Here is a 56,312-nt window from a genome sequence, read left to right as displayed (position 1 = left end):
TACAGGGTCATCGCCGGGGCCCGTCGTCCCTGCCGTCTGCCGGAGGGGGTGGCGTTTCGCCTCGCCGACAGCCTCAAGCCTGCCACCCTGCCCCCTGCGCTGGCGGGGGTCGACACCGTCTTCTATCTGGTACACGCCATGGGGGCGGGGGCCGGTTTTCACCGGCTGGAGCAGCAGGGAGTGAAGAACTTCGCTGCTGCCGCCCGTGCCGCCGGGGTGCGCCGCATCGTCTATCTCGGCGCCATCCAGCCCGAGCCCTGCAACAGTCGCCACCTCAACTCCCGGCGCTACTGTGGCGAGCTGTTTCGCAGCGCGGGGGTGCCCACGGTAGAGCTGCGTGCCGGCATCATCATAGGCCCCGGCTCGGCGGCGTTCGAGGTGATGCGGGATCTGGTGTACAACCTGCCCATGATGGTGACGCCCAAGTGGGTGCGCTCCCGCACGCCCCCCATCGCCCTCTCCAACCTCTTGCACTATCTGGGCGGGCTGGTGGAGGCCGACGGGGTGGATGGCCAGATTTTCAATGCGGCGGGCCCCGAGCTGCTCAGCTACCAGCAGCAGCTCCAGAAGTTCGCCGCCCACATCGGCAAACGCTGCCCCATCATTCCGATCCCCTTTTTGAGCCCCCGGCTCTCCGCCTGGTGGCTGCAGTTCGCCACCTCGGTTCCCCAACCCATCGCCAAGGCGCTGGTGGGGGGGCTCAAGCACGACATCCCGGCGGATGACGGCCCCTTGCGCGCCCTGCTGCCCCAGCATCTGCTCAGCTTCGATGAGGCGCTGGCGGAGAGCCTGGCGCTGGAGCAGAGGCTCGGTGCCGAGCAGCATGGGGAGGAGACGCCCCTTGGTCTGCGCTGGCGTCATCCCGAGTATGGCTTCTACGACCGCACCGCCAGTGGGGAGGCGGATTGCCTCGCCGCCCCCGAGGTGGTGTGGCAGGTGTTGCAGCAGCTGGGGGGCGAGCAGCGCTACTTCTACATGAACGAGCTGTGGGTGGTGCGTGAATGGATGGATCACCTGATCGGCGGCCCGGCCCGGACCCGGGGGCGCACCAACCCGGATCGCTTCGTGAAGGGGGACATGCTGGACTCCTGGCAGATCCTCGGGGTGGATGAAGGACGCAGGCTGGATCTGCTGTTCAACATGAAGGCCCCCGGCGTCGGTCGGCTGGAGTTCAACATCCAGCCCTTGGAGTCCGGCCTGACCCGGCTGCGGGTGACGGCCCACTGGCATCCGCAGGGGGCCTGGGGGCTGGCCTACTGGCTCGCCATGCTGCCGTTCCACCTCTTCATCTTCCAGGGGATGACGGAGGCCATCGCCCGGCAGGCAGAGGCAAAAGCCGGCATTCCAGTCATGGATTGAAATCGAATCTATAACTAATTAGGTAATTTGGGGTGGCATGACATGCTACTGACTAGCGTGTCATTGCTATCCAGCGATATTTTATGCTGTGAAAGGGCGGGGGATTTCTTTATGATCCTCAGCCCTCGCCCGCTGGCGAGCCAACGCATCACTCATTCATTTCCGTATCGGGGTCCCCCATGTCCGATCAGCAGCACGATCTCCGCCAACAGGCACTCGACTACCACGCCCAACCCGTTCCGGGCAAAATCGCCATCGCCCTCACCAAGCCCGCCGAGACCGCTCGCGATCTGGCGCTGGCCTACAGCCCGGGCGTTGCCGAACCGGTACGCGAGATCGCCGCCAATCCGGCCGATGCCTACCGTTACACCGGCAAGGGCAACCTGGTGGCCGTCATCTCCAACGGCACCGCCATCCTGGGGCTGGGCAATCTGGGCCCGCTGGCCTCCAAGCCGGTGATGGAGGGCAAGGCCCTGCTGTTCAAGCGCTTTGCCGGCATCGACGCCATCGACATCGAGGTGAAGCACGAGACCAGCGCCCAGTTCATCGATACGGTGGCCGCCATCGCCGACACCTTTGGCGGCATCAACCTGGAAGACATCAAGGCCCCCGAGTGCTTCGAGATTGAAGAGGCGCTGATCGCCCGCTGCGACATCCCGGTGTTCCACGATGACCAGCACGGTACCGCCATCGTCACCGCCGCCGGGCTGCTCAACGCGCTGGAAGTGCAGGGCAAGGAGATTGGCACCAGCCGCATCGTCTGCATGGGCGCCGGCGCCGCCGCCACCGCCTGCATGGATCTGCTGATCAAGTGCGGGGCTGCGCCGCACAACATCTTCATGCTGGACCGCCAGGGTGTGATCCACAGCGGCCGCACCGATCTCAACCAGTACAAGCAGCGTTTCGCCAACGACACCCCCCTGCGCACCCTGATGGAGGTGATCGAGGGGGCTGACGTCTTCGTCGGCGTCTCCGGCCCGGACGTACTGCCCGCCGAGGCGGTGGCCCTGATGGCCCCCAACCCGGTGATCTTCGCCTGTTCCAACCCGGACCCCGAGATCAAGCCTGCCCTGGCTCACGGAGTGCGCGGGGATCTCATCATGGGTACCGGCCGCTCGGACTACCCGAACCAGATCAACAACGTGCTCTGCTTCCCCTTCATCTTCCGCGGCGCCCTCGACGCCCGTGCCAGCCGCATCAACGATGCCATGAAGATCGCGGCAGTGGAGGCGATCCGGGCTCTGGCCAAGGAGCCGGTACCCGCCGAGGTGCTGACCGCCGCTGGCGTGAGTGAACTCGCCTTCGGCAAGGACTACGTCATTCCCAAGCCCATGGACGCCCGCCTGCTGCCGCGGGTTGCCCGTGCCGTGGCACTGGCGGCGGTTGCCTCCGGGGTGGCCCGCATCGAACTGCCAGGGGATTACATGCTGGGTTGAGTCACGGCAAGCACGCAAAAAACAGAAGGGGCCCCTGTCGGGGGCCCCTTTTTCATGGCGGGAGCGGGCGGCTTACTTGGTCTTGGGAGCAACCTTGACGGCCGGCGCCTTGGCGTGGGCAGCCTTGTGATGCTTTTTCACGACCTTGGTCTGGGTGGCGTGGGGAGCGGCGGCCTTGGTCGGGGTGGCGGCCATGGTGAAGCCGGAGGTCAGGGCGAAGACAGCGGCCAGAGTCAGGGGGATCAGCTTGTTCATATTCCAGTTCCTCGTTCGGTTTGATGACATGGAGCGTTTCTCCATGACTTCATCCTAGGGCTGTTCGACCTGCGGTTCAGTGAGCGACTGGTGACGGTTTGTATCCAAATGTACGGGCAGGGTCAGGCAGAAACGGGCACCGCTGCGGCTTGGCAGCAGTTGCACCTCGCCGCCGTGGTGGTGGGCGATGCTGCGCACGATGGCCAGCCCCAGCCCGGCGCCGCCGGTGCGTCTGTCCCGGCTCTGATCCAGGCGCACGAAGGGCTCGAAGATTTGCGGGGCCAGCGCGGGATCGATGCCGGGGCCATCGTCGGCCACCTCCAGCAGATAGTCGTCCCCCTGTCGCGCTATACAGAGGCTTGCCTGGCTGGTGGCATGGCGCAGGGCGTTGCCGATGAGGTTCTCCAGCGCCCGGTCCAGCAATCGGGTGTCGCCGCGCCAGGGCAGAGCCATGGCCGGTCGCACGAAGTCGAGCCGCTTGTCCGGTCGCAGGGCCTGCCAGTCGGCCAGGCGGCTGCCGGCCCAGCTGCCGAGCTCCAGATCGCTGCATTGCAGCGGCAGTTCGGGGCGATCGAGCCTGGCATAGGTGAGCATCTCCTCGATGAGGGCATCGAGGGCGCCGAGGTCCCGCTCCAATCCCTGCTGCTCCTCGGGTGAGGGAGGCTCGGCCAGCATGGCGAGGCGATAGCGCAGCCGCACCAGGGGGGAGCGCAGCTCGTGGGCGATGGCGTCGGTCAACTGCTTGCGACTGGCCAGCATGGCCTGCAACTGCTCCGCCATCTGGTCGAAGGTACGGCCGACCCGGCCCAGGCTGCTCCCGGGAGGCAAACCGGTGCGACAGGAGAGATCCCCATCGCCGACCCGGCGGGCGGTCTGTTCGAGCTGTTGCAGGCCGCGCCAGTGGGGGCGCAGCCAGAGCAGGATGGGCAGGCCGAGGGAAAGGCCGATGAGCAGCAGCAGCCCCACGTCCACCCAGTGCAGCTCGTGCAGGTAGGAGAGGTAGGGGACGGGGCCGACGATCAGCACCTTGTCGGTGTTCGGGATGCGCTGCAGGAAGGTGTCATCCTCCTCGACGATGACGATGTTGCCCGCCTCGAGGAAGGCCTGATCCTCGCTGGCCAGGGGCTGGTTGGCGAGGACGCCGATCTGCAGCGGCAGATTGAGCTGGCGGCTCTGCTCGCCGGTGCGGGTGGCCCAGTGTTCCGGCGGCAGCCGGGCCAGCTCGCCAGTGAGCAGGCCGAGGGAGCCCTGCATCATCCGCTCCAGATAACGGTCCCCCGCCCGCTCTGCGCTGACCTGATAGACCAGCCCGATGAGCAGAATGGCGAGGGTGAAGCAGCCTATCAGCAGCAGATAGAACTGGATAAACAGGCGTCGCATCGGGGCTCTCCTCTTGTCTGGATTGCGTCTGGGCATTGCCTTGTTGCCCCTCATCCCCAACCCTTCTCCCGCAAGGGGAGAAGGCTGAGAGCATCAAGGTCATTCGGCGGGGCTTATTCCCAGGCCTGGGGCACCAGCAGGTAACCTTTCTGGCGCACCGTCTTGATCCAGATCGAGTTGTTGCTGTCATTCCCTGGCTTCTGGTGTGCAGGCGTGTGAGACACCAGCTCATTCCCAAGCCTGGGGTACGAGTAGATAACCCTTCTGGCGCACCGTCTTGATGCGGGTCGGGTTGTTGCTGTCATCCCCGAGCCGGCGGCGCAGACGGGAGATGGCCACGTCCATGCTGCGATCCTGGCCGTCGTAGTCGCGCCCCCGCAGGCTGCGAAACAGCGCCTCCCGCCCCAGGATCTGGCCCGCGTGGCAGGCCAGCTCCCACAGGAGGTCGAAATCGGCGGTGGAGAGGGGAATGCTCTCTCCATCGAGGCGCACGTCCCGACCCGGGCCGTCTATCTGGAGGCGGCCGAACTGCAGGCGCTGGGGCGGGGCGGCGGGGACCACGGCCTGCTGGCTCTGCCCCTGCTGGCGGAATTGGACTCGTAGCCGGGCCAGCAGCACCGGGGGGGGCGTGGTCTTGAGGATGTAGTCGTTGGCCCCCAGCTCCAGGCTCAGGATCTGGTTCATGTCGCTGTCGAGCGAGGTGAGCATGACGATGGGGCCGGCAAAGCGCGGGCGCAGATCCCGGCACAGGGAGAGGCCATCCTGCCCCGGCAGCATGATGTCGAGCAGCACCAGATCCGGCTGCTCGGCCAGGGCCCTGTCGAGTGCCCGGTCACCCCGGGTCTCCAGCATCACCTCGATGTCGTGGCGACCGAGCCAGCTGCTGATGAGCTGGCCTATCTCGGGATCGTCTTCAACAAACAGAACGCGTGGCATGGTGGCGTGATTCCCCGGTCATGGCGTGAGTGGGCGTGTCGCCAGCATAACGGCTGCGTCCGCGCTCTGCACCGGGATAACTAATCAATGCGGGGGTTTTTGCCCCTTCTCCCGGGGGAGAAGGGGGGACAGGATGAATCGGTTGGTATCGGGCCGCCCCACTTGTCCCGTGGCGGGTCGGGGCGGCGCGATGAGGCAGGATCCGTGCCCTTCAGTGGCCATAGCGGCTCCGGCTGCCATGGAGCAGCCGGGGAACCGGCCGGATCAGCCGCCCTTGCGCTTCAGGTACACCCCGGCTTCCATGTGGTGGGTCCAGGGGAACTGGTCGAACAGGGCGAAGCGGGCGATCTCGTGGGTTTCACCGAGCACCGCCATGTTGGCCTGCAGGGTCTCTGGGTTGCAGGAGATGTAGAGGATGTTGTCGTAATCCTGCACCAGCTTGACGGTGGCGTCGTCCAGACCGGCCCGGGGCGGGTCGACGAAGATGGTGTTGCACTGGTAGGCGCGAAGATCGACCCCCTTGAGGCGGTTGAACTCCCGCTCGCCGCGCATCGCCATGGTGAACTCCTCCGCCGACATGCGCAGGATGATCAGGTTGTCGACACCGTTGGCGGCGATGTTGAACTGGGCGGAGTCCACGCTCGGCTTGGCGATCTCGGTGGCTAGCACCTTGCGAAAGTTCTGCGCCAGGGCGATGGAGAAGTTGCCGTTGCCGCAGTAGAGCTCCAGCAGGTCCCCCTCGCTCCCCTTGGTCACGTCCAGGGCCCAGCCCAGCATCTGTTCGTTGATGGCGGCGTTGGGCTGGGTGAAGCTGTTTTCCACCTGCTTGTAGACCAGCTCGCGCCCCTGCACGGTCAGGCGTTCGATGACGAAGTCATCCCCCAGGCAGATCTTCTGCTTGTGGGCGCGGCCAATCAGTTGCAGCTCGAACCCCTTGGCACGCAGGTCGGCCTGCAGCGCCTCGGCGGCCTGCTGCCACTCGGCTTCCAGCTTGCGGTGGTAGAGCAGGCTGACGCAGATCTGGCCGGACTGGGTGGAGAGGTAGTCGATCTGGAACAGCTTCTTGCGCAGCACGGGGTGCGGGCGCAGCCCGGCCAGCAGCACCGGCATCAGCCGGTTGATGAGCAGGCTGGCGGTGGGGAAGCTGTCGACCCGGATGATCTCCTTGGTGGCCGGAGCATACATGCAGTGGTACAGGTCGTCCCCCTCGTGCCAGATGCGGAACTCGGCGCGCATCCGGTAGTGCTCGGCGGGGGAGGCGTGCAGCTCCAGCGCAGGCGGATTGAAGGGGGCGAACAGCTGGGTGAGGCGATCGCGCTTCTCGTCGAGCTGGGCCTGGTAGTCGGCAGGAGTCCGTCTGCCCTGGGCGTCGGCGGAAGAGGGCTGGGATTGAGTCATGGATACCTCGCATGCACCGGGCTGAGCCGGGGAAAGACCGGGGGAAGGCCGCAGCCAACCAAAGGGTGGGGATTTTAAAAGGCCGTTGCGGATTGTCCAAGTTTTTTGTGGTCAAGAAGTGGCCAGTCGGGCCGATAACCGATCCACCACTATAGGCGGGAGAGTAATGATGCAAATTGATGGCATGGGCACAGCCCAACCCAAGGGAGTGGGCATTGCTCCCAAATCGCCTCAACAGACGGAGTCGAAAACGGCGGACAAGGGGGATGAGGTCTCCCTGAACAAGCCCCCGAAATGGGCCCAGGTGCTGATCCAGCAGGCGCTGCAATTTGCGCTGGAGATCAACGGCCAGGGCTACAAGGCACCCAAGGTGCAGGAGCCCCAGGAGATCACTCCGGAGACCCTGTTCGATTTCCAGTCGGTGGCGGACAACGTGTTGCAGTTCGTCACCGGGCGGATAGGCGCGGCCCGTGCCGACGGCAAGTCCGACGACGACCTGACCAAGATGATGGAGCAGGCCCGCAAGGGGGTGGACAAGGGCTTCGGTGACGCCAGGAAGCTGCTCGGTGACTGGGCGGACAACGAGGACATCAAGACCGGCATGGATCAGAGCTACAAGCTGATCCAGAAGGGGCTCGACGAGTTCGAGAAGGAGTTCTTCGGCAAGGTGTCGACCACGGATCTGGGGGATGCCAGAATGGCCAGCCGCCAGCAGGCCCTCCTCGAGATCGAGACCCGGGACGGGGACAAGGTGATGCTGCGCTTCAGCGACAGCTGGCAGTTCAAGTCCCAGAGCGACGGGGGTGGCAGCCAGTTCAGCCTCAAGTCGAGCCAGAGCTTCGACTTCTCCCTGGAGGGGGATCTCGACAGTGCCGAGATGGATGCCATCGGCACCCTGGTCAAGGGGCTGGACGAGCTGGCCGGGCAGTTCTTCAAGGGGGGCGACGGCAAGACCCTGGCGGACGGGCTGAACGGGCTGCAACTGGATGACAGCCAGCTGGTCTCCTACTCCCTCAAGCTCAAGCAATCGGCCAAGTTGAGTCAGACCTACCAGGGGGCCAGTTCCCTGCAGGAGAGCCTCAAGCCCCTGGCGGACTACCTGCCGAGGCTCAGCCGGTTGCAGCAGCAGGCCGACGCCCTGTTGCCCCCTTCCCAGCAGGAGGCGCTGACGCCCACCGTGCTGGCGGCGCGGGGTCAGGACGGGGCGACCCAGGGGGCAGGCTTCATGGGCTTCAACCAGCGGATGCTGGAAGCCATGAGGCTGCTCGGCCAGCAGATGGCGACCGGCTAGTCTGGCGACGCCCCCGTGATGCTGGCGGGGGCGGGGTGTTTGCCAGCCCGTCCCCGGGCTGGCACACTGCCCTTTTCCCCAGCCCGGCGATGCCATGAACCCCAAGAAGCCAAGAGACAAGCGCGAGCTCTGCTACCCCTTCATCTTCGAAACCCAGTTCCAGTGCGACTACGAGATCGCCACCGACGAGCTCTGCTGCCAGGTGGGGGCCGTGCTCTCTCATCTGATGCCGGATGAGGATACCCAGCCCGTGATGGCGGATCTGGCGACCCTGCAGCGGCTCATCTACAACCTCAACGGCTCGGTGCGGGGACGGCTCGGCATCTTCGAGGAGGATCTGGACTGGCTGAAGGGACGGTACGATCACTACAACGAGGCGAGTCGCGGCCGGGTGACCGGCTTCGTGCTGCCCCAGGGGCCCCAGCCCATTCCCACCCTGCACCTGTGCCGCTGTGGCAGCAAGAAGGTGGTGCGTCTGCTGGTACGCCTGGAAGAGAGCGGCGTGCGCTTCGATCCCATCCTCTATCGCTTCGCCAATCTGCTGGCCAACTTCTTCTTCGTGCTCACCGTCTACCTCAAGCAGGCGTGGGATGTGACCGAAGTCCCCTATGTCAGCATCAACTACTGATGAAGAGATGATGTTTGATGCATTCGTCGCATCACACATGGCGGCGTAGGGTTATCGGATCGAAAAACAGCGATGAGGCAGCATCCGCCACTTCGGGGGATGCAGGCATAAAAAAACCGGCGCCCCGAGCGCCGGTTTTCTATTGCCGCTATCCCTAGCTCGACAGCAGTACCCTGGCCGAGTTGGCCGGGATGGTGAGCTGCACCTCCCCCTGCACCACCTCGAACTTGTCGCCGTTGAAGGCGTCGGTGAAGCGGCTGGCGGGGCTGGCGGTCTGCCACAGGGGCAGGCTGATGGTGCGCGGCTCCGTGGGGTGGCGGTTGCAGGCGACCACCACCTGATCACTTTGCAGGGTACGGGCGAACACATAGCTGTGAGGGCCGGCGTAGAGGGTCTGGATGTCTCCCCGCCGCAGGGCCGGGCGCTGGCGGCGCAGCTGGATCAGGCGGCGATAGTGGTCGTGCAGCACGTGATCCCAGTCGGTGGTATCCCAGGGGAAGCAGCGGCGGCAGTCCGGGTCGTTGCCGCCGGAGAGCCCCACCTCGTCGCCGTAGTAGATGGAGGGCACGCCGATGTAGGTGATGAGCAGGGTGGCGGCGAGTCGCATCCGCTGCTTGTCTTCCCCCAGCAGATGCAGGAAGCGGGCGGTGTCGTGGCTGTCCAGCAGGTTGAACTGGGCCAGCTGGTTCTTGAACGGAATATGGGCCCGCGCCAGCTTGAGCCAGTGATCCAGCTCGGTGGCGCTGATCTTGATGGGATGATAGGCGATGTCCTGCCCCGCCAGGAAGGCGCGGATGGGGTGGGCGAAGCCGTAGTAGTTCATGGCGCCGTCCTCCTGATCCCCCTGCAGCCACTGGCTCGCTTCGAAGAAGTGCTCGCCCAGCACGTAGGCGTCCGGATTCTCCTGCTTCACCGCGCCGCGAATGGCGCGCACATGGCCGCGATTGCCCTCGGCAGTGCCCCGCTCCCCCAGCATGTGGATGACGTCAAAGCGCCAGCCATCGATCTGGTAGGGGGCGCGCATCCAGTAGCGCAGAATGGCGTTGTCTGCCCGATAAACGGCGTCCTGCACCTGTTCACTTGAGAAATCCAGCTTGGGAAGGCTGCGGATCCCTTTCCAGCTAACATAATCCCCTTCCTGATCGAAGGTGTAGAAGCTGCGCCAGGGGGAGTCTGGGTTGCTCTGGGCGCCCAGCGGCGGGCAGAACCAGGGGTGCTCGGTGGAGGTGTGGTTGACCACCGCATCCAGGATGATCCTCATGCCGCGCTGGTGCAGGTTGCGGGTCAGCTCGGCAAACTGGGCATTGGTACCGAGGTGCGCATCCACCTTGAAGTAGTCCTGGGTGTCGTACTTGTGGTTGCTCGGCGAATCGAAGATGGGGTTGAGGTAGAGCGCCGTCACCCCCAGGGATTGCAGGTAGTGCAGCTTGGCGTCGATGCCCGCCAGATCCCCGCCGTAGAATTCACAGGCGCCGTGCCCCTCTTCGTGGCGGCTGACCGGCTCGCCCCAGGCCTTGCTGATGACCGCCTTGCCCCTGTACTCGTACTCGTGATGCTTGACGCTCAGCGACGGGTCGCCGTTGCAGAAGCGGTCGGGGAAGATCTGGTAGAACACCTGATCCTGCACCCAGGCCGGGGGCTGGTGATGGCTGTTGAAGCGGAAATGCTGCTCCCGCGGCGGCATGGCGGCGCTGACGCCTGCCCCGTGCAGCCACCACTGCTCCTCGTCGGTGAGGCACTTGAAGCAGTAGAGGTGGATCTCCTGCCCCCTGGCCAGCGGCAGTTCGACCTGCCAGACCTGAAGCCTGTCCCGGGTGGCGACCGGCGTCATGGCGACCAGATACTCCTCGTTGTCCGGCTCGTGGCGCAGCCACACCTCGCGGATGGGGGCGTCCAGCTCGCTGAACAGGGTGAGCTGCAGGGTGTCGGCACTCTCTTTGAACCAGGGTGCCGCCTGGGGGTGAAACAGGAAGGGATGGGTCATGGTATCTACTGTGTCAGAGGGGCTCAGGAATGGGGGATGGGCGCAGGCCATCTTATCCCGTCCATGGGCGTGTGTATGTGACGACCGGCCAGAATGAGACGGTGCTTCCGGCTTGGCTGGGCGGTCTGCCGTGACGCTATTGGGTCAGCAAATCGGCCAGGGCATTGCTTTGTTCGTGCAGCTGTTCGAGCTGATCCGCCAGAATGAGACGGGGATCCGGCTCCTGCTGATCGGCCGTTGTACATCTACTGGGTCAGCAAATCGGCCAGGGCGTTGCCCTGTTCGTGCAGCTGCTCCAGCTGATCCGCCAGGCTGGCGGGATCCAGCCCCAGCTGGTCAGCCAGGGTTCTGGGGAAACGGGCGATGATGGCCTGTGCCGGTACGCCGGCCTGCCAGGCGAAGGAGACGAAGACGGCGAGCCGGATGAGCACGGCCTCCTTGCTGACCGGATCGTGGGAGAGGGGGTCGAGCTGCTGGGCGATGGCATCCACGAAGGCGGGCGACAGGTTCCAGCGCCGCGCCAGCTCTGCGCCGAGCTGGGCATAGTCGTAACCCAGCATCTCCCGCTGGGCATCGACCCGGCTGCTGCCTTTCTCGATGGCCAGATTGATGAGCCCCGCCTCTTCCGGCAGGGTGCTCTGGATCAGCAGCTCGCCAATGTTGTGAATGAGGGCGCAGGTGAAGGCGGTTTCGGGATCCACCGAGGTGGTCTGCTGTGCCAGGGTGCGGGCAATGGTGGCGACCTGGAAGGTCTGGGTCCAGAAGTGGAGCTTGTCAAAGCCGGGGGGGGCCTTGAAGCTGCTGATGATGCCGGAGGCGACCACCACGGAGCGCAGGCGGTTGAAACCGAGGCGGATCACCGCCTGTTCGATGGAGGTGATTTCATTGCCACGGCGCAGGGCGGCGGAGTTGGCCATCCGCAGTACCTTGACGCTGATCACCTGGTCCATGGCGATCTTGGCCGCGATCTCGTCGATGCGGGCATTCTCGTCGTTGAAACTCTGCATCAGCTCGTGCAGCAGTTTCGGAATTGTGGGCAGTTGCTTGATCTTGCCAAACAGGCGATCCATCGACATGGCTGAGGCAGCCTCCATTGCTAACAATGCCTCATATTGTGCCACAGCCTGGCCAGTTGTTCCTGCTGGCGAGCGGTTTTGTGAGCCCTAGTACACCCAGTCTTGCAGTCTGTATTCCAAACGGTGCCGTTTTCCCTGGAGGATCAGGGTCTGGGTGGAACCGCTCAGTGTTGCCCCCTCCGTCAGGGTGGCGAGCACGGCCTGCTCTATCAGATCGAGTTCGGGGGGGCAGGCCATGGCGGTGCTGCCGAGGCTGGTGACCCAGAGCTTGTTCCCCTTGAGGTGACCCTGGCCGAAGTAGCGGTTGCAACCGGCGATGCCGTTGACGGTGAAGTGTTCACCGATCTCGATGTCGGGGGGATTGCTGCGGCGGCTGGCGATGGCCTGGCCATCCAGCCGATCGAGCACCCAGTGATGGTGTTGCAGATCTTGCGAGGCAAAGCGGGGAGCACTGCTGCAGGCGCTGAGCAGAAGCAGGGCGAGCAGCAGTAGCAGGTATCTGGGCATTGAAGGGGCTCCGGTGGTGGGTATGACAAGCATACCCGTCCCCGGGCCCGGGCGGCAGGGCGAGGGGGGAGGAGCCCGACCGCTTCTGTCGCCCCGGGGGAAGAGGGGGTGTCGGCAAATGGCAACACCCGCCCCGAGCGAACCTGTCTACCGGTTGCCCATGGCTCCCCTGGCCGTCTCAGTCCGCAAACAGGCGCTCGGCATAGCGGGCGAGGCCCGAGGCCACCGAACCGAAGTCATCACCCCCCTCCAGCGGTACCTTGGGCAGTTTCTGCTGGATGAAGGCCTTGATGAGGGGGGAGCGGGCACTGCCGCCGGTGACGAAGACCCGGTCAGGCTGCACGCCTGCCGCCAGGATAGCCTCGTCCATCAGCTCGCCAATCTTCTCCAGCAAGGGGGCGGAAGCACTGGCCAGCTGGGGGCGGGTGAGTGCCGCCTCCAGCCCTTTTTCCAGCTCGTTCAGGGTCTGGTGATTGTGCTCGTGGTCGGAGAGGGCGATCTTGCCCTGCTCGGCGCGCCACACCAGTTGATGGCTCAGCTTGTGAGCCCGCAGGCTGGCGAGGCGCGGGAGCTTGCTGCCCGGCTGGCTGTCGAGCTGGAGATCCTGCAACTGGCGGGCGGTATCCAGGCTGTAGAAACGGCTCTGGGCACTGACGTCATTGATGGCGGCGGCGTCCCAGAACAGGGGATGGGGCAGCGGCTTGCCGGTCTTGAGGGTCTCGTGCATGCCGAGCAGCGGCATCATGCCCTCCACGGTCAGGCGGATGTCGAAGTCGTTGCCCCCGATGCGCTGGCCGCTGTGACCGAGCAGATCGCCGCTGCGATCCAGCTGGTCACGGTGGCTCGGGCCCATGCGCAGCACGGAGCAGTCGGTGGTCCCGCCCCCGATGTCCACCACCAGCACAACCGCATCCTCGGTGAGGCGCGCTTCGAACTCGAAGCCGGCGGCCACCGGCTCATAGAGGAACTCCACCCGCTCGAACCCGGCGAGGCGTGCCGCCTCCCTCAGGATGGCGATGGCCTGGCGGTTGCTCTCTTCCCCCGCCAGTCCCTGGAAGTTGACCGGTCGGCCGATCACCGCCTGGCGGATGGTGCTGCCCGTCTGCTGCTCCGCCTCCCGGCGCACGTGCAGCATCATGGCGCAGACGATGTCCTCGAACAGGGCGATCTGGGGAGCCTTGAGGCCATAGGCCCCGAGAAAGGATTTGGGGGACTTGATGTAGTAGCCCTCGTCCGGCTCTTCCAGATAGCGCGCCAGCGCCGCACCGCCGAAGCTCAGCTCGTCGATGAGTCCCTCTTCGCGCATTTGGCGGCGCACCGCCTGGGCCCGGGTCACCACGGGACCGCGCAGCTTGAGGTATTCGCTCTGCTGGACGGGGGCCAGGCCTTCGGCCAGGAGGCCGGCGATGGCGTCCCGGTGGGGGGCGTGCAGGGTGGAGGGAAGGTAATGGGAACCGGAGAGGGTCAGCAGCCTGGGGCTGCCCTGTTCCATCACGGCGACGGCACAGTTGGAGGTACCGTAATCAAATCCGATGAACATGCTGGCCAGACTCCTGTACAAAAAAGGGCTGGTAGCCTACCCGATGCCGCCGGGTCTCACAACCCGGCGGCGGGATCAATGGCGTGGCGACAACGTCTCAGGGATCACTCCACTTCGTTGTCAGAGCGGCCCTGGCTCTCGATGGCCTGGATGTTGCTGAGGGTGGTGTCGGCGATGGCGTGCAGCGCCTCCCGGGTCAGGAAGGCCTGGTGACCGGTGAACAGCACGTTGTGGCAGGCAGACAGGCGGCGGAAGACGTCGTCGGTGATCACCTCGTTGGACTTGTCCTCGAAGAAGAGGTCTTCCTCCTCCTCGTAGACGTCCAGCCCCAGGGCGCCGATGCGGGAGGTCTTGAGGGCCTCGATGGCGGCGTTGGAGTCGAGCAGGCCGCCCCGGCTGGTGTTGATGATCATCACCCCGTCCTTCATCTTGGCGAAGGCCTCCTTGTTCAGCAGGTGATAGTTCTCCTTGAACAGGGGGCAGTGCAGGCTGATGACATCGGACTGACGGAATAGGGTGTCGAGATCCACGTACTCGGCGCCCAGATCGATGGCCGCCTGGTTCGGATAGGGATCGCTCACCAGCAGGCGCATGCCGAACCCCTTGAGGATGCGCAAGGTGGCGATGCCGATCTTGCCGGTGCCTATGATGCCGGCGGTACGGCCATGCATGTTGAAGCCCACCAGCCCCTCCAGGGAGAAGTTGGCGTCCCGGGTGCGCTGATACGCCTTATGGATGCGTCGGTTGAGGGTCATCATCAGGCCCACCGCATGTTCGGCAACGGCCTCGGGGGAGTAGGCAGGCACCCGCACCACCTTGAGTCCCAGCTCCTTGGCGGCGGCCAGATCCACGTTGTTGTAACCGGCGCAGCGCAGGGCGATGACCCTGGTGCCGTACTGCGCCAGCTCGGTCAGCACTTCGCGGTCGGCATCATCGTTGACGAACAGGCAGACCACGGGGAAGCCGTGGGCGAGACGGGCCGTCTTGGCCTCCAGCCGCACGTCGAAGAACTCCAGATCGAAACCGTACTGGCCGTTGGCCTGGTGGAAATGTTCCTTGTCGTAGCTCTTGGTACTGAAAACGGCGACTCTCATGGTGCGCTCTCCGTAGATAATGATGTGGTTAAATTACAACAAATAGTGACCGTCATCACGGGATAAGTGGTGCTGTTTCAACCCCAGGGCATGATGGGGACGGCACTGACCGCACTCTTGTACGAACCATCCACCAACTTGGTGCTGTAAGTCAGATAGACAAGGGCATTGCGCTTCTCGTCGTAAAAACGCACCACCTTCTGCTCCTTGAACACCAGCGAGGTGCTGACATCAAACACCTCTTCCCCCGCCTTCAGCCTGGCGGGCAGGGTGATGGGGCCGATCTGGTGGCAGGAGAGGGAGGCGTGGGAGGGATCTTCCGCCAGCCCAAGGCCACCCTTGACGCCGCCGGTCTTGGGGCGGGCCAGATAGCAGGCGACACCGGCGATTTTCGGGTCGTCGAACGCCTCCACCAGGATCTTGTGGTTGGGGCCGAGCAGCTTGAAAGCGGTGCTCACCTCGCCGACGGGATCGGCCTTGTCGGCCAGCACCGGGCCGGCCATCAGTGCCCCCAGCAGCAGGGGCAGGGGGCGAGCAAGGGTCTGAAGATGTCTCATGGTCTCTCCTGTTGGCCTCCCTCAGAAAGGGATGCCCAAACGACGATAGAGGCTGGCCAGCACCCAGGCGGGGCCTACCAGCAGAAATTGCAGGTCGGTGAGAAAGGAGGGGCGTTTCCCCTCGATATGGTGACCGACGAACTGGGCTATCCAGAACAGCACGAACCCGATGAGGGCAGGCCACAGCAGCGGCCCCTGCCAGACGTGGCAGAAGGCCAGTCCCAGGGCGGTCAGGGCCGTCATCCCCGTAAAGATCGTCAACGACAGCCGCAGGTAGAAGACCAGCACCGGGATGGCCGCCAGCCCCGCCCAGTTGAAGGACGCTGGCAGGGGACCGGCGGGCAGGCACCAGAGCAGTGCCAGGATGCAGAGGTAGATGCCTGGCACCGCCACCTTGTGGATGGTCACATTGACGGGGTGTTGATGGCTCTGGCCATAGTCGCGAAACCAGTCATCCAGTCGTTTCATGGCACCTCCCTGGTGCGCGTATTGAGGCCGGGCGACCTCGCGTTCCTGTGCGTCTGCCCACCGGATGGGATGAGCCGCGGCTGATCACGCTCCCGGCGGCGGATATTCCCAATGCCGGGATACCGTGTCCGTTCATGCTCCCGGCGGCGGATATTCCCAATGCCGGGATACCGTGTCCGTTCATGCTCGCAGCGGTGGATATTCTCAACGCCGGATATCGTGTCCGTTTACTCCTGCGACGGTGGATATTCCCAATATTGGGCCGGAATGCTTTTGAGCAAGGGGGTCATGTCGGGATTGGGCAGGGCGATGGTGACTCTCTGCTCCAGATTGGCGCTGGCCAGGGCCTCGCGGATCTTGGGGTTCTCCCGAAAGAACGCCATGAAGCTGCCGTCGGCATAGGCACGCTCGAGGCCGGTCTGGATCGCCTTGGCCAGCTTCGGCGACTCCGGGCTGACGAAGAAGAACTCGGCGAAGGGGTAGCGGATCAGCAGGTGCTGATCGATCACCAGGTTGGGATATTGTGCCGCCAGCTCGCTGCGTTCGGCGAAGATTTCCACCAGGCCACGGGGGAAGAAGTCCAGCTTGTCGCCGTCATTCATCAGGCGAAACAGGTTGCTGTAGCGCCCGGCATAGGTGGGAATGCCTGCCAGTTCCAGGATCTTGTTGTCGGCCCAGCCCACCCCCTGTGCTGCTTTCAGTTTCTTGAGGTCTGCCAGGGTGTTGATCTGGTTGAACCGCTCCTGGGCATCGGCGTGGATGAAGGAGAGGCGCAGCCCTTCCAGGCCACGAAACAGCGGGATTGGTACTGCGGTGAGGGAGGATTCCAGCGCGCTGGAGGTACCCATCCAGAACACATTGATGACCTTGCCCTTGGCAAGCGCCTGCTGGAGGCTGTACTGGTTGAGATTGAGGTCGACCCGCTCCAGCTTGTAGGGCTGCCCGGCGTGGTTGAGCGCCAGTTCCAGCAGCTTGAGCTGGTATTCGTTGTCGAGATCGTTGATCGGTCGGCTGGGGACCTTGACGGTGAGCGTCTGTGCTTGTGCCAGCAATGGCAGGCACAAGCACAGCCTGATGAGCCATTTCACGCTTTGATCTCCTGTAGGATCCGGGACTTGCCCGGAGTCTAACAGAAGTTGTCACGCTCTTGCTGTGAAAGGGGCCGGGGATCACCCGGCCGCGTCATCTTCGGGCATGGCCTGCCCTGTGCCCGGCTCGTACCGATGCCGGGCTTGTTCGCCGCATCAGGCGACGCGACGGAACACGTGAGTGTCGTTGAATTCCTTGGTGCTCTGGCATTCAACACAGAAGCGGGATTCGGGACGGGCCTGCAGCCGCTTGAGAGAGATCTCGTCGCCACAGGATTCGCAATAGCCGAAATCCCCTTCATTGATCCGCTTCAACGCCCCTTTCAGCTTGCGCAGGTGCAACTTGTCGTGCTCGATGCGGTTCAGCTCCAGGCGACGGGCCTCCTCGACACTGGCACGGTCAATTTCATCCGCCATCTCGTTGGTATCGGTGGCGATAGCCTGGCTGGCCTGGGAGTTGAGACGTTCTTCGAGCTCAAGGATTTGTCGCTCGATCTGGCCTTTGTAGAAGGTCAGTTGGTCTTCTGTCATGAAATCACACATACGGTTTGCTACCAGTCAGTTTCCCAATGTTACCCATTGATGGGGGCTGTCTGTCGTCAGACCAAGCCCTTGTATCCCGTTTTGCACCAAATCCATGCAGGAGAGTGCAAATCAGGGCGGGCCTTGTACCAAAAAAATGCAGACATGCAAAGGAAATTGGATAAGGAGTGTGCGCCCTTGCAAAGAAATGGGCCTTCTCCGACAGGGTCTGACTGAGTATCGAACGAGATCCCGCCGCCGTTGGCATCGAGCTTGCAATGGGCTGATCGTGACACAAAGTGTTTAGTATTTGGTGCCGCGCTGGTCATTATACAGGCCGTTGTTTATAGTTTTTTAAACACCGCTGCTTGACAAAGGCCTTTATCACGGGCTTTTATGGTGTGGTCGATTACATTTTCTTAACAAGGGTGTTCCTTATATTAGACACCCTTGACAATGGCAACCGTAAAGTCGGGGTTTAACATGGACAGTATCAAGGGCTGGATGGAGAGCAATCGCATCACGGAAGTGGAGTGCCTGTTTCCGGATTTCACCGGCAATGCCCGAGGCAAGATCATTCCAGCCAACAAGTTTCTGCGCGAGGGGGGCATGCGGCTGCCCGAGGTCATCTTCACCCAGACGGTGACCGGCGAGTACCCGGATGACGACAGCATGATAGACCCGCTGGAGCGGGACATGCAGCTCTATCCCGATCCCAACACCATTCGTTTCGTACCCTGGGCGCTGGAGCCCACCGCCCAGGTGATCCACGACTGCTTTGACGTCAACGGCAAGCTCATCGACATCGCTCCCCGCTCCGTGCTGCGCCGGGTTCTGTCATTCTACGAGAAGCAGGGCTGGAAGCCGGTGGTGGCGCCGGAGCTGGAGTTCTACCTGGTGACCCGCAACGAAGATCCCGACTATCCGCTGGTACCGCCGGTGGGCCGCAACGGCCGCCCGGAAACGGCCCGCCAGTCGTTCAGCATCGATGCGGTGAACGAATTCGACCCCATCTTCGAGGACATGTACGACTACTGCGAGGCCCAGGAGCTTGAGGTGGACACCCTGATCCACGAATCCGGCGCCGCCCAGATGGAGATCAACTTCCTGCACGGGGATGCCATCGATCTCGCCGACCAGGTGTTTCTGTTCAAGCGCACCATGCGCGAGGCCGCCCATCGCCACGGCATCTATGCCACCTTCATGGCCAAGCCCATGAGCAACGAACCGGGTTCCGCCATGCACATCCACCAGAGCCTGGAAGACATGGATGGCAACAACCTGTTTGGTACCAGCGAAGGGGGCAACTCCGATCTGTTCATGCATTTCATCGCCGGCCTGCAGAAATACACCCCGGCAGTGACCGCTCTGCTGGCGCCGAACGTCAACTCCTACCGCCGCCTCACCTTTGGCGAGAGTGCGCCGCGCAACGTGCAGTGGGGAGTGGAAAACCGCACCTGCGGCCTGCGGGTCCCCTTCTCCGAACCGAGCGCACGTCGGGTCGAGAACCGCTTCGCCGGGGCCGATGCCAATCCGTATCTGGCTCTGGCCGCCACCCTGGCCTGCGGCTACCTCGGCATGCTGGGGAAGCTCGAACCCATGCAGGAGATGAAGGCGAGTGCCTATGACCTGCCCTACAGCCTGCCCCGCTCGCTGGAGGAATCGCTGAGCCACCTGGAGCAGTGTGAACCCATCAAGGACATGCTGGGGGAGCGTTTCATCCGCGCCTTCGTGGCCGTCAAACGCAAGGAGTACGAGACCTATTTCGGCGTGATCAGCCGCTGGGAACGGGAATTCCTGCTGCTGAACGTCTGATCTGTCCCCGGGGGAGGCGAGGTCTCTCCCCGTCATATCGCAAGCAAGGGGCCGAAGGCCCGTCTCGCGGCGGCGCCCGCGACCCGGAAGGCACCGAGTAAAGGTGAGGCCCGCTCCCGCAATGGAGAGGGGCGTCACCTGCAATCAACTGGCGACGATGTTCGCCCCATGGAAAGGCATCGAGCAGGCAAGAGAGTGCCAGCCCCGTGAATGGCAGTGACCGGGCAGGCCATCCGAGCCCTCATGAATGGCGACAAGATTCGCCGAATCGAAGGAACCGAGGAGCAAGCAATGCAGCACACCACCCGTGAGTGGCAGCAACTGGAAGCCAGCCATCATCTGCATCCGTTTACCGATTTTCAGGCCCTGAACAAGAAGGGCAGTCGCATCATCACCAAGGCCGAAGGCGTCTATCTGGAAGACTCCGAAGGCAAGCGCATTCTGGACGGGATGGCGGGTCTGTGGTGCGTCAACATGGGCTACGGCCGTCAGGAGCTGGTGGATGCCGCCACTCGCCAGATGCAGCAACTGCCCTACTACAACCTCTTCTTCCAGACCAGCCACCCCCCTGCTGCCGAGCTGGCCACCCTACTGGCCGAGATCACCCCTTCCCACCTCAACCACGTCTTCTTCACCGGCTCGGGTTCCGAGTGCAACGACACCGTGCTGCGCATGGTGCGCCACTACTGGGCCAGCAAGGGACAACCTGACAAGCAGGTGATCATCAGCCGCCACAATGCCTATCACGGCTCCACCGTGGCGGGGGCCAGTCTGGGCGGCATGAAGGGGATGCACGCCCAGGGCGGCTTGCCCATTCCCGGCATAGTACACATCGACCAGCCCTATCACTTCGGTGAGGGAGAGGGCATGAGCGCCCACGAGTTCGGTCTGGCCCGGGCCCGCCAGCTGGAAGAGAAGATCCTGGCACTGGGGGTGGACAAGGTAGCCGCCTTCATCGGCGAGCCTATCCAGGGTGCGGGGGGGGTCATCATTCCGCCCGAGAGCTACTGGCCCGAGATCCAGCGCATCTGCGACCACTACGGCATCCTGCTCATCGCCGACGAGGTGATCTGCGGCTTTGGCCGCACCGGCCACTGGTTTGCCAGTGAAGGTTTTGGCATCAAACCGGACCTCATGTGCCTGGCCAAGGGCATTACCTCCGGCTATCTGCCGATGGGCGCCGTGATGGTGGGGGACAGGGTAGCCAGGGTGCTGGTGGAAGAGGGGGGGGAGTTCAACCATGGCTTCACCTATTCCGGCCATCCTGTCGCCTGCGCCGTGGCCATTGCCAACATCCAGCTTATGCAAAGGGAGAGCATAGTTAAGCGAGTTCATGATAGTATCGGCCCCTATTTGCAGCGCCGCTGGGCTGAGCTGGCGGACCATCCGCTGGTGGGGGAAACCCGTGGAAAAGGCCTGGTCGCCGCGCTGGAAATAGTGCAGGACAAGCAGACGAAACGTCGCTTCCCGGCCGAGCTCCATGCCGGGATGACCTGTCGGGAGTTCTGTTTTAACAATGGCTTGGTGATGAGGGCTGTCGGCGATACCATGATCATATCGCCCCCCTTGGTGATCACCGAGGAACAGGTGGATGAATTGGTCAAACTGGCCAGGCTCAGTCTGGACCTGACGGCTGCAAAGCTGCGGGAATAGGCGGGAACCGGGCAGGTTGGCTTACGCATACAATTTGCTTAGGAGACAAGGACTATGTCTTTTAAAAAGGGAATGATGGCTGCTTCCGTGGCGCTGGTCATGATGAGTACCGGGGCGATGGCCGACGAGAAGGTGCTGCACGTCTACAACTGGAGCGACTATATCGCGCCGGATACGCTGGAAAACTTCCAGAAGGAGACGGGCATCAAGGTGGTCTACGACGTGTTCGACAGCAACGAAGTGCTGGAAGCCAAGTTGCTGGCAGGCAAGTCGGGCTATGACATCGTCGTACCGTCCAACCCCTTCCTGGCCAAGCAGATCAAGGCAGGTGTCTTCCAGAAGCTGGACAAGTCCAAACTCTCCAACTGGCAGAACCTGGACGTCGACCTGCTCAAGGCGCTCGAACCGAGCGATCCGGGCAACCAATACTCCATCCCTTACCTGTGGGGCACCATCGGCTATGCCTACAACGCCGAGAAGGTGAAGGCCGTGCTGGGGGCCGATGCCCCGGTGGACTCCTGGGATCTGGTGTTCAAGCCGGAGAACATGGCCAAGCTGAAGGAGTGCGGTGTCTCCTTCCTCGACTCGCCGACCGAAATGCTGCCGGCCGCCCTGCAATACCTGGGCTTCAAGCCGGACAGCCAGAAGCCGGACGAGCTGAAGAAGGCAGAGGAGCTGTTCCTCTCCATCCGTCCCTATACCGCCTATTTCCACTCCTCCAAGTACATTTCGGATCTGGCCAACGGCAACCTGTGCGTGGCAGTGGGTTACTCCGGTGACCTGCAGCAGTCCAAGGCGCGTGCCGCCGAGGCCAAGAACGGTGTCAGCCTGACTTACACCATTCCGAAAGAGGGGGCAGGCAGCTTCTTCGACATGATCGCCATCCCGGCGGATGCCAAGAACGTCGAGGCGGCCCACACCTTCATCAATTACCTGATGAAGCCGGACGTGATCGCGAACATCACCAACGTGGTGCAGTTCCCGAACGGCAACAAGGCGGCCACGCCGCTGGTGGACGAGGCGATCCGTACCGACCCGGGTATCTACCCGACGCCGGATACCCTCAAGAAGATCTACACCTTCCCGGATCTGCCGGCCAAGGTGCAGCGTCTGATGACCCGCAGCTGGACCAAGATCAAGTCAGGCAAGTAAGAGTGACGAGTACCCCTCCCGGTCCGCAGTTCGGCCGGGAGGGTGGTGACCACCCGACAGGTTGGACGGCGCGTATGGATGCGCGACTGGCAAAATCACACAAATGAGGACTGATAAGTGCACATGACCAAGATGGCAACGCTGGCCCTGACCCTGGGGTTTGCAAATCTGACCCAGGCAGCCCCTGTGGTTCATTTTTACAACTGGTCCGATTATATCGGCGAGACCACCCTCAGTGACTTTCAGCAGAAGACCGGGATCAAGACCGTCTACGACGTGTTTGACTCCAACGAGACGCTGGAAGGCAAGCTGCTGACCGGACGCACCGGCTACGATCTGGTCGTGCCCTCCAACAATTTCCTGGCCAAGCAGATCAAGGCGGGGGCCTTCCAGAAGCTGGACCTCACCCTGCTGCCAAACCTGAGCAACCTGGATCCCTTGCTGCTCAAGCAGCTCGAGAAGGTGGATCCGGGCCATCAGTACGCCGTGCCCTACCTCTGGGGCACCAACGGCATCGGTTACAACGTCGACAAGATCAAGGAAGTACTGGGTGTCGACAAGATTGACTCCTGGGCGACCATTTTCGAGCCGGAAAACATGAAGAAGCTCTCCCATTGCGGCGTAGCCTTCCTCGATTCGGCGGATGAGATGATCCCGGCTGCCCTCAACTACCTGGGGCTTAACCCCAACAGCCATGAGCCGGCGGACATCAAGCGGGCCGAAGAGCAGCTGCTCAAGGTGCGCCCCTATGTGGCCTACTTCCACTCCTCCAAGTACATTGGTGACCTCGCCAACGGCAACATCTGCGTGGCGGCCGGGTTCTCCGGCGACATCCTGCAGGCGGCGTCCCGGGCCGAGGAGGCGGGCAAGGGGATCAAGATTGCCTACAGCATCCCCAAGGAGGGTGGCAATCTCTGGTTCGACATGATGGCGATCCCGGCCGATGCCACCAACGTGAAAGAGGCTCACGCCCTGATCAACTACATTCTCGAACCGCAGGTCATCGCCAAGGTGAGCGACTATGTGGGTTACGCGAACCCGAACATCAAGGCGGGAGAGTTCATGGACAAGGCCGTGCGCGAGGACGAGTCAGTCTATCCCCCCCAGGCGGTGCTTGAGCGTCTGTATGTGCAGGAAGCACATCCCCGCTCAGTGCAGCGCCTGATCACCCGGAGTTGGACCAAGATCAAATCCGGAACCTAACCTTGGCGCCCATCCCGGGGCGCCAGATTGTATTGATGGATCGGCCCAGGCCGGAATCACCTTTGGGAGTTTGGTAATGGCGATAGCCTCCAGTGCCTACAAGAAAGCCCTCGAGGGCAGCCAGCAGCGTAAAGAAGTGCTGGTCAAAATAGACAGGGTAAGCAAGCAGTTCGACGAAACGCTGGCGGTCGACAACGTGTCTCTCAACATCCACAAGGGCGAGATCTTCGCCCTGCTGGGTGGGTCCGGCTCCGGCAAGTCCACCTTGCTGCGGATGCTGGCCGGGTTCGAGCGACCCACGGAAGGACGGCTGTTCCTCGACGGCGTCGACATTACCGACATGCCGCCCTATGAACGCCCCATCAACATGATGTTCCAGTCCTACGCCCTGTTCCCCCACATGACGGTGGCCCAGAACATCGCCTTCGGCCTCAAGCAGGATGGCCTGCCCAAGGCGGAGATCGATGCCCGGGTGGAAGAGATGCTCAAGCTGGTGCAGATGACCCAGTACGCCCGCCGCAAGCCGCACCAGCTCTCCGGTGGTCAGCGTCAGCGGGTGGCCCTGGCCCGTTCCCTGGCCAAGCGTCCCAAGCTGCTGTTGCTGGACGAGCCCATGGGGGCGCTGGACAAGAAGCTGCGCTCCACCATGCAGCTCGAGCTGGTCGAGATCATCGAGCGGGTCGGCGTGACCTGCGTCATGGTGACCCACGATCAGGAAGAAGCCATGACCATGGCCGAGCGGATCGCCATCATGCACCTCGGTTGCATCGAGCAGATCGGCAGCCCGATGGACATCTACGAAACCCCGGCCAGCCGGCTGGTGTGCGAGTTCATCGGCAACGTCAACCTGTTTGACGGCCTGCTGGTGGAGGATGAGCAGGACCACGCCATCATCGCCTGTGCGGATCTGGAGCAGCCCATCTATGTGGGTCACGGCATCAGCTCCCGGGCGGAGAACAAGAAGGTCACCTATGCCCTGCGTCCGGAAAAACTGCTGATGAGCCTGCAAAAGCCGGAAGAGATCGAGCATCCGGACTTCAACTGGACCAAGGGCGAGGTTTATGACATCGCCTATCTGGGCGGCCATTCCGTGTATCACATCCAGTTGCCCTCGGGCAAAATCGTTCAGGCTTTCATCGCCAATGCCGAACGCCACGGCAAACGGCCGACCTGGGATGACCAGGTGTTCCTCTACTGGGAAGATGACAGCGGCGTGGTGCTGCAATCATGAAGGCATTGAGACGACTCAAACAGGTGGGAGGGCGGCAGCTGGTCATCGGCATCCCCTTCTTCTGGCTGTTCCTCTTCTTCCTGCTGCCCTTCATCATCGTCGTGAAGATCAGCTTCGCCGAAGCGGACGTGGCCATCCCGCCCTACACGGACGTGGTGAGCTGGGCAGACAATCAGCTCACCATACTGCTCAACCTGGGCAACTACCTGCTGCTGCAGGAGGATGAGCTCTACATCGCGGCTTATCTGGGGTCCCTCAAGATAGCCCTGGTCAGCACCCTGCTCTGCCTGCTGATCGGCTATCCCATGGCTTACGCCATTTCGCGGGCCAACAAGGAGACCCAGACCGTTCTGCTGCTGCTCATCATGATGCCGACCTGGACGGCGATCCTGATCCGGGTATACGCCTGGATGGGGATCCTCAGCAACAACGGCCTGCTCAACAGTGTCCTGCTAGGCATCGGGGTGATCGACGAACCGCTGCAGATCCTCAATACCAACCTGGCGGTCTATATCGGCATCGTTTACTCCTACCTGCCGTTCATGGTGCTGCCGCTCTACGCCAACCTGGTCAAGCACGACCAGAGCCTGCTGGAGGCGGCCTCCGATCTGGGTGCCCGCAACCTGACCCGGTTCTGGCAGATCACGGTGCCACTCTCCAAGAACGGCATCATCGCCGGTTGCATGCTGGTCTTCATCCCGGTGGTGGGCGAGTTCGTCATCCCCGAGATGCTGGGTGGTCCGGAGACCCTGATGATCGGCAAGGTGTTGTGGCAGGAGTTCTTCAACAACCGTGACTGGCCGGTGGCCTCCGCCCTGGCGGTGGTGATGCTGGCGGTGCTGATCATTCCCATCATCCTGTTCAACCGCAACCAGGCCAAAGAGCTGGAGGGCAAGGCATGAGACGTTTCGGTTTTGCCAAGCTGATGCTGTGGCTGGGTCTGCTGTTCATCTACCTGCCCATGATCATCATGGTCATCTACTCCTTCAACGCCTCCAAGCTGGTGACGGTGTGGGGAGGCTGGTCGCTCAAGTGGTACTTCGGCCTGCTCGACAACAAACAGTTGATCGGGTCCGTGTTCCGCTCCCTGGAGATCGCCTTCTACACCGCCATCGCGGCGGTGGCGCTGGGGACGGTGGCGGCCTTCGTGCTGACCCGGATCCCTCACTTCCGTGGCCGGACCCTGTTCGGCGGCATGGTGACGGCGCCGCTGGTGATGCCCGAGGTGATCACCGGTCTTTCCCTGCTGCTGCTGTTCGTGGCCATGGCCCAGCTGGTGGGTTGGCCCGCAGAGCGGGGCATGCTGACCATCTGGATAGCACATACCACCTTCTGTACCGCCTATGTGGCGATCGTGGTGTCGGCGCGGCTGCGGGAGCTGGATCTCTCCATCGAGGAGGCGGCCATGGACCTGGGAGCCAAGCCCTGGAAGGTGTTCTTCCTGATCACCATCCCGATGATCGCCCCGTCGCTGGCGGCGGGCGGCATGATGTCGTTTGCCCTGTCGCTGGATGATCTGGTGCTGGCGAGCTTCGTCTCCGGCCCGGGTTCGACCACCTTGCCGATGGAAGTGTTCTCGGCGGTGCGTCTCGGCGTGAAGCCCGAGATCAACGCCATCGCGAGTCTGATCCTGCTGTCGGTATCCCTGTTCACCTTCGGTAGCTGGTATCTGATGGCCCGGGCGGAGAAACGCCGTCGCGCCGAGATCGCCATGACCACCCAGATGCAGGCAGTTGCCTGACCTGCCCCGTGATAAGATCCGCATTCCCCCATCCGTCAGGAGAATGGAATGCGGATCTCCCTCTTCATCGGCCAGAGCGCCGAACTGAACCCAGAGCAGGCCCCCGGCCTCATCAGTGCCATCCACAAGCAGCCTGCCGACGCCCCTCTGTGGTGCGATTTCTTCGGCCTTCGCGGGGATGAGCAGAGCGACAGACGCCATCATGGCGGCCCGGATCGGGCCCTGCACCATTACCCTGCGGAGCACTACGCCTGGTGGAAAACCTGGCAAACCGCGCTGGGACTACCTGTACCACGCACACCCTGGCAGCCTGCCGCCTTTGGCGAGAATCTCTCTGGTTCGGGGCTGACGGAGGCGCAGGCCTGCATCGGCGATGTCTATCGACTTGGGGAGGCGCTGATCCAGATAAGCCAGCCCAGATCCCCCTGTTTCAAGCTCAACCAGCGCTTTGGCTATGGCCAGCTCTCCCAGGTGATGCAGCTGAATGGCCGCTGTGGCTGGCTGCTGCGGGTGCTGGAAGAGGGAAGGGTGGATCCGCAGGGGGAGCTGACACTGGTGGACAGACCCTACCCTGAGCTGACGGTGAAGCGCACCGCCGACATCCTGTTCAACCAGGCCCGCAACGAGGAAGAGCTGCAACTGCTGCTGGAGAACCCGGCGCTCTCTCCCAACTGGCGCCAGCATGCGGCCCATTGGCTGGAACATGGAGTGGTGGCGGATTGGAGCCGGCGTTTGCTGGGGCCGACCGAGTTCAGGTTGCCTCGACAGGACTGAAGGCAGGCGGAAAGATACCTTGTGGCGATTTTTGCTGCGACTCGCTGAATTATTGAGCGTAAAGCCATTTTTTTAGAGTGAATGCAAAAAAAGGCTTGTGTCGGGTCGGGGCTTTCGGTAAATTCTCGCCCCGCAGACATCGGTGTGTAGCGCAGCTTGGTAGCGCACTTCGTTCGGGACGAAGGGGTCGGAGGTTCGAATCCTCTCACACCGACCACATTTGAAAAGGCCGCTCAATGAGCGGCCTTTTCGCATTTGGTCTGTTGAAGAAAAACTGACATTTCCATTGTCGATTGCTGCTCCTGCTCCTGCTCCTGCTCCGATCCCCCTCATTTGCCCAACTAAAAGGGCCACCGCTCGGTGGCCCCACTGGTGGAGTCTGATCCTGACTCCGGCACTCTAGATTGTGACAATCTCGTTATGGGTCTTGTCGATGGTGCCCTCCTTGCGCCCCAGGCGCTCATTCAGATATGCCAGTGTTGATGCCGCAATGCCTTGAAACCGTGTTGGGTTTGCAGGGCCGCATGCTTGGGGTACTCACTAATGAAATGTGCTATTCCCTCCATCAGTTGTGAACGCAGCGAAGACACGGGCTCATGCCAGGCTTGCAGGCAGAGATGACCAGGGATCAGCTGCTCTCGATACGCTTCCAGCAGTGATTCCGGCCAGGGCTCGATATGGGAATCGTGACGCAGTAAATAGTGGGCGGCGGGTTCACGGGCATAGATGAACTGAACTTGGGCCAGGTCGCGTTGGCTTAGCGTTTGGCTGCCGATATGGCAAGTCAGATATTTCCCCGTCTTCAGATTCAGGAAGTGACCGCGTTGCCGACAGGCAATGATGCGATACCAGGGCAGGGGTGAACAGAGAGAATACCCCTCCAGCTCCTGTTCCAACCAGTGACGGCACTCTGGGGTCTGCACTTCTTCGCGCATGGCCTCAAGTCGTGTCAGCAAGGCTCTGGATGGTTGGGTAGCCAGTATCGCGCTCATCGTCTGCAATCCTCCCTCTGCACAGAATCCCGACTTTCAGTATGGACCCTGAGCGGAAGAGGGGGTGAGAATTCTAATGATTAAAATCAGCTTAGAAGCGCACTTTTTATGCAATAAAAACCATTAGCCGACGAGGTAGGTCCCCGTGCCGAAGGCGATGTGAGTGCCCTCTTCGTTGTGCAGCTCCATGCGGGCGACTGCGACCTTGCTGCCTGCCCGGATGATGTGGGCGGTGGCGATGAACTCGTTGCCGCGACCGGGACGAAGATAGTCCACCCGCAGATCGATGGTGCCAAGTCGCGAGAAGCGCTCCTTGAGATAGCTGGGGGAGAAGTCCTCCAGCTCGTCGATGCAGGAGGCTGCGACTATCATGCCGCCCGCCACGTCGAGCAGGCTGGCGGTGACGCCGCCGTGCAGTATGTTGTGGAAAGGGTTGCCGATGAGCTTCTGTTCCATCTTGATGCGCAGCTCCACTTTATCGAAGTCGTAGTGGGTGACTTGCATGCCGATCAGCTTGTTGAAGGGCATCTTTTCGGCGAACAGGTTGGCTATGCCACTGAGCGCCATCTTCTTGAGCATCTGTTTCATTCCTTGAGTCCGCCCTGTCATCAAAGCCGAGTAAAAACTCCAGCCAGTCTGCAACACTTCCTTAACACTCGCAATGGCAGGTTTATTGTGGGCGGCGGCTGCTTTAGAATGGCGACCCCAAAGGAGAGCCCATGACCGTCATTGCCGAAACCCTGCCTGACCCTCAGCCAGAGAATCCCCTTGCCCTGTTGCAGGCGGTGTTTGGCTATCAGCAGTTTCGGCCGGGCCAGCTCGAGATCATCGAGCAGATAGTGGCGGGGCGCGATGCCTTGGTGCTCAAACCCACCGGCGGCGGCAAGTCGCTCTGCTACCAGATCCCGGCGCTGCTGCGACCCGGGCTCGGGGTGGTGGTCTCCCCCCTCATCTCGCTGATGAAGGATCAGGTCGACACCCTGCGTGCCAACGGCGTGGCGGCGGTCTACATCAACTCGGCTCTGAGCCGGGAAGAGATGATCCAGAACTTTGCCGCCATGCGCCGGGGCGAGATCAAGCTGGTTTATGTTTCCCCCGAGCGTTTGCTGCAGCACGAGTTCATGGACCGGTTGGCGGAGCTGCCCCTCGGCCTGTTCGCCATCGACGAGGCGCACTGCGTCTCCCAGTGGGGGCACGATTTTCGGCCGGAATATGCGGCGCTGGGACGGCTCAAGCAGTGGTTCCCCCAGGTGCCCGTGGTGGCGCTCACCGCCACCGCCGACGAGGCGACCCGCAGCGACATGCTGCACCGGCTGGAACTGAACGATCCCTTCATCCACACCGCCAGCTTCGATCGGCCCAATATCCGCTACAGCCTGGTGGAAAAGTTCAAGGCGGCCGAGCAGCTGCTGCGCTACGTGCAGAGCCAGAAGGGCAACTGCGGTATCGTCTACTGCTCCAGCCGCAACCGGGTGGAGGAGGTGGCCGAGCGGCTCTCCCGCCACGGCTGCAAGGCGGCACCCTATCATGCAGGGCTGCCGCTGGAGCTGCGCCAGCAGACCCAGGAAGCCTTCCTCAAGGATGACATCGAGATCGTGGTGGCGACGGTGGCGTTTGGCATGGGCATCGACAAGCCCAACGTGCGCTTCGTGGTGCACTACGACATCCCGAAGAACATCGAATCCTACTATCAGGAAACCGGCCGCGCCGGGCGTGACGGCACTCCCGCTGAGGCGCTGCTGCTCTACGATCCCGCCGACATCGGTAGGGTGCGCCGGCTGCTCGACAACATCGAAAACCCCCAGCAGTTGCAGGTGGAGCAGTACAAGCTCAACGTGATGGCGGCCTTCGCCGAGGCGCAGACCTGCCGCCGTCAGGTGCTGCTCAACTACTTCGGCGAGTACAACGACAAGCCGTGCGGCAACTGCGACATCTGCCTCGATCCACCCCAGAGTTATGACGGCACCGAAGACGCCCAGAAGGCGCTCTCCTGTGTCTGGCGGGTGGGACAGAATTTCGGGGTGGGTTATGTGGTGGAGGTGCTGCGCGGATCGCTGAACCAGCGCATCAAGGATCACGGTCACGACAAGCTGTCGACCTACGGCATCGGCAAGGATCAGAGCCACGAATACTGGATGAGCGTCATCCGCCAGCTGATCCACAAGGGGTTGCTGACCCAGAACATCACCCGCAATCTGGTGTTGCAGCTGACCGAAGCGGCTCGACCCGTGCTGCGTGGCGAGATGAAGCTGGAACTGGCAGTCCCCCGCCTGCAGCCCATCTCCAGCCGCAAGGAGAAGCGCAACGGGCTGCTCGACAACGCCAACTACGACAAGCGGCTGTTCAAGGAGCTGCGCGCCCTGCGCAAGCAGATCGCCGAGGATGAAGAGGTGCCGCCCTATGTGGTGTTCAACGACGCCACCCTGGTGGAGATGGCGCAGCTCATGCCGATGACCGAGGAGGAAATGCTAGCGGTCAACGGTGTCGGTCACCGCAAGCTGGAGCGCTTCGGTGAGGCCTTTATGGACCTGATCATCGACTACTGCCGCCGGTAGGCTGGCACAACAAACAGTGGAAAGGCGCCCGTTGGTCGGCGCCATGCATTATTTCAGGCTGGCGTAATAGGCCGCCAGATTCTCCATGTCCGCCTCGGTCAGCATCGCCATGAAGGGAACCATCAGTGGCTCGGTACGGGAACCCCCCTTGAACGCCTTCATCTGCTTGAGCAGATAGGCCTGGTTCTGGCCCGCGAGGTGGGGGTAGGTCGGGACGCTCGCCTTGCCATCCGCGCCATGACAGGCGGCACAGACCACGGATTTGGCCTTGCCTGCGTCTATGTCGGCCGCCTTGGCCTGATGGCCCCAGGCAAGCGCCAGCAGGGGCAGGGTATAGACCCACTTTGGCATCGTCTTCTCCTTGAAATGAATAATCGTGATCGCCTGTTAGCCTCGACGAGCCGACGGCGGTATAAAGAGTGACACGAGCATACGCAGGGACAACCCCCATCACCATGAAGTTGATCAACACTTTTGCCACCGAACTCCCCTGGGCTTGCGAGCCTGTTGCCCCGCAACCGCTGCATGGCCCCAGATTGCTGCATCTGAACCGTGCGCTTCTTGGTGAGCTGGGGCTCGGGGAGGTGAGCGAGGCGCAGTGGCTCGCCTGTTGCGGCCAGGGGCAGCCCCTGCCGGGCATGCAGCCGGTGGCCCAGGTCTATGCGGGCCACCAGTTCGGTGGTTACAGCCCGCGCCTCGGGGATGGCCGCGCTGTGCTGCTGGGGGAGCAGCTGGCGCCTGATGGCAGCCGCTGGGACCTGCACCTCAAAGGGGCGGGCAAGACGCCATTCTCCCGCTTCGGCGACGGCCGTGCCGTGCTGCGATCCAGCATTCGCGAGTACCTGGCTTCCGAGGCGCTGCATGCCCTCGGCATTCCCTCCACCCGGGCTCTGGTGCTGCTGGGCAGTGACGAGCCTGTCTACCGGGAGCAGGTGGAGAGCGGGGCGACCGTGCTGCGCACCGCGCCGAGCCATCTGCGCTTCGGTCACTTCGAGTATTTCGCCTGGAGCGGGCAGGGGGAAAAGATCCCCGCCCTCATCGACTATGCGCGGCGTTACCACTTCCCCGAGCTGGCCGATGGCGCCGAGCTGTTTGCCGAAGTAGTGCGCCGCACCGCGCGGCTCATCGCCAAGTGGCAGGCGGCGGGGTTCTGTCACGGGGTGATGAACACCGACAACATGTCCCTGCTCGGGCTGACCCTGGATTACGGCCCCTACGGTTTCATCGACGCCTATGTGCCGGACTTCGTCTGCAACCACTCGGATCCGGATGGTCGCTATGCGCTGGATCAGCAGCCTGCGGTCGGCTACTGGAACCTGCAGAAGCTGGCACAGGCGCTGGCCGGCCATATGGATGGTGACGCGCTCGCGTCGGCCCTGGCCCAGTACGAGCATCAGCTGATGTTGCACTACTCCGAGCTGATGCGCGCCAAGCTGGGGCTGGCGGTGTGGGAAGAGGAGGATCCGGCGCTGTTCCGCGAGTTGTTCCGGCTGCTGGCGGCGCACAAGGTGGATTACCACATCTTCCTGCGACGGCTGGGGGAATTGACCGCTCAGGGTGACTGGCCCGCCAGCCTGCTGGCCCTGTTGCCCGATCCTGCCGTCTGGCAGGGGTGGCTTGAGGCCTATCGGGCACGCCTCGCCCGGGAAGGGAGCGTGGATGGTGTGCGCAAGGGGCAGATGGACGCGGTCAATCCCAAGTATGTGCTGCGCAACGCCCTGGCCCAGCAGGTGATAGAGGCGGCAGAACAGGGCGACATGGCGCCGTTCGAGCGGCTGTTTGCGGCCCTGCAGCACCCCTATGATGACCAACCCGAATACGAGGATCTCGCCACCCCGCATCCGGGCTGGTATTGCGGGGGCGAGCTCTCGTGCAGCAGTTGAGGAGCAACGGATGAACTGGCGTATCACGCAGACAGACAGGGAAGCCGGGGTGGTGATGCTGACCTGCCCGGGCCTTGACTGGGACAGCTTCCCGACTCTGGCCGAGGCCCTGTTGCAGGAGTGGGAGCTGGCGGCACTCGAGCGGGAGTGGGGGGCGGATCGCCACAGCTGGCTGCTGGAGTTTGAAGGCAGCTGCTTTCGGCTCGAGTACGAACATTACAGCGGCTGCTGGCTGGCGGCGGTGCAGCCGGACGACGCGGAGGCGCTGCTCTGGCTGGCTCGGCAGTCCCGGGAGTGAGCTTGGCGTGCGATGCGAGTCAATCCCTTGAGATAACCGCATAAAGATTGAACTATCAATTTGGGGGCGTATAATCTCGCCCCTTGATTATCGCCATGGTGGCGATATGGGTTCCCTAACCCCATTAACCAAAAAGGTCACAATATGAACCTGACTCCGGCTCAGTACCAGACGGCACTGATGCGTCTCTCATTGTTCCACATCCTGATCATTGCCAGCAGCAACTACCTGGTGCAGCTGCCGATCACCATCTTTGGCTTCCACACCACCTGGGGTGCCTTCAGCTTCCCGTTCATTTTCCTGGCCACCGATCTGACGGTGCGGATCTTCGGCGCAGGCCTGGCGCGCAAGATCATCCAGACCGTGATGCTGCCGGCATTGACCGTGTCCTACGTGCTCTCGGTGCTCTTCTTCGAAGGGAGCTTCCAGGGGGTGGGCAATCTGGCCGAGTTCAATCTCTTTGTTGCCCGGATCGCGTTAGCCAGCTTTATGGCCTATCTGGTGGGCCAGTTCATGGATGTGGTGGTGTTCAACCGCCTGCGCCTGCTGAAAGCCTGGTGGGTGGCACCGGCGGCCTCCACCCTGTTCGGCAATCTGGTGGATACCATCGCCTTCTTCAGCATCGCCTTCTGGCGCAGCACGGATCTCTTCATGGCCGAGCACTGGGTCGAGATCGCGACCGTAGATTACGTATTCAAGTTGCTGATAAGTCTGGGGTTGTTTGTGCCGCTTTACGGTGTGCTGCTGCGCTATCTCAGCCGCAAGCTGGTGGGGGAGGCCGGATTGGCTGGCCTGCAAGCTGCTACGCGACAAGCCTGATGAGATTGACCACCCCCATGGGTGGTCAATTTTTTTGCGATCTTCGCAAATAAGGCTTGCATAGTTAAATGAGAATGATTATTGTTAACTTGTTTTCCGGGAAAGACTTCATTTGTTCCAACGTGATGGACTTCTTGTGAAGGCACGACATTGCTCACATTGCTTCCAGTTAAGGGGCCAGTAGTTTACTGGCCCTCTTTTTTTTGCGTCTTTTCCGCCATCAGCGGGCATAAAAAATGGGAGCCAGGGCTCCCATTTTCACTCAGCGCTGTTTACTCGATGTCGAGGGCATCGGGGGAGAGGATCACCCCTGTGGTATCAGCATAGAGGTGGTCATCCGGCAGGAAGGTGACGCCGCCGAAGTTGACCGGCAGATCGGTTTCCCCGATATCCTTGCTGTCGGCGCCCACCGGAATGGCCGCCAGGGCCTGAATACCGATGTCGAGGTCTTCCAGGATATCGACCTCACGGACGCAACCGTAGCAGACGATCCCTTCCCACTCATTTTCCGCCGCCGTGGTGGCGATCTCGCTATCGATCAGGGCACGACGCATGGAGCCGCCACCGTCGATCAACAGCACGCGACCAACGCCGTTCTCTTTGACGAGTTCACGGATTAGGCCGTTTGATTCGAAGCATTTGACTGTGGTGATGACGCCGCCGAAAGAGGCGCGGCCGCCGAAGGAGCAGAGCATGGGTTCGAGCACATCCACCATGTCCTGATAGATGTCGCACAGTTCTGAAGTGTTGTATTCCATTGTGTCAGATCCACCGCTGGAAACAGGTGGATCCAGTATAAGGAGTGGGGTTGGCATTTCAACGACTATTCCTTGCCCAGTGGCGGGAAATGCCGTTTTTGCGCGAAAGCGGCCCCGCGTCATGGCAGGAGCCGCAGACGGTCAGCCTGGGGCCCTAGAGCAGGAACAGGGTCGCCAGCCCCAGGAAGATGAAGAAGCCGCCGGTGTCGGTGATGGCGGTGATCATCACGCTGGCCCCCACCGCCGGGTCGCGCCCCAGCCGGCTCATGGTCATGGGGATGATGACCCCCATCAGTGCCGCCACCAGCAGGTTGAGCATCATGGCGAGCGTCATCACCGCGCCCAGCGCCGCATCCTGATAGAGGATGTAGGTGGCCACCCCCATGGTGCCGCCCCACACCAGGCCGTTGATCAGGGCCACCCCCAGCTCGCGCCACAGCAGGAAGGAGACGTTGCCGGTCTGGATATGCTGCAGCGCCAGCGCCCGCACTATCATGGTGATGGTCTGGTTGCCGGTGTTGCCGCCGATGCCGGCGACGATGGGCATCAGCGCCGCCAGCGCCACCAGCTGGGAGATGGTGTGCTCGAACAGGCCGATCACCCGCGATGCCACGAAGGCGGTGCAGAGGTTGATGGCGAGCCAGGCCCAGCGGGTCTTGACCGCCTTGGAGACGGGGGCGAACACGTCTTCTTCCTCACTGATCCCCCCCATGCGGCGCAGGTCGGTGTCGCTCTCCTCATAGACCAGGTCTACCACCTCGGCGACGGTGAGCCGTCCCATCAGCTTGCCCCTGGCATCCACCACGGCGGCGGAGACCAGGTCGTCCCGCTCGAAGGTGCGGGCGGCGGCCTCGTCGTTGTCTTCCGGATCGAAGGTGACCGGATCCTTCTCCATCGCGTCGCTCACCAGGGTTTCGGGCTTGTGCAGCAGCACGACGGTGAGGGGCAGCTCCCCCTGCAGCCGGTTGCGCCGATCGGTGACGAACAGCTTGTCGGTGTTCTCGGGGATCTGGCCGCGTAGGCGCAGATAGCGCTGGACGGTGGCCAGGGTCACGTCGGGCCGCACCGTGATGAGCTCGAAGTCCATCATGGCGCCGACCGTGTGCTTGCCGTAGCGGATCACCTCCCGCACCTTGTCCCTGTCCACCGGCGCCATGGAGGTGAGCAGCCGCCCCATCAGGTTGCGGGGCAGGTGCTGACCCAGGTAGATCTGGTCGTCGATGTCGAGGGTGCTCAGGGCGTGCAGCAGCTCCTTGTCGCTCATGCCGCTGATGAGGCTGTCCCACACCGTCTCCGACGCTTCCACCAGGATCTGGCCGTGCTTGTCTGCATCCACCTGCTGCCACAGCACGTGGCGCTCGTCCGGCGGCAGGGACTCCAGCGCATCGGCGATATCGGCGGCGGGCAGGCTGTTGACCAACCGGGTCAGCTCGCTGGTCTGGTCCCGAAGCTCTGCGTCCTGCTCCCCTTGCGGGTCGAGCAGGCTCTCGGTGAGGGCGTCATCGGCCAGCAGCAGCGTGAGGATGCGGGCTCTGTCGTGTTCACGCTGTTTGGCGCTGTTCTTGGGGGGGAGGGACATGAAGCAGAATTCCTGAATTCGGTGGTCCGGCTGACACACCCCATAGGATACCAGACTCAAAACAAGAGGTTATGACAGTAGATGCAGAAAAGAAACGCCACCCGAGGGTGGCGTTGGAATGGATGCAGCGATCAGGCCGAGGCCAGGGCCGCGTCTGCGGCGCATCCTTGCCCGAACCAGGCAAGCTGGTCCGCCAGGGTCACTACCGAACCCACCATGATGAGGGCCGGGCTCTCGACCCCCAGCGCCAGTTCGGGCAACTGATCGAGGGTGCCGCGAATGACCCGCTGGCTTGGCTGGGTGCCGCGCTCGATCAGCGCCACCGGGGTGTCGCCCGCCTTGCCGTGGGCCAGCAGCTGCTCGCGGATGGTGGCGCAGGAGGAGAGCCCCATATAGAACACCAGTGTCTGCTTGTCCTTGGCCAGTAGCGGCCAGTCGAGATCCTGAGCGCCACCCTTGCCGTGGGCGGTGACGAAACGCACGCTCTGGGCGTGATCGCGGTGGGTCAGTGGAATACCGGCGTAGGCCGCGCAGCCGCTGGCCGCCGTGATTCCCGGCACCACCTGAAAACCGATGCCAGTACCAACAAGCGTCTCCAGCTCCTCGCCGCCACGGCCGAAGATGAAGGGGTCGCCCCCCTTCAGCCGCACCACCCGCTGGCCCTTCTTCGCCTCTTCCAGCAAGAGCTGGTTGATCCCCTCCTGCGGCACGCAGTGGTTGCCCGCCTGCTTGCCGACGAAGATGCGTTTGGCGTCGCGGCGCACCAGCGCCATCACCTCGTCCGAGACCAGCCGGTCATAGACCACCACGTCCGCCTGCTGCATCTGGCGCAGGGCGTGCAGGGTGAGCAGACCCGGATCGCCGGGGCCGGCACCGACCAGCACCACCTCGCCAGCGCTCTGGCTCTCGTCGGCAAACAGGTTGTCGGCCAGTTGGTGGGCAGAGGCGTGATCCCCCCGCGCCAGCGCCTGCCCGAGCCGGTCCGCCCCGAGCAGCCGTTCCCAGAAGCGGCGCCGCTCCCCCATGGTGGCGAAGCGGGCCTTGACCCGCTCCCGCAGGCTGCCGGCGAAGGTCGCCGCGGCGCCCAGATGCTGCGGCAGCAGGGCCTCGAGTTTTTCCCGCAGCAAGCGAGCCAGCACCGGGGCCTTGCCGCCGGAGGAGATGGCCACCATCAGGGGCGAGCGATCGATGATCGACGGCATGATGAAGCTGGAGCGTTTCGGGTCATCCACCACGTTGGCGAAGATCCGCGCCTGATTGGCGCTCTGGTAGACCAGGGCGTTCACCTCGCGCCGATCGGTGGCGGCCACCACCAGCCACTTGCCCGTCAGTTGCGCCGGCGCGAATTCACCGGCCAGCCACTCGATGCTGCCGTTGGCAGCCAGTTCCGCCAGCTCGGGGTCGAGCTCGGGCGCGACCACGGTGAGCTGGGCACCGGCATCCAGCAGCAGGCGCGCCTTGCGCTCCGCTACCTCGCCGCCGCCGACCAGCAGCACGGGTTTGTTGTCGAGTCGGCAAAAGATGGGCAAGTAGTCCATGGGGCCTCCTGATCAGGCGGTTTGGATCTGGTTGGCGGTGCTGGTGGTCTCGCTCACCGCGACCGGGCGCTCAGCCTTGGGGGTGGCATACCAGTAGCCGAGGCCCATGAAGAGGGCGCCGGAGACGGTGTTGCCCAGGGTCACCCACAGCAGGTTGTGGCCGATGCCGCCCAGGGTGTAGGCCTCGGAATGGGCACCGAACCAGGAGAGGGCGAACAGGGTCATGTTGGCGACCGAGTGCTCGTAGCCGGAGGCGATGAAGGCCAGCAGGCACCACCAGATGGCAATGAACCTGGCGGCACCCTCGGTGCGCAGCGCCATCCAGATGGCGAGGCAGACCAGCCAGTTGCACAGCACGCCCTTCATGAACAGGGTCAGCGCCGGTGCCTGGGTCTTGGCCAGCGCGACCTTGTGCGCCAGGCTGCCCGCGTCCGGCAGCAGGCTGCCGCCGTAGGAGTAGATCAGCGCCACCGCGATGGAGCCGAGCAGGTTGCCGGCCCAGGTCTGCGGCAGGATGCGCAGCAGATCCCCCATGGAAATTTTGCCGGTCTTCACCCCGAAGGTGAGGAACATGGTGTGGCCGGTGAACAGCTCGGAGCCGGCGATGATGACGAGCGTCAGGGCGATGCCGAAGGTGGCCCCCATCACCAGCGGCCTGATGGCGGGGTCCACCAGATTGCCCAGGGTGAAGATGAGGATGATGCCGAGGCCCACATAGGCTCCCGCCATGGCGGAGCTGAGCCAGAAGCCAAGCTTGTCGCTGCGCTCGAAGCGGTTGATGCGGGCCGCGTTGGCGGCGCACTTGTTGATGGTTTCGGTATACATCTTTGTTTCCTTCAAGAGGGCCGCCCGCGGGCAGCCCTGACTGTTTTTTAACCCCCTCCCTGCCTCCCCCTTGTCAAGGGGGAGGAGCTTTTTGCTCCCTCACCTGTGAAGGGGAGGGCCGGGGTGGGGTCTGGTGTTAGACGGCGACCCAGACCTGCTGGTCGCGCACTTCAACGGGGTAGCTCTGCACCGACATCGCAGGGTTGTCGAAACAGTGGCCGTCGCTCAGGCGAAAGCGCTGCTTCTTGAGCGGGCTGGCGACCCAGAGCTCGCCGTCGTGTTCGCAGATCAGGCCCCGCGACAGCACATTGGCGGCGAAGAAGGGGTCCCGGTTGTCGATGGCGAACACCTCGGCCGCCGCGCTCGGGCGGAACAGAGCGATCTGACGACCCTCAATGAGTGCACAGACGCCGGTTCCCGGCAGGATGTCGTTGAGTTGGCAGGCGAATTTCATCATTTGGTCTCCACCTCGATCTGGTAGACGGGGATGCGCTCGGCAGGGGTCGCCGGTCGATGCTGGTCGCGCTCGGCGACGAACTGAACGTCCGGATCGCGCTTGTCGCTGTTGATGAAGTGGCTGAAGCGCTTGAGCGCCTCCTCTTCGTTGAGGGTGCGCGACCATTCGCACTCGTAGCTGTCGATGAGGGTCTGGATATCGCGCTCCAGCGTCTCGGCCAGTCCCAGCTTGTCATCGACGATCACCTCGCGCAGGTAGTCGACGCCCCCTTCCAGATTGCCGAGCCAGACCGAGGTGCGCTGCAGTTTGTCGGCGCTGGTGACGTAGAACATCATAAAGCGATCGATCAGCTTGATGAGGGTCTCGCGGTCGAGGTCAGACGCCAGCAGATCGGCGTGGCGCGGCTTCATGCCGCCGTTGCCGCCCACATAGAGGTTCCAGCCCGCGTCGGTGGCGATGATGCCGACGTCCTTGCCCTGGGCTTCCGCACATTCGCGGGTACAGCCGGAGACACCGAACTTCATCTTGTGGGGGGTGCGAATGCCCTTGTAGCGGTTCTCGAGGAAGACCCCGAGGCCGACGCTGTCCTGTACGCCGAAGCGGCACCAGGTGCTGCCGACGCAGGTCTTGGCCATGCGCAGTGCCTTGGCGTAGGCCTGACCGGTCTCGAAACCGGCCGCCAGCAGCTTGCGCCAGATGGCGGGCAGATCATCCTTCTGGGCCCCGAACAGACCGATGCGCTGGGCGCCGGTGATCTTGGTGTAGAGCTTGTAGTCGCGGGCCACTTCGGCCACCGCCAGCAGCCCTTCCGGGGTCACTTCGCCACCGGCCATACGCGGGATGACGGAGTAGCTGCCGTCCTTCTGCATGTTGCCGAGGAAGATATCGTTGGTGTCCTGCAACGGGATGTTGCGCGGGCTCAGCACATGCTCGTTCCAGCAGGAGGCGAGGATGGAGCCGACGGTCGGTTTGCACACCTCGCAGCCATAGCCTTGGCCGTGCTTGGCCAGCAGTTCGTCGAAGCTCTTGATCCCCTCCACCTTGACCAGATGGAACAGCTCTTGACGGGAGTGGGGGAAGTGGGCGCAGAGGTGGTTGTTGACCTCGATGCCCTGCTTCACCAGCTCGGCGTTGAGCACCTGACTGATGAGCGGCACGCAGCCGCCGCAGCCGGTACCGGCCTTGGTGTGCTGCTTGATGGCGGCCAGCGTGGTGTGGCCCTCGGCCACCGCCTTGGCGATGTCACCCTTGGAGACGTCGAAGCAGGAGCAGATCTGGGCGCTCTCCGGCAGGGCATCCACCCCCAGCGTCGGCTTGGCACCGGCGTAGGCGGGCAGGATCAGAGTATCCGGGTGGCTCGGCAGCGGCAGGGCGTTGAGCATCATCTGCAGCAGGTTGCCGTAATCTTCCACGTCACCCACCAGCACGGCGCCGAGCAATCGGCTGTTGTCTTCGCTCACCACGATCTTCTTGTAGACGCCGGCTTGATCGTCCTGAAACACATAGCTGTGGCTGCCCGGAGTGCGGCCGTGGGCATCACCGATGGAGCCGACGGAGACGCCGAGCAGCTTGAGCTTGGCGCTCATGTCCGCCCCTTCGAAACGGCTGTCGCCGCCGAGCAGATGGTCGACGGTGATCTGGGCCATCTTGTAGCCCGGTGCCACCAGCCCGAAGAAGCGGCCCTGCCAGGCGGCGCACTCGCCGATGGCATAGATGTCGGGGTCTGAGGTGAGGCAGTGATCGTCGATGACGATGCCGCCGCGCTCGGCGATGGCGAGATCACCGTAACGGCCCAGGGTATCTTGCGGGCGAATGCCGGTGGAGAAGACCACCACGTCCACTTCCAGTTGGCTGCCGTCAGCGAAGGCGAGGCGGTGCTTCGCCTGTTCGCCGCCATGCATCAGGATCTCGCTGGTGCTCTTGCTGGTGTGTACCTGCACGCCCATGGATTCAATCTTGCGGCGCAGCAGCTGGCCGCCCTGGCCATCGAGCTGCTCGGCCATCAGTACCGGAGCAAACTCCACCACATGGGTTTCGAGACCCAGCGCCTTGAGGGCACCGGCGGCTTCGAGGCCAAGCAGGCCGCCCCCGATCACCACGCCGCTCTTGCCACTCTTGGCCGCGCTGCGGATGGCTTTCAGATCCTCGATGGTGCGATAGACGAAGCACTCGTGGTGCTGACTTCCTTGGATGGGCGGCACCCAGGGGTAGGAGCCGGTGGCCAGCACCAGCTTGTCGTACTCGACCACAGTGCCCTTGTTGGAGTGCACTTCGCGGTTGGCCCTGTCGATTTTTTTCACCGCTTCGCCGAGCAGCAACCGGATGCCGTGCTTGTCGTAGAAGCCGGGTTTGACGAGGGAGAGATCTTCGCTGGTGTGGTGGGAGAAGTAGGAGGAGAGATGGACGCGATCGTAGGCGGGACGGGGTTCTGCACCGAAGACGGTGATCTCGTAGCGGCCCGGATCGGCCCGCTCGATCAGCTCTTCGATGAAGCGGTGCCCCACCATGCCGTTGCCCACAACGACCAGTCTGACTTTGCTCATAGTTGCCTCAAGTTTGGAGTAATAAAACATCATTCTGGGGCTAGGCTACCCAGTCGGCAGGGGTGGGCGATTGATGCAAATCAAGTGTCTATTTATATATCTCCTCAGGGGTAATTCGAGAAAATTCAACACTATACAAAAATAGGTATACCAGTTAATGATTTCTGGGCTGGCTCGGGGTGAGGGATGGTGGAGGGAAAGCCCGGTTTACCCACTGCCGGGGAGTGAAAACTTATGTCGGAAAAAGGCCGGTCTCGCACTGGGCGAGACCGGCATCAATGGGCATCAGCTGAACAAGGTGGCGCGTCAGGCGATATGGCGGCGGAACATGGCGAGCGCCAGCGACAGGGTGACGCCGGCGATGGCGAGCAGCGGCCAGAGCAGGGGCCAGGCGGCCGACCAGTCGAACCCCTTCAAAAAGACCCCCTTGAGCAGCACGATGAAGTGGGTGAGGGGGTCGATGGCCGCCAGCCACTGGAACACCTGCGGCATGTTCTCCACCGGCGAGATATAGCCCGAGAGGATCACCGCCGGCACGGTGAAGGAGAAGACCCCGAGAAACGCCTGCTGCTGGGTCGAGCAGAACGATGAGATGAAGAGCCCGATCCCGGCCAGTGCCAGGCCGTAGCAGACCATGCCCGCCAGCAGCAGACTGAGGCTCCCCGCGAAGGGGAGGTGAAAGACAAAACGGGCGGCCAGCGCGACTATGCACCCTTGTCCCACCGCCACCAGGATGCCGGGCACCGCCTTGCCCGCCATGATCCAGCCTGCGGTGAGGGGGGAAACCAGCAGCTGATCGAAGGTGCCCTCCTCCCGCTCCCGCGCGACCGAGAGGGCGGTGACAATCAGACAGCCGGTGGTGGTGATGATGGCCACCAGGGCCGGCAGGATATGCCAGTGGAACTCGATATTGGGGTTGTAGAGGTTGCGTACCGCGAGGGTCGGCGGCGCCTTGCCTGCGTTCCCTTCTTCATTCTGCCAGCGGGCGATCACCTGACTGATGTAGCCCGCCGCCACCTGACCGCCGTTGGAGCGGCGGCCGTCGATGATCAGCTGCACCTTGGCCGGTTCGCCTCGCGCCAGCCGGCGGGAGAAATCGCTCGGGATGACCAGACCGAGGAGCGCCTGCTGTCCGGTGATGGCCTCGGTCATGCCTGCCTCGCCTTGCACCGGGATGATGGTGGTAAAGGCGGGCATATGGGTGAGGCGCTCCAGCAGCTCGCGGCTCTGGGCGCCGCCATCCTGGTTGTAGATGGCCAGCGTGTTGCCGGTCACCTCCAGAGTGGCGGCGAACGGGAAGAGGGCGGTTTGCAGCAGCACCGGCATGATGAGCAGAAAGCGCCCCTGGGTGTTGCCCATCAGGGCCTGCAGCTCTTTTCGGATCAGCCACCAGAGTCGGATCAGCATGGGTTACTCCAGAGTGCGCCGCGTCTTGCGGGCGGTCAGGGCCAGCCAGAAACCGGCCAGCAACAGCAGACAGAAACCGTTGACCAGCAGGATCGAGAAGACGCTGCCCGCCTGATAGAGGGTCTGCAAGGAGCTCGCGAAGTAGCGGGCCGGAATGAGGTGGGTGATGGCCCGAAGCCAAGGCGGCATGCTGGCGATCTCGAACACGAAGCCCGACAGCATCACGGCGGGCAGAAAGGCGGCGATCAGCGCTGCCTGCGCGGCATTGAACTGGCTGCGCATCACGGTGGAGAGGAACAGGCCGAGCCCGAGGGCGCTGCCGAGAAAGACGCTGGTGACCAGAAAGAGCAGCAACAGGGAGCCGCGCCACGGCACGCCCATCACCGCCACCGAGAAGAGCAGGCAGAGCAGCATGGCGATGATGCCAAGGCCGTAGTAGGGCAGCAGCTTGGAGAGCAGCAGCTCCCCCTTGGTGACCGGGGTGGCGAGCAGCGCCTCCATGGTGCCGCGCTCCCACTCCCGCGCCACCACCAGGGAGGTGAGCAGGGCGCCTATGATGGTCATCACCACCGCAATGGAGCCCGGTACCAGAAAGTTGCGGCTCACTAGCGCCGGGTTGAACCAGGCGCGGCTCTCTATCGACACCGGCATGGCGACCCCCTCGCCAGCGAGCCATCCCTGCCAGATCCCCTGCACATAGTTGGTGACGAAGTTGGCGGTGTTGGGCTCGGAGCCGTCGGTCAGCAGCAGCGCCTGCGGCGTGCCATTACCCTGACCGGCCAGCGCGCGGGAGAAGCCGTCATCGATCACCAGCAGGCCGCGGATCTCGCCACGGGCCAGACTGGCGAGCAGGGACTCCCTGCTCGGGCCGCTGTGGATCTCCAGCGCGGTAGAGCCGCGCAGGGCCTGCTCCAGCCGCACCGCCGGGGCGCCGCTGTCGGTACGCCAGATGCCGAGGCGCAGGTGGTCCACATCCAGATTGATGGCGTAACCCATTACCACCAGCAGTACCACCGGCATGATGAAGGCGATGAGGATGCTGCTCGGGTCACGGACGATTTGCAGCGTCTCCTTGCGGCAGAGGGCCAGCAGTCGCCGACGGTTGATGCTCATGCGTCCTCCTCGCTGGCCCGCTCGACCAGGGTGATAAAGGCCTCTTCCATTGTTGGCAAAGAACAGGTCGGCAAGGAGCCGGTTTGCAAAGAGGTCGCCGCTTCTTTGGCGGCCAGCCCCTTGAGATCGTCCGGAGTGCCGAGCGCCAGCAGCTTGCCGCGATAGATGAGGGCAATGCGGTCGCAATACTCCGCCTCATCCATAAAGTGGGTGGTGACCAGCACGGTGACGCCGTGGTCGGCCAGCGCGTTGATGTGCGACCAGAACTCGCGCCGGGTCACCGGATCGACCCCGGAGGTGGGCTCGTCGAGGAACAGCAGCGGCGGCTCGTGCAGCAGGGCGCAGGCCAGCGATAAGCGCTGGCGCAGGCCGAGCGGCAGGGATTCCGCCTTCTGATCGAGCCAGGGGGCGAGGGCAAAGGCAGTCACCATGGCATCGATCCGCGTCTGCTGGTGGCGGCCGAACAAGCCGTAGATACCGGCGAAGAAGGAGAGGTTCTGGGCCACGGTGAGCTGCTTGTAGAGGGAGAACTTCTGCGCCATGTAGCCGAGGCGCTGGCGCGCTGCCGAGGGGCTGTGGGCCAGATCGATGCCGGTCACCAGCGCCTGCCCCTCGCTCGGGCGCAGCAGGCCGCACTCCATCTTGAAGGTGGTGGACTTGCCCGCCCCGTTGGGGCCGAGCAGGCCGAAGATCTCGCCGCGGCGCACCGCAAAGCTGACATCATCGGTGGCGGCAAAATCGCCGAAGCGCTTGGTGAGGTGGCGCGCCTCGATCACCGCCTCGGGGGAGACCCCCTGCGGCAGTTCCGCTTCGCGCATCCCGGCTGCCAGACTCGACTCACCGCCGGGGCCGCCGCCGAGCAGGTCGATAAAGGCATCCTCCAGCCGGGGCTGGGCCGGTTGAAAGGTGCCGTTGGCGAGATGCAGCTCTGCCAGCGGTGGGGGCGTCCTGCCCGGGTGCAGCAGCAGGCGCACCCGCTCCCCCGCCACCGCGCCATCCATCACCGCCTGGTGAGCCAGTGCCCGGCGCAGCAGGGCGCGCCGCTCGCGGCCATCCAGTTGCCCCGCCTCCAGCAGCCAGCAGCGGCTGGCCATGGCCCCCATCAGATCGGCTGGCGTGCCGCTGGTGCGCACCTCGCCATCCGCCATCAGCAGCACGTGGTCGCACAGCTCCGCCTCATCGAGATAGGCGGTACTCCAGAGCACCGTCATCCCCCCTTTTGCCAGCTCGCGCACCATCTGCCAGAGGGCGCGGCGAGAGATGGGATCGACCCCGACTCCCGGTTCGTCGAGCAGCAGCACATCCGGGGTGCCGAGCAGGGCGCAGGCCAGCCCGAGTTTCTGCTTCATCCCGCCAGAGAGCTTGCCCGCCGGTCGTGCGGTGAAGCGGGCGAGATCGGTGAAGGCGAGCAGCCGCGCGAAGGTGGGTGTGCGTTCGGGCTCCAGTACGTCGCGCAAGTCAGCGTAGAGGGTGAGGTTCTCCAGCACGCTGAGATCCTCGTAGAGGCCGAACTGCTGGGGCATGTAGCCGAGGCGCTGGCGCAGCAGATCCCCCTCGCTCACTGGATCCAGCCCCAGCACCCGGATGGTGCCCGCTTCGGGGATCAGCAGACCGGCCAGCAGGCGCAGCAAAGTGCTCTTGCCCGCGCCGTCGGGGCCGACCAGCCCGGTGATGCCGCCAGCCGGAATGGTGGCGGAGATGGCGTTGAGGGCGACCCGCTCGCCAAAGCGTTTGGTGAGCCCCTCAAGGGAGATGGCGCAGCTCATGGCGCCAGCCTGACGGTGACCGGCATCCCCTGGCGCAGGGCCGGGTCGGGGTCCTGCACCACGATGCGCAGCCGGTAGACGAGGTGAGTGCGAAGATCCGGCGTTTCCACCGATTTCGGAGTGAACTCGGCGGTGGGCGAGACAAATCCCACTACTCCGTGATAGGGCTGATCCGGCCGCGAGTCGGTGGTGAGGGTCACCTTGGCGCCGCTCGGGAAGTGGCCGAGCCAGGGCTCCTCCACATAGGCGCGCACCCAGACCGGCGCGGTCAGGGAGAGGTTGAAGGCGGTCGCTCCGCTCTGCACCATGCTGCCGTTCTCGATGGCGCGGCTGATGATGATGCCGTCGCTGGGGGTGGTCAGGCTGGCATCCGCCAGCGCCAGCTCGGCACTGGCGAGCGCCGCTTTGGCCCCTTCCAGCTGGGCATCGGACTGGGCGATTTCCTCCGGGCGGTAGCCGGTTTCGAGCTGGGCGAGCTGTTCGCGGGCGGAGCGCACCTGCGCCTGGGTCTGATCCCGCTGGGAGCGGGCAGTATCGAGCTGACCGCGGGAGATGGCGCCGGTGGCTGCCAATGCGCTCTGGCGGCGCCACTGCTGGTTGGCCTCCAGTGCAGCGGCGTCTGCGGCGGCCAGTGCGGCCCGGGCGCGGTCGGTCTCTTCGCTGCGATAGCCTTTGTGGATCAAGGCGTTGGCGGCAGTGAGCGCAGCCAGATTGGCGCGGGCGCTGTCGCGGCTGTGGGTGAGGGGAACCGGATCGAGGCGGGCCAGCAGTTGACCCGCTTTCACGCTATCCCCCTCATCGACCAGCACCTGATCGACGCGTCCGCCGACCCGAAAGGCCAGATTGACGTCGCGAATGTCGACGTTGCCGTAGAGGATGGAGCCGTCGGCCGGGCGCCCCTGCCACCAGAGGTAGCCACCGATAACGGTTAGCAGCAGGGCCACGATTGCAATGCGTTGTTTCATGCTGCTTCTCCTTGAGGATGGCTCTGCAGCCAGAGGTCACCACCGAAAACGGCCAGCAGCGGAGCTGCCATAGGGATGATGGCGATGGGTTGTTTCATGCCGTTTCTCCTTCCTTGATGCCGGTGGGGCGCAGGCCGCGCAGGGCCCATACCAGCCGCTGTCTGGCGGCCTCGGGGTTGTCTATCTGGGCGAGAAAGGGGGCGGCCTGTTCGGGCAGCCAGCCGAGCTGGCGACCGCTGCCTGCGATCACCAGCGGCAGGCCGACCGATCCCATGATGAAGATCATCAGCTGGAGCGGGTGACCCGCGACCAGCGACCCTTCCGCCTGTGCCATCCGTACCTGTTCGATCAGCAGCAGGGGGTGACGGCGCGGCAGGCTGAGTAGAAAGCGCTGGGCCGCCCCTTCACCCGCCAGGGCATCGCCAAACAGGTGGTTGATGAAGCCGCGCTGGCGCGCCACCAGCCCGATCAGCGCCTCCATGGTCGCCTCGAACATGGCGATGGCAGAGGAGTAGGAGCCTTTGGCTGCCACCGCCTTGAGCTCGTCATAGAGGGGGGCGTACCAGAGCTCCACCAACTCGTCGATAAAGGCGTCGCGGTTGCCGAAGTGGTAGACGAAGGAGCCGAGGTTCACCTCGGCCGCCGCCGCCAGCTCGCGCACCGTCAGGCCGCGCAGCCCCTTCTCGGTGGCGATGGCGAGGCCGGTATCGAGCAGTTTCTGACGGGTGGGGTGCATCTGGCTGGCGCTCCTGGTGTATGCATTTTGTACGCAATTATACGACCGTATAAAAAATGCGGAAGCGGGCGACAGGATCTTTTTGCCCGCAATGTGATCTGCCCCGCTCTGAGGGGCCGTGATCCCCGTCCGGCAGGGGGAAGGATCCACCGCTTGTGCCCAAGCCACAGGCATGTCGGTGTGACGGGGTGGTGACAGGCGCTTCAGGCCCCGGGTGCGGGTGCCCGGGCCACAAGAGGCTGGTGATGGAGCCGGGAGCTGCCTGACCCGGATCAGGGGGTGTCGGTGGCCTCGGTGTGATAGGGGGGCCGGGCACAGGTGTCCCGTATCAGGGCGCGCAGCCAGCGGTGGCCCGGATCGGCATCCTGACTGGGGTGCCAGAGCAGGGCGACCCGGATCCCTGGCAGAGCGAAGGGCAGGGGCAGGGTGACCAGATCGCCGAGCAGGCTGGCGCAGTGCAGGTGCGGCACCGTTGCCACCAGATTGCTCTCCCTGACCAGGGCCAGCGCCGTCGCAAACCCGGGAACCAGGGTGGTGATGGTGCGCCGCCTCCCCTGGCCTGCGAGGATCTCGTCGATGGGGCTGTGAGGCTGGCCCCGGCGGGAGACCAGCACGTGGCGCGCGGCGGCATAGCGCGCCACGGTCAGGGTGCCGTCGCAGAGGGGGTGGTCCGGGTGCACCACGGCGACGAAGTGGTCCTGGAACAGGGCCTGGGTGCGCAGCTCAGGGGCCGTGGTGGTGCCGATGACCCCGGTCTCGAAGTCCAGCTCGCCACGGCGCAGGGGGCCGCTCTCCTTGTCGGGTTTGGCCAGAAAGTGCAGCCGCACCCCGGGGGCCTCGACGGCGAGGCGCGCCAGCAGGGCGGGGCCCACCGCCTCCACGAAGCCGTCGCTGGATCGCAGGCGGAAGGTGCGCTCCAGGCTCGCCGGGTCTACTTCCTGCTGGGGGCGCAGCACGGCCCGGGTCTCCTGAACCAGGCGGGCGACCTCATCCCGCAGGATCTGCGCCCGGGGGGTGGGGATCAGGCCGCGTCCCGCCCGCACCAGCAGCGGATCCCCCGTGGTCTCCCGCAGCCTTGCCAGGGCCCGGCTCATGGCGGAAGCACTCAGGCCTAGCCGTCTGGCGGCGCCCACCACACTGCCCTCTTCCAGCAGGGCATCCAGGGTGATCAGCAGGTTGAAATCCGGGGTCATGGTCGTCTCCTCGCAGGCGGCGCCTGACGGGCCGACCCCTTCATGATACCCGAGTTGCCGTCTCTTCATATGGCGTCTGATGCAACTATAAGCTGCAATCCGTGCGTCTTCCGCCTTGTCATCTCCCCCGCTAGCCTGAGTGCATCATCACTTGCCGGAGAGACTGCCATGTCCACACCACTTCTTGTTTCCCCTCCTGTGACGCGCCGTCTTGGCCTCGTGGGGCTCGGGCTCGCCACCCTGCTGCCCATGCTGGCGGGCAGTATGGCCAACCTGGTGCTGCCTGCCCTGGGGCAGGACTTCGGCGTGCCCTTCGCCAGCCTGCAATGGGTGCTGGTGGCCTACCTGCTTGGGATCACCAGTCTGACGGTGGTGGCGGGCCGGCTCGGCGATCGTCTGGGGCGGCGTCGCTTGCTGCTCTGGGGGACCGGGGTCTTTGCGCTGGCTTCCCTGCTGTGCGCCCTGGCCCCTTCCATTGGCTGGCTCATTGCCGCTCGCTCCCTGCAAGGGGCCGGTGCGGCCTGCATGCTGGTGCTCTCCCTGGCCATGGCAGGAGAGCTGGTGCCGCCAGCCCGACGGGGCTGGAGCATGGGATTGCTCGGCACCCTGTCGGCCTGCGGCACGGCGCTCGGCCCCTCCTTTGGCGGCCTGTTGATCGGCGGATTTGGCTGGCAGGCTCCCTTCCTGCTGCTGCTCCCCCTGACGTTGCTGGCGCTGGGGTGTGCCTGGCGGGATCTGCCCCGGGATGAGGCTGGCTCTGCCGAGGGAGGCCTCCCGCTCACCAGTCTGTTGCTGCTGGTGACGGCGCTGCTCTGCTACGGGCTGGCACTGACCCGGGGCAGCCCACTCGGGGTCTGGCCGGGGATAGGGGCGCTCGTCGCCATGGTGCTCTTCGTGCGTGCCGACTCGGGCGCCCGTCGCCCCCTGCTGCCCCTGGCGCTGTTGGGGGCGTCCAGGCGAAGAGGCGGGATCATCGCCAGTGCGCTGGTGGCCAGTGTCATGGTGGCGACGCTGCTGATCGGTCCTTTCTACCTGCACGGCGCCTTTGCCCTCGACATGGGGACGGTGGGGCTGATGATCTCCATGGGCCCCCTGCTGGCGGCGCTGTCCGGCATGCCCGCCGGCTGGCTGGTGGACAGGGTGGGGGCGACCCCTGTGGTGCGCCTCGGCCTGGGGCTCATGGTGGTGGCCGCCGTCTTGCTGGCCTTGCTGGACAGGGCGTTCGGGCCCCTCGGCTACCTGCTGCCCATCCTGCTGCTCACCGCCGGTTATGCCCTGTTCCAGACCGCCAACAACAGCGCCGTGGTGGGGGAGGCGGAGGGGGCGAGCCGTGGCGCAGTGGCCGGGCTGCTGACCCTGTCGCGCAACCTGGGCCAGCTGACGGGGGCGGCGGGGCTGGGGGGCCTGTTCGCCGCCCTGGCGGGGCGGCCCGATCTCGCCCTCGCGACGGCGGACGAGCTGGCGTTTGCCACCCGGGCCACCTTCGCCCTGACGGCCTTGCTGCTGATGAGCGCGCTCTGGCTGGCGGGAAGGGGGGAGCGTGCCGTGCAGGGTGATGTGGCCCGGGACGGCTGCGAGTCGGGAGAACGCTGAAAACGAAGACGCCTCCACAGGGGAGGCGTCTTGCTATGGGATTGAGCAGGATAGTAAACCGCTCAGCTCCTCGTTATCGATCAACCTGTTACAGAATGAAGCGGCTCAGATCCTCGTCTTCAATCAGCTTGCCGAGGTGGGCGTTGACGTAGTCGGTGTTGATGACGAAGGTCTCGCCGGATTTCTCGGAGGCGTCGTAGGAGATGTCTTCCATCAGGCGCTCCATCACGGTGTGCAGACGGCGGGCGCCGATGTTCTCGGTGCGCTCGTTGACCTGCCAGGCCGCTTCGGCCAGACGGCGGATGCCATCCTGGGTGAACTCGATGTTGACCCCTTCGGTGGCCATCAGCGCCTTGTACTGATCGGTCAGGGAGGCGTTCGGCTCGGTCAGGATGCGCTCGAAGTCTTCGGTGGTCAGGGCGGTCAGCTCGACCCGGATCGGCAGACGGCCCTGCAGCTCGGGGATGAGGTCGGACGGCTTGGCGATCTGGAAGGCGCCGGAGGCGACAAACAGGATGTGATCGGTCTTGACCATGCCGTGCTTGGTGTTGACGGTGCAGCCCTCGACCAGCGGCAGCAGGTCGCGCTGAACCCCTTCACGGGAAACGTCCGGGCCCGAGCTCTCGCCGCGCTTGCAGATCTTGTCGATCTCGTCGAGGAAGACGATGCCATTGTTCTCGACGGAGGCGATGGCCTTCTGCTTCAGCTCTTCCGGGTTGACCAGGCGGGCTGCTTCCTCTTCGATCAGCGCCTTCATGGCCTCCTTGACCTTGATCTTGCGCTTCTTCTTCTGGTTCTGGCCCAGGTTCTGGAACAGCCCCTGCAACTGGTTGGCCATCTCTTCCATGCCCGGCGGGGTCATGATTTCGACACCCATGGGGGAGGCGGCCAGATCCAGCTCGATCTCCTTGTCATCCAGCTGACCTTCCCGCAGTTTCTTGCGGAAAATCTGGCGGGTGTTGGAGTTGTCGGCTTTCTCTTCCTCACCCCAGCTGTTGCGCGGGTTGGGCAGCAGGGCGTCGAGGATGCGCTCTTCGGCAGCCTCCTCGGCGCGGTATTTCATCTTCTCCATCTCGGTCTCGCGCACCAGCTTGATGGCGACATCGGTCAGATCGCGGATGATGCTGTCCACTTCCTTGCCCACATAGCCCACTTCGGTGAACTTGGTCGCTTCCACCTTGATGAAGGGGGCGTTGGCCAGCTTGGCCAGGCGACGGGCGATCTCGGTCTTGCCGACGCCGGTGGGGCCGATCATCAGGATGTTCTTCGGGGTCACCTCGTGGCGCATCTCCTCGGAGAGCTGCATCCGGCGCCAGCGGTTGCGCAGGGCGACGGCGACCGCGCGCTTGGCGTCGGCCTGACCAATGATGTGTCTGTCCAGCTCGTGGACGATTTCTCTCGGGGTCATCTCGGACATGATGGCGTTCCTGTATCCGGGGCGGGCAGGGCCCACCCCTTGGAAAATGGGGTTTGGCTGGCGGCCTTATTTGGCAGCCCTATTTCGCCGGCTTATTTGGCTGAATAATCCAGCACTTCGATGGTGTGGTTGCCGTTGGTGAAGACGCAGATGTCGCCCGCAATCTTGAGGGACTTCTCGACAATGCTCTTGGCGTCGAGCTCGGTGTTCTCCAGCAGGGCGATGGCGGCGGACTGGGCGAAGTTACCGCCGCTGCCGATGGCGATGAGATCGTGCTCCGGCTGCACCACGTCACCGTTGCCGGTGATGATGAAGGATTTGTGCTCGTCGGCGACGGCCAGCAGGGCCTCGAGGCGGCGCAGGGCGCGATCGGTGCGCCAGTCCTTGGCCAGCGCCACGGCGGCGCGCTCCAGGTTGCCCTGATGAGCCTGCAGTTTGGCTTCGAAGCGCTCGAGCAGGGTGAAGGCGTCGGCGGTGCCGCCGGCGAAACCAGCCAGTACCTTGCCGTTGTAGAGGCGATGAACCTTGCGGGCGTTGCCCTTCATGACGGTGTTGCCAAGAGAAACCTGGCCATCGCCACCGATGACGACCTGACCGTTGCGGCGAACTGAAACTATGGTAGTCACTTTACTTACCTCGCTTGAGCCGAATGACGGCCTGACTGTGCATGGAGGAAAAGATGGGGATGGCAAAACGGCTTTTCAAGCCTGTGCCGAGCACGGATCGCGGAGGAGGGATCGGGTGGGCGCGGGATGGCGCCAAAAGAAACAGGGCCGGGTGTTGCCACCCGGCCCTGTGCATGGACGCGGCGATCACCCCTTCTTGGGGATGCAGCCGCTGATGCCCGAGCCCTGCAGCTTGCGGTTGGCCGCATCGGCCGCCGCCTTGCCGTTGAAGGGACCGACCATCACCTTGTAGACGGCGCCACCGGCCCCGTTCACCACCTGCAGGCTGGAGGAGAGCCCGGCGGTGAAGGCGATGCGCGCCTTGAGGGATTCTGCGGAATCCTGGGAGCGCAGGGCGGCACACTGCATCATGTAGCGACCGCCGTCGGCGGCTGCGGTCTGTGCAGTCTGGGTCGCCGCCTTGGCCCTGGCGGCCTCGGCACGCTCCCGCTCCAGTTCGGCGCGGATCTCCCGCTCCATCCGCTCACGCTCGGCCTTCTGGTCGATCACCTGCTCCCGGGCGCTGGCGACCGGGGCGCCGGTGGCCGGCTTGGTCGGCTGCACCGGTTGCGGCTGATAGGGCTTCACCTGACCGATGGGGGTCCCCGGCTGGGGGATGTCGGTCGCGACCGGCTTGGGCAGCTTCTCCGGTTGCAGGGTCATGGTCTCGGCGGGCGGGGGCGGCAGCACGCCCGGCTGGGGCGGCGGCTCTATGATGTCCACCTGCTTGTTCTCCAGCCGCTCGATGTAGCTCCACTTCTCCTGGGGCAGGGTATTGCCCTGTGCCTTGGGTTTGTTGGCCTTCACCTGCTCTTCGATGGTGGGGGCATCGGCGCCCTTGCCGTTGATGAGGTAGAGGAAGGCGCCGAAACCGACGACCAGGGCCCCGGCCAGCAGTGCCGGGATAACAGGAAAGCGGCGAGGGGCCGCTTTCTTGATGTTACGGCCACCCGCCCGTCGTCTCGGGCTGTTGCCGACGTAATCCCGGGTCGCCATCTATTACATGCGCTCCAGGGTGTGGATGCCCAGCACGCCCAGGCCCAGCTTGAGCACCTTGGCGGTGGCGGCGCACAGCAGCAGACGGCTCTGGCGGGTCGCCTCGTCCACGCCGTCCTTGTTGATCGGGCAGGCTTCGTAGAAGGTCATGAAGTTGCCGGAGAGCTCATACAGATAGGTACAGAGCAGGTGCGGCATCCCCTTGTCCGCCACGCCGTTGACCGCGTCGGAGAACTGGATCAGCTTCTGGGCCAGGGTCTCTTCGGCATCTTCGCTCAGGACCACCTTGCCGCTCAGGGTATCGGCATCGACGCCGGCCTTGCGGAAGATGGACTGGATACGGGTGTAGGCGTATTGCAGGTACGGCGCCGTGTTGCCTTCAAACGACAGCATCAGATCCCAGTCGAAGATGTAGTCGGTGGTGCGGTTCTTGGAGAGATCCGCATACTTGACCGCGCCCATGGCGATGGCGTGCACCACCTGGGCCTTCTCTTCGGCAGAGAGGTCGCTGTTCCGGCTCTCCAGCAGGGCGCTGGCGCGCTCTTCCGCTTCGTTCAGCAGGTCAACCAGCTTGACGGTGCCGCCGGAGCGGGTCTTGTAGGGACGGCCGTCCTTGCCCAGCATCATGCCGAAGGCGTGGTGCTCGAGGGGCACGGACTCCGGCACATAGCCCGCCTTGCGGGTGATGGTCCAGGCCTGCATCAGGTGCTGGTGCTGACGGGAGTCGATGAAGTACATGACCCGGTCGGCGCCCAGGTTCTCGTAACGGTATTTGGCGCAGGCGATGTCGGTGGTGGTGTAGAGGAAACCGCCGTCGCTCTTCTGGATGATGACGCCCATGGGCTCGCCATCCTTGTTCTTGAACTCGTCCAGGAAGACCACGGTGGCCCCTTCGCTCTCGACTGCCAGCCCCTTGGCTTTCAGGTCGGCAACGATCTGCGGCAGCATGTCGTTGTACATGGACTCGCCCATGATGTCCTTGTTGGACAGGGAGATGTTCAGACGGTCGTAGTTGCGCTGGTTCTGCTCCATGGTCATGTCGACCAGCTTCTTCCACATGGTGCGGCAGTACTCATCGCCACCTTGCAGTTTCACCACGTAGTTGCGGGCGCGCTCGGCGAAGGCTTCGTCTTCGTCGTAGTGACGCTTGGCCTGGGTGTAGAAGGCTTCCAGGTCCTTGAGCTCCATGTCGGAGGCGTGCTCGTTGGCCATCTTCTCCAGATAGGCGATCAGCATGCCGAACTGGGTGCCCCAGTCGCCGATGTGGTTGGCACGCACCACCTTGTGGCCCAGGAATTCGAGGGCGCGGGCGGCCACGTCACCGAGCACGGTGGAGCGGATGTGGTGCACCGCCATCTCCTTGGCCACGTTGGGGGCGGAGTAGTCCACCACCACGGTCTGCGGCGCCGGCAGCTTCACGTTGGCGTTGTCGGAGGTCACCATGGCTTCCACCTGACCGGCCAGCCAGCTCGGGTCGAAGAAGAAGTTGATGAAGCCGGGGCCGGCGATCTCGACCTTGGCGATCAGATCGGAGGCGGGCAGGTGCTCGATGATGGCAGAGGCCAGCTCGCGGGGATTCTTGCGGGCCGGTTTGGCCAGCAGCATGGCCAGGTTGGTGGCCAGGTCGCCGTGAGCCTTCTCCTTGCATCGGTCTACTTGCACCCGGGCTTCCAGGTCGGCGGGCAGGACGCCTGCGGACTTGAGATTGGCTACCGTTTGTTCAAGTAGATGATGAATATGCTCTTTCATAACTGACCACCGAGGTTGCGCGTCGAAAAGTGACTGACTGGATAAGGGCGTGAATTTTACCCGCATCGGGCCGAGAAAACTATAGGAACGGCCCGCACCCGTAGGTGTGGCGGATATTTCACTGCGTTTTCCACCACATTGCAGGATATTGATTTGGATAAGTGGTGGTTATCCATTTCTACTGCATAACGAAACGGCTTGTCCAGGCTATTTTCCCCTGATTATGACAGGGTTATTTATACCGATTCGATCTGAATGATCCCGCTTCCCGTGGCGGTCGTATCCTTTGAGGACGCCGTTGGAGGATGATTCCCATGACACTGGTACTGTTTCCACTCTCCGCTCACCTGCTGCCGGGCGGCATCATGCCGCTGCGCATCTTCGAGCCCAGATACCAGCGCATGATCGCCGAGTCCCGGGAGCGGGAGTTCGCGCTCTGCATGCTGGACTCCCGCCAGCCCGACGCGCTGCGCAACATGTACCCCATCGCCACCCGGGTGCGCATCATCGATTTCGATCTGCTGCCCGATGGTTTGCTCGGCATCACGGTGCTCGGGGTGGAGCGGGTGCGCATCACGGATCTCTGGCAGGAAGAGGATGGTCTGCGGGTCGGCGAGGTGGATCCCCTGCCCCCCTGGCAGAGCGGCAGGCTCCAGGCGGATCAGCACTCCCTGGCCAAGGCGTTGCAGGATGTGTTCAACGACTATCCGGAGTACGCGGCCCTCTATCCGGAGCCGGACTGGGAGGATGCGAGCTGGGTCGCCCAGCGCTGGCTGGAGGTGCTGCCCATCCCGGTGGAGCAAAAACAGTGGCTGGTGGCGGCCAAGGACAACCAGCCCACCCTCTCCCTGCTGAGCGGTCTGCTGGTCGCGAGCCATTGAATTCCCCTTCCCGGTGATCCTTTTTCCTCGCTCACCGTATTGGGGGTGAACACCACACGCGAGGGATGGCGCAATGGCATATACTGGCCAACCACAATCGGCTCCACGCAGGACATCGCCCCCCATGGACAACCCAGACGGCGACCTCACATCTTTGCTGGTCCGGGTGGCCGAGCGTGCCGACAAGGCTGCCTTCGCCACTCTTTTCCACCACTTCGCGCCGCGCATCCGCAGCTACGGGCTGCGCCACCTCGGCAGCGAAGCCAACGCCATGGAACTGGTGCAGGAGACCATGCTGCTGGTCTGGCAGAAGGCACGGCTCTATCACCCCGACAAGGGCGCCGCCACCACCTGGATCTACACAGTGATGCGCAACCAGAGCTTTGACATGCTGCGTCGCCGCCGCGCCAGCAAGGAGGAGCTCTGCGCCGAGGAGATCTGGCCGCTGCTGGAGTTCCGGGCCGAAGAGGAGCACCTGAGCGGCGGTGAAGACGCG

Annotated in this window: 51 protein-coding genes, 1 tRNA gene and 1 pseudogene (2 of these 53 only partly in view); 20 read left to right on the top strand and 33 right to left on the bottom strand. The window is 63.6% G+C overall.

Annotated features, from left to right (window positions below; all coding sequences use genetic code 11):
- Nucleotides 1-1,359: the 3' portion of a DUF2867 domain-containing protein gene (locus tag AB5Y68_RS00840; protein WP_010676077.1), read on the top strand. Its footprint begins 75 nt before the window's first position; only the last 1,359 of its 1,434 coding nucleotides appear in the window; its start codon lies off the left edge, out of view; the stop codon is at nt 1,357-1,359.
- Between the two features lie 179 nt (nt 1,360-1,538).
- Nucleotides 1,539-2,795: a malic enzyme-like NAD(P)-binding protein gene (locus AB5Y68_RS00835; RefSeq protein ID WP_010676076.1), complete on the top strand. Its 1,257-nt coding sequence runs from the start codon at nt 1,539-1,541 to the stop codon at nt 2,793-2,795.
- A 72-nt stretch (nt 2,796-2,867) separates the two neighbouring features.
- On the opposite strand, the gene AB5Y68_RS00830 is transcribed toward AB5Y68_RS00835, so the two are convergent.
- The 5 genes and pseudogenes from AB5Y68_RS00830 to trmA form a co-directional block, all read right to left on the bottom strand.
- A complete protein-coding gene (locus AB5Y68_RS00830; protein ID WP_010676075.1) occupies nt 2,868-3,050 on the bottom strand; it encodes a hypothetical protein in 183 nt (60 codons plus the stop codon).
- Nucleotides 3,051-3,104: 54 nt separating this feature from the next.
- Nucleotides 3,105-4,430, bottom strand: a complete 1,326-nt coding sequence (rstB, locus tag AB5Y68_RS00825) for a two-component system sensor histidine kinase RstB (protein WP_010676074.1) — start codon at nt 4,428-4,430, stop codon at nt 3,105-3,107.
- A 113-nt stretch (nt 4,431-4,543) separates the two neighbouring features.
- Nucleotides 4,544-4,633, bottom strand: a pseudogene (locus tag AB5Y68_RS00820) (two-component system response regulator RstA); the annotation flags it as partial.
- Nucleotides 4,634-4,658: 25 nt separating this feature from the next.
- Complete coding sequence (gene rstA, locus AB5Y68_RS00815; protein ID WP_039039674.1) at nt 4,659-5,366, bottom strand: two-component system response regulator RstA; 708 nt, start codon at nt 5,364-5,366, stop codon at nt 4,659-4,661.
- 264 nt (nt 5,367-5,630) lie between these two features.
- Nucleotides 5,631-6,764: a tRNA (uridine(54)-C5)-methyltransferase TrmA gene (gene trmA / locus AB5Y68_RS00810; RefSeq protein WP_039039673.1), complete on the bottom strand. Its 1,134-nt coding sequence runs from the start codon at nt 6,762-6,764 to the stop codon at nt 5,631-5,633.
- Nucleotides 6,765-6,933: 169 nt separating this feature from the next.
- On the opposite strand from trmA, the gene AB5Y68_RS00805 reads away from it, so the two are divergent.
- Together AB5Y68_RS00805 and AB5Y68_RS00800 are read left to right on the top strand one after the other, a co-directional pair.
- Nucleotides 6,934-8,055, top strand: a complete 1,122-nt coding sequence (locus AB5Y68_RS00805; protein ID WP_202044785.1) for a DUF5610 domain-containing protein — start codon at nt 6,934-6,936, stop codon at nt 8,053-8,055.
- Between the two features lie 94 nt (nt 8,056-8,149).
- Entirely contained in the window at nt 8,150-8,683 is a 534-nt protein-coding gene (locus AB5Y68_RS00800; protein ID WP_039039671.1) for an ATP--cob(I)alamin adenosyltransferase, read from the top strand.
- 154 nt (nt 8,684-8,837) lie between these two features.
- On the opposite strand, the gene malZ is transcribed toward AB5Y68_RS00800, so the two are convergent.
- From malZ to AB5Y68_RS00755, 9 genes are all read right to left on the bottom strand, one after another.
- On the bottom strand, nt 8,838-10,667 hold the full coding sequence (gene malZ, locus AB5Y68_RS00795; RefSeq protein ID WP_029314873.1) for a maltodextrin glucosidase: 1,830 nt from the start codon (nt 10,665-10,667) through the stop codon (nt 8,838-8,840).
- Nucleotides 10,668-10,912: 245 nt separating this feature from the next.
- Nucleotides 10,913-11,761 carry an HDOD domain-containing protein gene (locus tag AB5Y68_RS00790; RefSeq protein WP_039039670.1) on the bottom strand — a complete coding sequence of 283 codons (849 nt, stop codon included), beginning with the start codon at nt 11,759-11,761 and terminating at the stop codon, nt 10,913-10,915.
- Nucleotides 11,762-11,830: 69 nt separating this feature from the next.
- A complete protein-coding gene (locus AB5Y68_RS00785; protein ID WP_010676067.1) occupies nt 11,831-12,250 on the bottom strand; it encodes an META domain-containing protein in 420 nt (139 codons plus the stop codon).
- A gap of 178 nt (nt 12,251-12,428) precedes the next feature.
- Nucleotides 12,429-13,790: a molecular chaperone gene (gene yegD / locus AB5Y68_RS00780; protein ID WP_039039669.1), complete on the bottom strand. Its 1,362-nt coding sequence runs from the start codon at nt 13,788-13,790 to the stop codon at nt 12,429-12,431.
- A gap of 104 nt (nt 13,791-13,894) precedes the next feature.
- Nucleotides 13,895-14,884, bottom strand: a complete 990-nt coding sequence (locus AB5Y68_RS00775; RefSeq protein WP_039039668.1) for a 2-hydroxyacid dehydrogenase — start codon at nt 14,882-14,884, stop codon at nt 13,895-13,897.
- A gap of 77 nt (nt 14,885-14,961) precedes the next feature.
- Nucleotides 14,962-15,441, bottom strand: coding sequence for a CreA family protein (locus AB5Y68_RS00770; protein ID WP_039039667.1), 480 nt, complete (start codon nt 15,439-15,441; stop codon nt 14,962-14,964).
- A 21-nt stretch (nt 15,442-15,462) separates the two neighbouring features.
- A complete protein-coding gene (locus AB5Y68_RS00765; protein ID WP_368206881.1) occupies nt 15,463-15,909 on the bottom strand; it encodes a DUF962 domain-containing protein in 447 nt (148 codons plus the stop codon).
- Between the two features lie 227 nt (nt 15,910-16,136).
- On the bottom strand, nt 16,137-16,997 hold the full coding sequence (locus AB5Y68_RS00760; protein WP_010676062.1) for a hypothetical protein: 861 nt from the start codon (nt 16,995-16,997) through the stop codon (nt 16,137-16,139).
- A 156-nt stretch (nt 16,998-17,153) separates the two neighbouring features.
- The gene (locus tag AB5Y68_RS00755) at nt 17,154-17,540 is read right to left on the bottom strand and encodes a TraR/DksA C4-type zinc finger protein (protein WP_010676061.1); all 387 of its coding nucleotides are present in this window, start codon (nt 17,538-17,540) and stop codon (nt 17,154-17,156) included.
- A 462-nt stretch (nt 17,541-18,002) separates the two neighbouring features.
- Here AB5Y68_RS00755 and AB5Y68_RS00750 point away from each other — a divergent pair, with 462 nt between their 5' ends.
- The 9 genes from AB5Y68_RS00750 to AB5Y68_RS00710 all read left to right on the top strand — a co-directional run bounded on the left by AB5Y68_RS00750 (nt 18,003) and on the right by AB5Y68_RS00710 (nt 27,305).
- Nucleotides 18,003-19,334: a glutamine synthetase family protein gene (locus AB5Y68_RS00750; protein WP_039039665.1), complete on the top strand. Its 1,332-nt coding sequence runs from the start codon at nt 18,003-18,005 to the stop codon at nt 19,332-19,334.
- Nucleotides 19,335-19,625: 291 nt separating this feature from the next.
- Nucleotides 19,626-20,987, top strand: coding sequence for an aspartate aminotransferase family protein (locus tag AB5Y68_RS00745; RefSeq protein ID WP_039039664.1), 1,362 nt, complete (start codon nt 19,626-19,628; stop codon nt 20,985-20,987).
- 54 nt (nt 20,988-21,041) lie between these two features.
- Nucleotides 21,042-22,139 carry a polyamine ABC transporter substrate-binding protein gene (locus AB5Y68_RS00740; RefSeq protein WP_039039663.1) on the top strand — a complete coding sequence of 366 codons (1,098 nt, stop codon included), beginning with the start codon at nt 21,042-21,044 and terminating at the stop codon, nt 22,137-22,139.
- A 117-nt stretch (nt 22,140-22,256) separates the two neighbouring features.
- Nucleotides 22,257-23,342 (top strand): polyamine ABC transporter substrate-binding protein, encoded by a 1,086-nt coding sequence (locus AB5Y68_RS00735; protein ID WP_029314871.1) that lies wholly within the window; start codon nt 22,257-22,259, stop codon nt 23,340-23,342.
- Nucleotides 23,343-23,418: 76 nt separating this feature from the next.
- A complete protein-coding gene (gene potA / locus AB5Y68_RS00730; RefSeq protein WP_010676056.1) occupies nt 23,419-24,573 on the top strand; it encodes a polyamine ABC transporter ATP-binding protein in 1,155 nt (384 codons plus the stop codon).
- Complete coding sequence (locus AB5Y68_RS00725; RefSeq protein WP_010676055.1) at nt 24,570-25,475, top strand: ABC transporter permease subunit; 906 nt, start codon at nt 24,570-24,572, stop codon at nt 25,473-25,475. Before potA ends, AB5Y68_RS00725 begins: the two co-directional genes overlap by 4 nt.
- Nucleotides 25,472-26,314, top strand: a complete 843-nt coding sequence (locus tag AB5Y68_RS00720) for an ABC transporter permease subunit (RefSeq protein WP_010676054.1) — start codon at nt 25,472-25,474, stop codon at nt 26,312-26,314. Before AB5Y68_RS00725 ends, AB5Y68_RS00720 begins: the two co-directional genes overlap by 4 nt.
- A gap of 48 nt (nt 26,315-26,362) precedes the next feature.
- Nucleotides 26,363-27,088 carry an MOSC domain-containing protein gene (locus tag AB5Y68_RS00715; protein ID WP_039039662.1) on the top strand — a complete coding sequence of 242 codons (726 nt, stop codon included), beginning with the start codon at nt 26,363-26,365 and terminating at the stop codon, nt 27,086-27,088.
- 140 nt (nt 27,089-27,228) lie between these two features.
- A tRNA-Pro gene (locus AB5Y68_RS00710) sits at nt 27,229-27,305 on the top strand.
- Nucleotides 27,306-27,552: 247 nt separating this feature from the next.
- On the opposite strand, the gene AB5Y68_RS00705 is transcribed toward AB5Y68_RS00710, so the two are convergent.
- Nucleotides 27,553-28,080: a hypothetical protein gene (locus AB5Y68_RS00705; RefSeq protein WP_010676052.1), complete on the bottom strand. Its 528-nt coding sequence runs from the start codon at nt 28,078-28,080 to the stop codon at nt 27,553-27,555.
- A gap of 123 nt (nt 28,081-28,203) precedes the next feature.
- Nucleotides 28,204-28,668 (bottom strand): thioesterase family protein, encoded by a 465-nt coding sequence (locus tag AB5Y68_RS00700; RefSeq protein WP_039039661.1) that lies wholly within the window; start codon nt 28,666-28,668, stop codon nt 28,204-28,206.
- 131 nt (nt 28,669-28,799) lie between these two features.
- On the opposite strand from AB5Y68_RS00700, the gene recQ reads away from it, so the two are divergent.
- On the top strand, nt 28,800-30,635 hold the full coding sequence (recQ, locus tag AB5Y68_RS00695) for an ATP-dependent DNA helicase RecQ (RefSeq protein ID WP_039039660.1): 1,836 nt from the start codon (nt 28,800-28,802) through the stop codon (nt 30,633-30,635).
- Nucleotides 30,636-30,683: 48 nt separating this feature from the next.
- Here the strand turns inward: recQ and AB5Y68_RS00690 are convergent, their stop codons facing one another.
- Nucleotides 30,684-30,986 (bottom strand): cytochrome c, encoded by a 303-nt coding sequence (locus tag AB5Y68_RS00690; RefSeq protein WP_039039659.1) that lies wholly within the window; start codon nt 30,984-30,986, stop codon nt 30,684-30,686.
- Between the two features lie 104 nt (nt 30,987-31,090).
- Between AB5Y68_RS00690 and AB5Y68_RS00685 the strand changes: the two genes are divergently transcribed.
- From AB5Y68_RS00685 to AB5Y68_RS00675, 3 genes are all read left to right on the top strand, one after another.
- The gene (locus AB5Y68_RS00685) at nt 31,091-32,518 is read left to right on the top strand and encodes a YdiU family protein (protein ID WP_039039658.1); all 1,428 of its coding nucleotides are present in this window, start codon (nt 31,091-31,093) and stop codon (nt 32,516-32,518) included.
- A 10-nt stretch (nt 32,519-32,528) separates the two neighbouring features.
- Nucleotides 32,529-32,816, top strand: a complete 288-nt coding sequence (locus AB5Y68_RS00680; RefSeq protein ID WP_039039657.1) for a DUF3630 family protein — start codon at nt 32,529-32,531, stop codon at nt 32,814-32,816.
- Between the two features lie 144 nt (nt 32,817-32,960).
- The gene (locus tag AB5Y68_RS00675; RefSeq protein ID WP_039039656.1) at nt 32,961-33,635 is read left to right on the top strand and encodes a 7-cyano-7-deazaguanine/7-aminomethyl-7-deazaguanine transporter; all 675 of its coding nucleotides are present in this window, start codon (nt 32,961-32,963) and stop codon (nt 33,633-33,635) included.
- Between the two features lie 272 nt (nt 33,636-33,907).
- Here AB5Y68_RS00675 and rraA read toward each other — a convergent pair whose 3' ends face one another.
- The 12 genes from rraA to AB5Y68_RS00615 all read right to left on the bottom strand — a co-directional run bounded on the left by rraA (nt 33,908) and on the right by AB5Y68_RS00615 (nt 48,515).
- Nucleotides 33,908-34,393, bottom strand: a complete 486-nt coding sequence (gene rraA / locus AB5Y68_RS00670; protein ID WP_010676045.1) for a ribonuclease E activity regulator RraA — start codon at nt 34,391-34,393, stop codon at nt 33,908-33,910.
- Nucleotides 34,394-34,547: 154 nt separating this feature from the next.
- On the bottom strand, nt 34,548-35,972 hold the full coding sequence (gene mgtE, locus AB5Y68_RS00665; RefSeq protein ID WP_039039655.1) for a magnesium transporter: 1,425 nt from the start codon (nt 35,970-35,972) through the stop codon (nt 34,548-34,550).
- A 131-nt stretch (nt 35,973-36,103) separates the two neighbouring features.
- A complete protein-coding gene (gene cysG / locus AB5Y68_RS00660; protein ID WP_039039654.1) occupies nt 36,104-37,510 on the bottom strand; it encodes a siroheme synthase CysG in 1,407 nt (468 codons plus the stop codon).
- Between the two features lie 12 nt (nt 37,511-37,522).
- Nucleotides 37,523-38,335 (bottom strand): nitrite transporter NirC, encoded by an 813-nt coding sequence (nirC, locus tag AB5Y68_RS00655; protein ID WP_039039653.1) that lies wholly within the window; start codon nt 38,333-38,335, stop codon nt 37,523-37,525.
- 136 nt (nt 38,336-38,471) lie between these two features.
- Nucleotides 38,472-38,789 carry a nitrite reductase small subunit NirD gene (gene nirD / locus AB5Y68_RS00650; RefSeq protein WP_039039697.1) on the bottom strand — a complete coding sequence of 106 codons (318 nt, stop codon included), beginning with the start codon at nt 38,787-38,789 and terminating at the stop codon, nt 38,472-38,474.
- Nucleotides 38,789-41,335, bottom strand: a complete 2,547-nt coding sequence (nirB, locus tag AB5Y68_RS00645; RefSeq protein ID WP_039039652.1) for a nitrite reductase large subunit NirB — start codon at nt 41,333-41,335, stop codon at nt 38,789-38,791. The genes nirD and nirB overlap by 1 nt, the downstream gene beginning before the upstream one ends.
- Before the next feature lie 306 nt (nt 41,336-41,641).
- Nucleotides 41,642-42,742 (bottom strand): ABC transporter permease, encoded by a 1,101-nt coding sequence (locus AB5Y68_RS00640; RefSeq protein ID WP_039039651.1) that lies wholly within the window; start codon nt 42,740-42,742, stop codon nt 41,642-41,644.
- A gap of 3 nt (nt 42,743-42,745) precedes the next feature.
- The gene (locus AB5Y68_RS00635) at nt 42,746-43,855 is read right to left on the bottom strand and encodes an ABC transporter permease (protein ID WP_039039650.1); all 1,110 of its coding nucleotides are present in this window, start codon (nt 43,853-43,855) and stop codon (nt 42,746-42,748) included.
- Complete coding sequence (locus AB5Y68_RS00630) at nt 43,852-45,621, bottom strand: ATP-binding cassette domain-containing protein (RefSeq protein ID WP_039039649.1); 1,770 nt, start codon at nt 45,619-45,621, stop codon at nt 43,852-43,854. Before AB5Y68_RS00630 ends, AB5Y68_RS00635 begins: the two co-directional genes overlap by 4 nt.
- Nucleotides 45,618-46,586 (bottom strand): secretion protein HlyD, encoded by a 969-nt coding sequence (gene hlyD, locus AB5Y68_RS00625; protein ID WP_039039648.1) that lies wholly within the window; start codon nt 46,584-46,586, stop codon nt 45,618-45,620. Before hlyD ends, AB5Y68_RS00630 begins: the two co-directional genes overlap by 4 nt.
- Nucleotides 46,587-46,680: 94 nt before the next feature.
- Complete coding sequence (locus tag AB5Y68_RS00620) at nt 46,681-47,322, bottom strand: TetR/AcrR family transcriptional regulator (RefSeq protein WP_039039647.1); 642 nt, start codon at nt 47,320-47,322, stop codon at nt 46,681-46,683.
- Between the two features lie 272 nt (nt 47,323-47,594).
- Entirely contained in the window at nt 47,595-48,515 is a 921-nt protein-coding gene (locus AB5Y68_RS00615) for a LysR family transcriptional regulator (protein ID WP_039039646.1), read from the bottom strand.
- A 168-nt stretch (nt 48,516-48,683) separates the two neighbouring features.
- Between AB5Y68_RS00615 and AB5Y68_RS00610 the strand changes: the two genes are divergently transcribed.
- Entirely contained in the window at nt 48,684-50,108 is a 1,425-nt protein-coding gene (locus tag AB5Y68_RS00610; RefSeq protein WP_039039645.1) for an MFS transporter, read from the top strand.
- Nucleotides 50,109-50,196: 88 nt separating this feature from the next.
- Here AB5Y68_RS00610 and hslU read toward each other — a convergent pair whose 3' ends face one another.
- The 4 genes from hslU to argS form a co-directional block, all read right to left on the bottom strand.
- Entirely contained in the window at nt 50,197-51,525 is a 1,329-nt protein-coding gene (hslU, locus tag AB5Y68_RS00605; RefSeq protein ID WP_010676031.1) for an HslU--HslV peptidase ATPase subunit, read from the bottom strand.
- Nucleotides 51,526-51,617: 92 nt separating this feature from the next.
- Entirely contained in the window at nt 51,618-52,151 is a 534-nt protein-coding gene (gene hslV, locus AB5Y68_RS00600) for an ATP-dependent protease subunit HslV (protein WP_005306539.1), read from the bottom strand.
- A 186-nt stretch (nt 52,152-52,337) separates the two neighbouring features.
- Entirely contained in the window at nt 52,338-53,186 is an 849-nt protein-coding gene (locus AB5Y68_RS00595) for an SPOR domain-containing protein (protein WP_010676029.1), read from the bottom strand.
- Between the two features lie 3 nt (nt 53,187-53,189).
- Nucleotides 53,190-54,935, bottom strand: a complete 1,746-nt coding sequence (gene argS / locus AB5Y68_RS00590) for an arginine--tRNA ligase (protein WP_039039644.1) — start codon at nt 54,933-54,935, stop codon at nt 53,190-53,192.
- 314 nt (nt 54,936-55,249) lie between these two features.
- Between argS and AB5Y68_RS00585 the strand changes: the two genes are divergently transcribed.
- Nucleotides 55,250-55,816, top strand: coding sequence for an LON peptidase substrate-binding domain-containing protein (locus AB5Y68_RS00585; protein WP_039039643.1), 567 nt, complete (start codon nt 55,250-55,252; stop codon nt 55,814-55,816).
- 124 nt (nt 55,817-55,940) lie between these two features.
- Nucleotides 55,941-56,312: the 5' portion of a sigma-70 family RNA polymerase sigma factor gene (locus AB5Y68_RS00580; protein WP_010676026.1), read on the top strand. 198 nt of this gene lie beyond the right edge of the window; the window shows 372 of its 570 coding nt (coding positions 1-372); it begins with the start codon at nt 55,941-55,943; the stop codon falls past the right edge of the window.

This window comes from Aeromonas sp. R6-1, from assembly GCF_040908165.1.
In the GTDB taxonomy this organism is placed as follows: Bacteria; Pseudomonadota; Gammaproteobacteria; order Enterobacterales; family Aeromonadaceae; genus Aeromonas; species Aeromonas caviae.
The sequence above is the reverse complement of the archived record's forward strand: the minus strand, read 5'-3'. Positions and strand labels throughout refer to the sequence as shown.

Bases quoted from the DNA above. Each gene is read 5' to 3' on its own strand.
- AB5Y68_RS00835 (WP_010676076.1), top strand. From the start codon at position 1,539: ATGTCCGATCAGCAGCACGATCTCCGCCAACAGGCACTCGACTACCAC.
- AB5Y68_RS00830 (WP_010676075.1), bottom strand. From the start codon at position 3,050: ATGAACAAGCTGATCCCCCTGACTCTGGCCGCTGTCTTCGCCCTGACC.
- rstB (WP_010676074.1), bottom strand. From the start codon at position 4,430: ATGCGACGCCTGTTTATCCAGTTCTATCTGCTGCTGATAGGCTGCTTC.
- rstA (WP_039039674.1), bottom strand. From the start codon at position 5,366: ATGCCACGCGTTCTGTTTGTTGAAGACGATCCCGAGATAGGCCAGCTC.
- trmA (WP_039039673.1), bottom strand. From the start codon at position 6,764: ATGACTCAATCCCAGCCCTCTTCCGCCGACGCCCAGGGCAGACGGACT.
- AB5Y68_RS00805 (WP_202044785.1), top strand. From the start codon at position 6,934: ATGCAAATTGATGGCATGGGCACAGCCCAACCCAAGGGAGTGGGCATT.
- AB5Y68_RS00800 (WP_039039671.1), top strand. From the start codon at position 8,150: ATGAACCCCAAGAAGCCAAGAGACAAGCGCGAGCTCTGCTACCCCTTC.
- malZ (WP_029314873.1), bottom strand. From the start codon at position 10,667: ATGACCCATCCCTTCCTGTTTCACCCCCAGGCGGCACCCTGGTTCAAA.
- AB5Y68_RS00790 (WP_039039670.1), bottom strand. From the start codon at position 11,761: ATGGAGGCTGCCTCAGCCATGTCGATGGATCGCCTGTTTGGCAAGATC.
- AB5Y68_RS00785 (WP_010676067.1), bottom strand. From the start codon at position 12,250: ATGCCCAGATACCTGCTACTGCTGCTCGCCCTGCTTCTGCTCAGCGCC.
- yegD (WP_039039669.1), bottom strand. From the start codon at position 13,790: ATGTTCATCGGATTTGATTACGGTACCTCCAACTGTGCCGTCGCCGTG.
- AB5Y68_RS00775 (WP_039039668.1), bottom strand. From the start codon at position 14,884: ATGAGAGTCGCCGTTTTCAGTACCAAGAGCTACGACAAGGAACATTTC.
- AB5Y68_RS00770 (WP_039039667.1), bottom strand. From the start codon at position 15,441: ATGAGACATCTTCAGACCCTTGCTCGCCCCCTGCCCCTGCTGCTGGGG.
- AB5Y68_RS00765 (WP_368206881.1), bottom strand. From the start codon at position 15,909: ATGAAACGACTGGATGACTGGTTTCGCGACTATGGCCAGAGCCATCAA.
- AB5Y68_RS00755 (WP_010676061.1), bottom strand. From the start codon at position 17,540: ATGTGTGATTTCATGACAGAAGACCAACTGACCTTCTACAAAGGCCAG.
- AB5Y68_RS00750 (WP_039039665.1), top strand. From the start codon at position 18,003: ATGGACAGTATCAAGGGCTGGATGGAGAGCAATCGCATCACGGAAGTG.
- AB5Y68_RS00745 (WP_039039664.1), top strand. From the start codon at position 19,626: ATGCAGCACACCACCCGTGAGTGGCAGCAACTGGAAGCCAGCCATCAT.
- AB5Y68_RS00740 (WP_039039663.1), top strand. From the start codon at position 21,042: ATGTCTTTTAAAAAGGGAATGATGGCTGCTTCCGTGGCGCTGGTCATG.
- potA (WP_010676056.1), top strand. From the start codon at position 23,419: ATGGCGATAGCCTCCAGTGCCTACAAGAAAGCCCTCGAGGGCAGCCAG.
- AB5Y68_RS00725 (WP_010676055.1), top strand. From the start codon at position 24,570: ATGAAGGCATTGAGACGACTCAAACAGGTGGGAGGGCGGCAGCTGGTC.
- AB5Y68_RS00720 (WP_010676054.1), top strand. From the start codon at position 25,472: ATGAGACGTTTCGGTTTTGCCAAGCTGATGCTGTGGCTGGGTCTGCTG.
- AB5Y68_RS00715 (WP_039039662.1), top strand. From the start codon at position 26,363: ATGCGGATCTCCCTCTTCATCGGCCAGAGCGCCGAACTGAACCCAGAG.
- AB5Y68_RS00705 (WP_010676052.1), bottom strand. From the start codon at position 28,080: ATGAGCGCGATACTGGCTACCCAACCATCCAGAGCCTTGCTGACACGA.
- AB5Y68_RS00700 (WP_039039661.1), bottom strand. From the start codon at position 28,668: ATGAAACAGATGCTCAAGAAGATGGCGCTCAGTGGCATAGCCAACCTG.
- recQ (WP_039039660.1), top strand. From the start codon at position 28,800: ATGACCGTCATTGCCGAAACCCTGCCTGACCCTCAGCCAGAGAATCCC.
- AB5Y68_RS00690 (WP_039039659.1), bottom strand. From the start codon at position 30,986: ATGCCAAAGTGGGTCTATACCCTGCCCCTGCTGGCGCTTGCCTGGGGC.
- AB5Y68_RS00685 (WP_039039658.1), top strand. From the start codon at position 31,091: ATGAAGTTGATCAACACTTTTGCCACCGAACTCCCCTGGGCTTGCGAG.
- AB5Y68_RS00680 (WP_039039657.1), top strand. From the start codon at position 32,529: ATGAACTGGCGTATCACGCAGACAGACAGGGAAGCCGGGGTGGTGATG.
- AB5Y68_RS00675 (WP_039039656.1), top strand. From the start codon at position 32,961: ATGAACCTGACTCCGGCTCAGTACCAGACGGCACTGATGCGTCTCTCA.
- rraA (WP_010676045.1), bottom strand. From the start codon at position 34,393: ATGGAATACAACACTTCAGAACTGTGCGACATCTATCAGGACATGGTG.
- mgtE (WP_039039655.1), bottom strand. From the start codon at position 35,972: ATGTCCCTCCCCCCCAAGAACAGCGCCAAACAGCGTGAACACGACAGA.
- cysG (WP_039039654.1), bottom strand. From the start codon at position 37,510: ATGGACTACTTGCCCATCTTTTGCCGACTCGACAACAAACCCGTGCTG.
- nirC (WP_039039653.1), bottom strand. From the start codon at position 38,335: ATGTATACCGAAACCATCAACAAGTGCGCCGCCAACGCGGCCCGCATC.
- nirD (WP_039039697.1), bottom strand. From the start codon at position 38,789: ATGAAATTCGCCTGCCAACTCAACGACATCCTGCCGGGAACCGGCGTC.
- nirB (WP_039039652.1), bottom strand. From the start codon at position 41,335: ATGAGCAAAGTCAGACTGGTCGTTGTGGGCAACGGCATGGTGGGGCAC.
- AB5Y68_RS00640 (WP_039039651.1), bottom strand. From the start codon at position 42,742: ATGCTGATCCGACTCTGGTGGCTGATCCGAAAAGAGCTGCAGGCCCTG.
- AB5Y68_RS00635 (WP_039039650.1), bottom strand. From the start codon at position 43,855: ATGAGCATCAACCGTCGGCGACTGCTGGCCCTCTGCCGCAAGGAGACG.
- AB5Y68_RS00630 (WP_039039649.1), bottom strand. From the start codon at position 45,621: ATGAGCTGCGCCATCTCCCTTGAGGGGCTCACCAAACGCTTTGGCGAG.
- hlyD (WP_039039648.1), bottom strand. From the start codon at position 46,586: ATGAAACAACGCATTGCAATCGTGGCCCTGCTGCTAACCGTTATCGGT.
- AB5Y68_RS00620 (WP_039039647.1), bottom strand. From the start codon at position 47,322: ATGCACCCCACCCGTCAGAAACTGCTCGATACCGGCCTCGCCATCGCC.
- AB5Y68_RS00615 (WP_039039646.1), bottom strand. From the start codon at position 48,515: ATGACCCCGGATTTCAACCTGCTGATCACCCTGGATGCCCTGCTGGAA.
- AB5Y68_RS00610 (WP_039039645.1), top strand. From the start codon at position 48,684: ATGTCCACACCACTTCTTGTTTCCCCTCCTGTGACGCGCCGTCTTGGC.
- hslU (WP_010676031.1), bottom strand. From the start codon at position 51,525: ATGTCCGAGATGACCCCGAGAGAAATCGTCCACGAGCTGGACAGACAC.
- AB5Y68_RS00595 (WP_010676029.1), bottom strand. From the start codon at position 53,186: ATGGCGACCCGGGATTACGTCGGCAACAGCCCGAGACGACGGGCGGGT.
- argS (WP_039039644.1), bottom strand. From the start codon at position 54,935: ATGAAAGAGCATATTCATCATCTACTTGAACAAACGGTAGCCAATCTC.
- AB5Y68_RS00585 (WP_039039643.1), top strand. From the start codon at position 55,250: ATGACACTGGTACTGTTTCCACTCTCCGCTCACCTGCTGCCGGGCGGC.